The sequence below is a fragment of the Lactiplantibacillus paraxiangfangensis genome, from assembly GCF_036246185.1.
GTDB classification, from domain to species: domain Bacteria; phylum Bacillota; class Bacilli; order Lactobacillales; family Lactobacillaceae; genus Lactiplantibacillus; species Lactiplantibacillus paraxiangfangensis.
On record NZ_BTPW01000005.1, the window covers coordinates 1 to 57671 of the forward strand.

At 45.1% G+C, this 57671-nt stretch carries 54 protein-coding genes (1 of these 54 running past the window's edge); 36 read left to right on the forward strand and 18 right to left on the reverse strand.

Going from position 1 to position 57671, the window contains the following annotated elements:
• The first annotated feature begins 128 nt into the window (after positions 1 to 128).
• Complete coding sequence (locus AAA939_RS15240; RefSeq protein ID WP_420914921.1) at positions 129 to 398, forward strand: transposase; 270 nt, start codon at positions 129 to 131, stop codon at positions 396 to 398.
• Between the two features lie 61 nt (positions 399 to 459).
• Here AAA939_RS15240 and AAA939_RS03325 read toward each other — a convergent pair whose 3' ends face one another.
• From AAA939_RS03325 to AAA939_RS03345, 5 genes are all read right to left on the reverse strand, one after another.
• Positions 460 to 1500, reverse strand: coding sequence for an Rrf2 family transcriptional regulator (locus tag AAA939_RS03325; protein WP_125692098.1), 1041 nt, complete (start codon positions 1498 to 1500; stop codon positions 460 to 462).
• 579 nt (positions 1501 to 2079) lie between these two features.
• Positions 2080 to 2322 carry a D-alanine--poly(phosphoribitol) ligase subunit DltC gene (gene dltC / locus AAA939_RS03330; RefSeq protein ID WP_338209152.1) on the reverse strand — a complete coding sequence of 81 codons (243 nt, stop codon included), beginning with the start codon at positions 2320 to 2322 and terminating at the stop codon, positions 2080 to 2082.
• 91 nt (positions 2323 to 2413) lie between these two features.
• The gene (locus tag AAA939_RS03335) at positions 2414 to 3358 is read right to left on the reverse strand and encodes a glycosyltransferase family 2 protein (protein ID WP_338208932.1); all 945 of its coding nucleotides are present in this window, start codon (positions 3356 to 3358) and stop codon (positions 2414 to 2416) included.
• A gap of 29 nt (positions 3359 to 3387) precedes the next feature.
• Positions 3388 to 3795, reverse strand: coding sequence for a GtrA family protein (locus tag AAA939_RS03340; RefSeq protein WP_338208935.1), 408 nt, complete (start codon positions 3793 to 3795; stop codon positions 3388 to 3390).
• Positions 3796 to 4063: 268 nt separating this feature from the next.
• Positions 4064 to 5515, reverse strand: coding sequence for an aminotransferase-like domain-containing protein (locus tag AAA939_RS03345; protein ID WP_338230477.1), 1452 nt, complete (start codon positions 5513 to 5515; stop codon positions 4064 to 4066).
• A gap of 149 nt (positions 5516 to 5664) precedes the next feature.
• On the opposite strand from AAA939_RS03345, the gene AAA939_RS03350 reads away from it, so the two are divergent.
• From AAA939_RS03350 to AAA939_RS03395, 10 genes are all read left to right on the forward strand, one after another.
• Positions 5665 to 6273, forward strand: coding sequence for a LysE/ArgO family amino acid transporter (locus tag AAA939_RS03350; protein WP_338208939.1), 609 nt, complete (start codon positions 5665 to 5667; stop codon positions 6271 to 6273).
• A gap of 67 nt (positions 6274 to 6340) precedes the next feature.
• Entirely contained in the window at positions 6341 to 7465 is a 1125-nt protein-coding gene (locus AAA939_RS03355; protein WP_338208941.1) for an aminotransferase, read from the forward strand.
• A 140-nt stretch (positions 7466 to 7605) separates the two neighbouring features.
• On the forward strand, positions 7606 to 8073 hold the full coding sequence (argR, locus tag AAA939_RS03360; RefSeq protein ID WP_338208943.1) for an arginine repressor: 468 nt from the start codon (positions 7606 to 7608) through the stop codon (positions 8071 to 8073).
• Positions 8074 to 8161: 88 nt separating this feature from the next.
• Positions 8162 to 8467 carry a hypothetical protein gene (locus AAA939_RS03365; protein ID WP_338208945.1) on the forward strand — a complete coding sequence of 102 codons (306 nt, stop codon included), beginning with the start codon at positions 8162 to 8164 and terminating at the stop codon, positions 8465 to 8467.
• A 506-nt stretch (positions 8468 to 8973) separates the two neighbouring features.
• Positions 8974 to 11115, forward strand: a complete 2142-nt coding sequence (locus tag AAA939_RS03370; RefSeq protein ID WP_338208948.1) for a transglycosylase domain-containing protein — start codon at positions 8974 to 8976, stop codon at positions 11113 to 11115.
• 71 nt (positions 11116 to 11186) lie between these two features.
• Positions 11187 to 11531 carry a YlbF/YmcA family competence regulator gene (locus tag AAA939_RS03375; RefSeq protein ID WP_338208949.1) on the forward strand — a complete coding sequence of 115 codons (345 nt, stop codon included), beginning with the start codon at positions 11187 to 11189 and terminating at the stop codon, positions 11529 to 11531.
• A 219-nt stretch (positions 11532 to 11750) separates the two neighbouring features.
• Positions 11751 to 12965 carry a metallophosphoesterase family protein gene (locus AAA939_RS03380; RefSeq protein ID WP_338208950.1) on the forward strand — a complete coding sequence of 405 codons (1215 nt, stop codon included), beginning with the start codon at positions 11751 to 11753 and terminating at the stop codon, positions 12963 to 12965.
• Positions 12955 to 15444 carry an ATP-binding protein gene (locus tag AAA939_RS03385; RefSeq protein ID WP_338208952.1) on the forward strand — a complete coding sequence of 830 codons (2490 nt, stop codon included), beginning with the start codon at positions 12955 to 12957 and terminating at the stop codon, positions 15442 to 15444. The genes AAA939_RS03380 and AAA939_RS03385 overlap by 11 nt, the downstream gene beginning before the upstream one ends.
• 19 nt (positions 15445 to 15463) lie before the next feature.
• On the forward strand, positions 15464 to 16450 hold the full coding sequence (locus AAA939_RS03390) for a 3'-5' exoribonuclease YhaM family protein (RefSeq protein WP_338208953.1): 987 nt from the start codon (positions 15464 to 15466) through the stop codon (positions 16448 to 16450).
• A gap of 17 nt (positions 16451 to 16467) precedes the next feature.
• Positions 16468 to 17019 carry a hypothetical protein gene (locus tag AAA939_RS03395; RefSeq protein WP_338230479.1) on the forward strand — a complete coding sequence of 184 codons (552 nt, stop codon included), beginning with the start codon at positions 16468 to 16470 and terminating at the stop codon, positions 17017 to 17019.
• 93 nt (positions 17020 to 17112) lie between these two features.
• On the opposite strand, the gene AAA939_RS03400 is transcribed toward AAA939_RS03395, so the two are convergent.
• The gene (locus AAA939_RS03400) at positions 17113 to 17850 is read right to left on the reverse strand and encodes a rhomboid family intramembrane serine protease (RefSeq protein ID WP_338208956.1); all 738 of its coding nucleotides are present in this window, start codon (positions 17848 to 17850) and stop codon (positions 17113 to 17115) included.
• A 258-nt stretch (positions 17851 to 18108) separates the two neighbouring features.
• Here AAA939_RS03400 and AAA939_RS03405 point away from each other — a divergent pair, with 258 nt between their 5' ends.
• A complete protein-coding gene (locus tag AAA939_RS03405) occupies positions 18109 to 20433 on the forward strand; it encodes an ABC transporter ATP-binding protein/permease (protein WP_338208958.1) in 2325 nt (774 codons plus the stop codon).
• A gap of 70 nt (positions 20434 to 20503) precedes the next feature.
• Here the strand turns inward: AAA939_RS03405 and AAA939_RS03410 are convergent, their stop codons facing one another.
• Complete coding sequence (locus AAA939_RS03410) at positions 20504 to 21058, reverse strand: TetR/AcrR family transcriptional regulator (protein ID WP_338208959.1); 555 nt, start codon at positions 21056 to 21058, stop codon at positions 20504 to 20506.
• Between the two features lie 165 nt (positions 21059 to 21223).
• Here AAA939_RS03410 and AAA939_RS03415 point away from each other — a divergent pair, with 165 nt between their 5' ends.
• On the forward strand, positions 21224 to 22960 hold the full coding sequence (locus tag AAA939_RS03415) for an MFS transporter (protein WP_338208961.1): 1737 nt from the start codon (positions 21224 to 21226) through the stop codon (positions 22958 to 22960).
• A 72-nt stretch (positions 22961 to 23032) separates the two neighbouring features.
• Here AAA939_RS03415 and AAA939_RS03420 read toward each other — a convergent pair whose 3' ends face one another.
• Positions 23033 to 23473: a nucleoside 2-deoxyribosyltransferase gene (locus AAA939_RS03420; RefSeq protein WP_338208963.1), complete on the reverse strand. Its 441-nt coding sequence runs from the start codon at positions 23471 to 23473 to the stop codon at positions 23033 to 23035.
• A gap of 243 nt (positions 23474 to 23716) precedes the next feature.
• Between AAA939_RS03420 and AAA939_RS03425 the strand changes: the two genes are divergently transcribed.
• Entirely contained in the window at positions 23717 to 25084 is a 1368-nt protein-coding gene (locus AAA939_RS03425) for an NAD-dependent succinate-semialdehyde dehydrogenase (RefSeq protein WP_338208965.1), read from the forward strand.
• 103 nt (positions 25085 to 25187) lie between these two features.
• Here the strand turns inward: AAA939_RS03425 and AAA939_RS03430 are convergent, their stop codons facing one another.
• The gene (locus tag AAA939_RS03430) at positions 25188 to 26165 is read right to left on the reverse strand and encodes an aldo/keto reductase (RefSeq protein WP_338208967.1); all 978 of its coding nucleotides are present in this window, start codon (positions 26163 to 26165) and stop codon (positions 25188 to 25190) included.
• Between the two features lie 349 nt (positions 26166 to 26514).
• Here AAA939_RS03430 and AAA939_RS03435 point away from each other — a divergent pair, with 349 nt between their 5' ends.
• Together AAA939_RS03435 and AAA939_RS03440 are read left to right on the forward strand one after the other, a co-directional pair.
• The gene (locus tag AAA939_RS03435; RefSeq protein WP_338208969.1) at positions 26515 to 26706 is read left to right on the forward strand and encodes a hypothetical protein; all 192 of its coding nucleotides are present in this window, start codon (positions 26515 to 26517) and stop codon (positions 26704 to 26706) included.
• Positions 26707 to 26957: 251 nt separating this feature from the next.
• On the forward strand, positions 26958 to 27899 hold the full coding sequence (locus AAA939_RS03440; protein ID WP_338208971.1) for an amidohydrolase family protein: 942 nt from the start codon (positions 26958 to 26960) through the stop codon (positions 27897 to 27899).
• 63 nt (positions 27900 to 27962) lie between these two features.
• Here the strand turns inward: AAA939_RS03440 and AAA939_RS03445 are convergent, their stop codons facing one another.
• The gene (locus tag AAA939_RS03445) at positions 27963 to 28841 is read right to left on the reverse strand and encodes a LysR family transcriptional regulator (protein ID WP_338208973.1); all 879 of its coding nucleotides are present in this window, start codon (positions 28839 to 28841) and stop codon (positions 27963 to 27965) included.
• 106 nt (positions 28842 to 28947) lie between these two features.
• On the opposite strand from AAA939_RS03445, the gene AAA939_RS03450 reads away from it, so the two are divergent.
• The 4 genes from AAA939_RS03450 to AAA939_RS03465 all read left to right on the forward strand — a co-directional run bounded on the left by AAA939_RS03450 (position 28948) and on the right by AAA939_RS03465 (position 35439).
• Positions 28948 to 29811, forward strand: a complete 864-nt coding sequence (locus tag AAA939_RS03450) for an aldo/keto reductase (protein WP_338208975.1) — start codon at positions 28948 to 28950, stop codon at positions 29809 to 29811.
• Between the two features lie 27 nt (positions 29812 to 29838).
• Positions 29839 to 30426: a sugar O-acetyltransferase gene (locus tag AAA939_RS03455; protein WP_338208977.1), complete on the forward strand. Its 588-nt coding sequence runs from the start codon at positions 29839 to 29841 to the stop codon at positions 30424 to 30426.
• An 8-nt stretch (positions 30427 to 30434) separates the two neighbouring features.
• The gene (locus AAA939_RS03460) at positions 30435 to 31076 is read left to right on the forward strand and encodes a putative quinol monooxygenase (RefSeq protein WP_338208978.1); all 642 of its coding nucleotides are present in this window, start codon (positions 30435 to 30437) and stop codon (positions 31074 to 31076) included.
• Between the two features lie 187 nt (positions 31077 to 31263).
• Positions 31264 to 35439, forward strand: coding sequence for a BspA family leucine-rich repeat surface protein (locus tag AAA939_RS03465; protein WP_338230481.1), 4176 nt, complete (start codon positions 31264 to 31266; stop codon positions 35437 to 35439).
• A 96-nt stretch (positions 35440 to 35535) separates the two neighbouring features.
• On the opposite strand, the gene AAA939_RS03470 is transcribed toward AAA939_RS03465, so the two are convergent.
• Positions 35536 to 37014: an ABC transporter substrate-binding protein/permease gene (locus tag AAA939_RS03470; protein ID WP_338208981.1), complete on the reverse strand. Its 1479-nt coding sequence runs from the start codon at positions 37012 to 37014 to the stop codon at positions 35536 to 35538.
• A 321-nt stretch (positions 37015 to 37335) separates the two neighbouring features.
• Here AAA939_RS03470 and AAA939_RS03475 point away from each other — a divergent pair, with 321 nt between their 5' ends.
• Positions 37336 to 37863: a VanZ family protein gene (locus AAA939_RS03475; RefSeq protein ID WP_338208983.1), complete on the forward strand. Its 528-nt coding sequence runs from the start codon at positions 37336 to 37338 to the stop codon at positions 37861 to 37863.
• Between the two features lie 63 nt (positions 37864 to 37926).
• On the opposite strand, the gene AAA939_RS03480 is transcribed toward AAA939_RS03475, so the two are convergent.
• Positions 37927 to 38277: a DUF2200 domain-containing protein gene (locus AAA939_RS03480; protein WP_338208985.1), complete on the reverse strand. Its 351-nt coding sequence runs from the start codon at positions 38275 to 38277 to the stop codon at positions 37927 to 37929.
• A 236-nt stretch (positions 38278 to 38513) separates the two neighbouring features.
• On the opposite strand from AAA939_RS03480, the gene AAA939_RS03485 reads away from it, so the two are divergent.
• A complete protein-coding gene (locus AAA939_RS03485; RefSeq protein WP_338208987.1) occupies positions 38514 to 38951 on the forward strand; it encodes a PTS glucose transporter subunit IIA in 438 nt (145 codons plus the stop codon).
• Between the two features lie 127 nt (positions 38952 to 39078).
• Here the strand turns inward: AAA939_RS03485 and AAA939_RS03490 are convergent, their stop codons facing one another.
• A complete protein-coding gene (locus AAA939_RS03490) occupies positions 39079 to 39762 on the reverse strand; it encodes an EAL domain-containing protein (protein WP_338208988.1) in 684 nt (227 codons plus the stop codon).
• Between the two features lie 328 nt (positions 39763 to 40090).
• Between AAA939_RS03490 and AAA939_RS03495 the strand changes: the two genes are divergently transcribed.
• The 5 genes from AAA939_RS03495 to AAA939_RS03515 all read left to right on the forward strand — a co-directional run bounded on the left by AAA939_RS03495 (position 40091) and on the right by AAA939_RS03515 (position 45316).
• The gene (locus AAA939_RS03495) at positions 40091 to 41503 is read left to right on the forward strand and encodes an FAD-dependent oxidoreductase (protein ID WP_338230483.1); all 1413 of its coding nucleotides are present in this window, start codon (positions 40091 to 40093) and stop codon (positions 41501 to 41503) included.
• Positions 41504 to 41596: 93 nt separating this feature from the next.
• Positions 41597 to 42274 (forward strand): EAL domain-containing protein, encoded by a 678-nt coding sequence (locus tag AAA939_RS03500; protein WP_338208991.1) that lies wholly within the window; start codon positions 41597 to 41599, stop codon positions 42272 to 42274.
• Between the two features lie 17 nt (positions 42275 to 42291).
• Positions 42292 to 43422 carry a GGDEF domain-containing protein gene (locus AAA939_RS03505; protein WP_338230486.1) on the forward strand — a complete coding sequence of 377 codons (1131 nt, stop codon included), beginning with the start codon at positions 42292 to 42294 and terminating at the stop codon, positions 43420 to 43422.
• Positions 43423 to 43722: 300 nt separating this feature from the next.
• Positions 43723 to 44817 (forward strand): Ldh family oxidoreductase, encoded by a 1095-nt coding sequence (locus AAA939_RS03510; protein ID WP_338208995.1) that lies wholly within the window; start codon positions 43723 to 43725, stop codon positions 44815 to 44817.
• Between the two features lie 175 nt (positions 44818 to 44992).
• Complete coding sequence (locus tag AAA939_RS03515; protein WP_338208997.1) at positions 44993 to 45316, forward strand: hypothetical protein; 324 nt, start codon at positions 44993 to 44995, stop codon at positions 45314 to 45316.
• Between the two features lie 334 nt (positions 45317 to 45650).
• Here AAA939_RS03515 and AAA939_RS03520 read toward each other — a convergent pair whose 3' ends face one another.
• The 3 genes from AAA939_RS03520 to AAA939_RS03530 form a co-directional block, all read right to left on the reverse strand.
• Positions 45651 to 46553, reverse strand: a complete 903-nt coding sequence (locus tag AAA939_RS03520; protein ID WP_338208999.1) for a peptidylprolyl isomerase PrsA — start codon at positions 46551 to 46553, stop codon at positions 45651 to 45653.
• A 300-nt stretch (positions 46554 to 46853) separates the two neighbouring features.
• Positions 46854 to 47195: a hypothetical protein gene (locus tag AAA939_RS03525; protein ID WP_338209001.1), complete on the reverse strand. Its 342-nt coding sequence runs from the start codon at positions 47193 to 47195 to the stop codon at positions 46854 to 46856.
• 14 nt (positions 47196 to 47209) lie between these two features.
• Positions 47210 to 47662 carry an HIT family protein gene (locus AAA939_RS03530; protein ID WP_057705942.1) on the reverse strand — a complete coding sequence of 151 codons (453 nt, stop codon included), beginning with the start codon at positions 47660 to 47662 and terminating at the stop codon, positions 47210 to 47212.
• 186 nt (positions 47663 to 47848) lie between these two features.
• Between AAA939_RS03530 and AAA939_RS03535 the strand changes: the two genes are divergently transcribed.
• The 7 genes from AAA939_RS03535 (at position 47849) to AAA939_RS03565 (ending at position 54206) form a co-directional block, all read left to right on the forward strand.
• On the forward strand, positions 47849 to 48586 hold the full coding sequence (locus tag AAA939_RS03535) for an ABC transporter ATP-binding protein (RefSeq protein WP_338209004.1): 738 nt from the start codon (positions 47849 to 47851) through the stop codon (positions 48584 to 48586).
• Positions 48579 to 49784 carry an ABC transporter permease gene (locus tag AAA939_RS03540; RefSeq protein ID WP_338209006.1) on the forward strand — a complete coding sequence of 402 codons (1206 nt, stop codon included), beginning with the start codon at positions 48579 to 48581 and terminating at the stop codon, positions 49782 to 49784. The genes AAA939_RS03535 and AAA939_RS03540 overlap by 8 nt, the downstream gene beginning before the upstream one ends.
• Positions 49785 to 49900: 116 nt before the next feature.
• Positions 49901 to 50686, forward strand: a complete 786-nt coding sequence (locus tag AAA939_RS03545; protein ID WP_338209008.1) for a phosphotransferase — start codon at positions 49901 to 49903, stop codon at positions 50684 to 50686.
• A gap of 79 nt (positions 50687 to 50765) precedes the next feature.
• Positions 50766 to 51413 carry a tRNA (guanosine(46)-N7)-methyltransferase TrmB gene (trmB, locus tag AAA939_RS03550; RefSeq protein ID WP_338209010.1) on the forward strand — a complete coding sequence of 216 codons (648 nt, stop codon included), beginning with the start codon at positions 50766 to 50768 and terminating at the stop codon, positions 51411 to 51413.
• 143 nt (positions 51414 to 51556) lie between these two features.
• The gene (locus AAA939_RS03555) at positions 51557 to 52210 is read left to right on the forward strand and encodes a Fic family protein (protein WP_338209012.1); all 654 of its coding nucleotides are present in this window, start codon (positions 51557 to 51559) and stop codon (positions 52208 to 52210) included.
• A gap of 66 nt (positions 52211 to 52276) precedes the next feature.
• Complete coding sequence (locus tag AAA939_RS03560; protein WP_420914919.1) at positions 52277 to 52741, forward strand: PH domain-containing protein; 465 nt, start codon at positions 52277 to 52279, stop codon at positions 52739 to 52741.
• Positions 52731 to 54206 (forward strand): PH domain-containing protein, encoded by a 1476-nt coding sequence (locus tag AAA939_RS03565; protein ID WP_338209014.1) that lies wholly within the window; start codon positions 52731 to 52733, stop codon positions 54204 to 54206. Before AAA939_RS03560 ends, AAA939_RS03565 begins: the two co-directional genes overlap by 11 nt.
• A 56-nt stretch (positions 54207 to 54262) precedes the next feature.
• Here the strand turns inward: AAA939_RS03565 and AAA939_RS03570 are convergent, their stop codons facing one another.
• Together AAA939_RS03570 and AAA939_RS03575 are read right to left on the reverse strand one after the other, a co-directional pair.
• A complete protein-coding gene (locus AAA939_RS03570) occupies positions 54263 to 54718 on the reverse strand; it encodes a hypothetical protein (RefSeq protein ID WP_338209016.1) in 456 nt (151 codons plus the stop codon).
• Between the two features lie 157 nt (positions 54719 to 54875).
• On the reverse strand, positions 54876 to 55199 hold the full coding sequence (locus tag AAA939_RS03575; protein WP_057705932.1) for a PepSY domain-containing protein: 324 nt from the start codon (positions 55197 to 55199) through the stop codon (positions 54876 to 54878).
• A 165-nt stretch (positions 55200 to 55364) separates the two neighbouring features.
• Between AAA939_RS03575 and ytpR the strand changes: the two genes are divergently transcribed.
• Positions 55365 to 56006 carry a YtpR family tRNA-binding protein gene (ytpR, locus tag AAA939_RS03580; RefSeq protein ID WP_057705931.1) on the forward strand — a complete coding sequence of 214 codons (642 nt, stop codon included), beginning with the start codon at positions 55365 to 55367 and terminating at the stop codon, positions 56004 to 56006.
• 28 nt (positions 56007 to 56034) lie between these two features.
• Positions 56035 to 57671, forward strand: partial view of a DNA translocase FtsK gene (locus AAA939_RS03585; RefSeq protein ID WP_338209020.1) — the 5' portion only. 1180 nt of this gene lie beyond the right edge of the window; 1637 of the gene's 2817 nt are visible here — the first part of the coding sequence; the start codon lies at positions 56035 to 56037; its stop codon lies off the right edge, out of view.

The window sequence follows — 57671 nt, forward strand, 5'->3', positions numbered from 1 at the left end:
GATAAACCTATGATAATTGCTAACTTTTCTTCAGGTGTAAATCTAGTTCTAGGCATAATAAAATCCCCTTAAGCATTGATAGATGAATTATTGTTTTTCATCTGTCAACCTTAAGGGGACTATAGCAAATAAGTGTCAATTACAATTGGCTATACTTTAAGAATAAAGCTAAAGAACAACTGACCAGTAAAACCGGCCATGATTTGTATGCCCAACACAAAATTGAAATTGAACCAATTTTTGCTGATTTAAAGACTCACTTGAAGTTCAAGCGCTTTTCGGTATGTGGTCTAACAGCCACCAGCAACGAGATGGGAATAGTTTTAATGGCTGAAAAGCTATCAAAATTATCTAAAATCGTTAAGCCACCGGATCTAAGGCCAAAGAAAAGTGGATGATCTAGTATTCGATAGTGAATATTGAAAGAAGTTAGTTTATCTAAAAATTGATTGGTTGTCATTAGCGTGGATTAACAATATCCCAATGTTCAGCGATACGATTGTTTTCTACTCGGAATAAGTCATAGTAAGTTTTTTCAATACCCTCAGCATGACCATCAGAAATAGTTAAAGCAAAGTTGCCATCAGCAATAACGTGGTTGATCTTAGTATAGATAGACTCTTTGCCCGCTGCTTTTAACATCTGAACACCTTTCATGACAGTGTCTAATCCATCAGGAACACCAACATGATGCTGAATGTAATCGGTATTCATATAGTCAGTAGCATGTTCTAAATGAGGGCCGCCCATCAATGTTGCGTTAATGGTTTCCTCAACTAGTTTTCCGGTTTCGTTAGCATTAAAATTTGCGTCAACATGCGTTGGACCGTCTAATTGAGTGTGACCTGATGGAGTGGGTGTTTCTAAATAAGGCGTTTCTGTGTGTAAATGTTGCTTGATGGTATCACCCTCAAATTCAAAAGCATCAAAGGTAACAGTCTTGTTACTTCCTACAGTTGTTAAAGTATGGAGAGCTAACCAGTTATTATCATTCAAAGTGCGGATTACTTCGACTTTAGTATTGTCTTTTTCTAGTTCAGCGAGTGCTAATTTAATTTTATTCATAATAAGTCCTTTCTGGGATTCTGCTTGGTTAAGAATTTGGTCAATCATATCTGCAAGAGTCGTTTCACTAAGTTGCTGTTTGACACCATCAGTAAGATTCTGATAGTAATCACCTAAGATGCTCTGAATATTGCCGCCAATAATGCAATTTAGATTGGTATTGGTATCAACATTCAATATTTGATGACCATCAACAGCAAGATAAATGTCTAGTAGTGAGATATCATGTGGATCTTTTGATAAAGTGATTTTTGATACGCCGCGCTGTGAATTTACTAGCCCAGCACTTTTTAAATCTCCAACTAGTTGACGAATCAAAACAGGATTGGTGTTTACGCTTTGAGCGATTTGTGTACTACTTAAATTCTCGTTATTTCTAACGTACAGCAATGATAAAGTGTGGATTGCATCACTAAGTCGCGTATTTAAGCGCATAAGTCCACCTTGCCTTCATGTATTTATTGTTATTACATGTAACACTGTACTTCTTATTAGATGTAATGTCAATAAATACATCTAATCATTTTTTAGTTTATAGGTAGAACTACTTAACAAAACATGACATTTTTCCGGATATCAGTGGTGCATCCTTTTCTATTTAGGGTGCAGAAAGCTACTTGCCACGGCCTAATAAAAAGCTTATCTTTTTTGAGAATTAACTTAATTGAACGTGTCCAAAATAATATATGCACTCTTTTATACTTGTATGTACCGTATAATATTGGTATATCAACGTATTAATGTAATGGCATGATGGTAAATGATGGAATTAATCGGACAAATCAGACACCATATGTGAGTGCTGTATCCTGACATTTCTGACGCCCTAAAAAAGCTGAATAGTAATACTATGGGGTATGGGTATCATATAGGGTAGGCCAACCAGCTTAGAATACGTTCGACGAAAGGTAGTTAATCGATGTTAAGTGGAGTTGACTGCCTTTTGACCATGTATAATCGGAGCACAAGAAGGGCCTGAGACGATTTTTGTCCCAGGCCCTTCTTAATTACTGATTAAGCCATGCTTTCGACTTTACCAACGATTTTAGCAGGTGTGTCCCATTCTGAACGTTCGAATTCAGAAACTGGCACTTCAATCCCTAATTGGTTTTGTAATTCAAGTAAGAGTTGAACGGAACCCATGGAGTCCAAAATACCTTCATCAAAAAGGTTGGTGTCCATGTTACCGGAAACGTCTTCCCCCGTTAAGTCTTGTAAAATTGATAAAACTGTTGCTTTTGTATCATCCATAATAATAATTCCCCTTATCGTTTAATAGATTTTAATCCTTTATAGCTTAGCATAGTTTAGACGAACTGAAACTTTCTGACGCTTTTTTAAGTAAGTTTTAACGTTCAACCTTGCTAACGTAGATTGGTCGGTGTTTTGCTTCCAAGTAGATTTTGCCGATATATTTACCAACGATGCCAAGGCAAAACAGCTGAAGACCACCTAGCATCAGGATAATCGTCACCATGGACGGCCAACCGCCAGTGGGGTCGCCGAATAGTAGGGCGCGCACGACGATGAAAATAGCTGCAATTAAGGCGAGAAAAAAAGTCACTAGCCCTAAAAATGACGCGATGGCTAAGGGTTTATCGGAAAAGTTGATGATGCCATCCAGTGAATAGTTAACTAAGTCCCAAAAAGACCAGTGGGTGGTGCCAGCAACCCGGTCATGATTGTAGAAGCCGAGGGATTTTGTTTTGAAACCAACCCAGGCAAACATCCCCTTGGAAAACCGGTTATATTCAGGCAAAGCTAAGACGGCATCAGTTACCTGGCGGGTCATCATGCGATAATCACGGGCGCTGGGCTCGATCTTAGTTTTTGAAATATGGTTAATCAGTTTGTAGAAGGCGTTGGCAGCAACCGAACGGATGACTGGTTCGCCCTTACGATTGACGCGTTTCGTGCCAACCACGTCATAGTGTTCCTCAAGAATACCGGACATCATTTGGGGCAATAAAGCCGGTGGGTCCTGTAAGTCCACGTCCATCACGACGACTAGGTCACCGGTGGCATGCTGTAGACCGGCGTAGAGTGCGGCTTCCTTGCCAAAGTTACGCGAGAATGAGAGAAAGTGAACGTGGTCGGCATCAAGCTGTTGGATCAGGTCCAGAAGGATTAATGTTCGGTCCGTTGAACCGTCATCGATGAACCAGTATTCCAACTGGTAGGCCGGCCAGATTGGGGCAATTTTCTCACGGTAGACGGTTTGAACGGCGTCGTAAAACCGCTGAACGGTGGCTTCCTCGTTGTAACACGGCACGACAATTGAAATTTTCTTCAAAGTTAACAGACCTTCCTTTTATAACGACGTTAATTTTTGAAAATCAGATATTTGCTGAAGACCCAATTAATCAAAACGATAATGATTTGATCAATCAATTTAACAAGCAAGCTGTTGCCGGCTAATAAGCTAACTCCAATAAACATAATGAGCTCATCGACGCCCAGACTCAGCATGCGGTATCCGAAGAAACTAACAATCTCGCGGAGACGTGTCTGCAACGTATTGGCCTGGCTGTCAAAGACCCAGCGACGGTTAGTAGTGTAGGCGAATAGGATGGAACCGAACCATGCAAGTGCATTGCTGATTAAGTAGGGGCAATTAATGGCGGGAAGGGTCAGAATGCCAAACAAAATGAAGTTCATCGCGGTTGTCAGGCCACCAAAGATGAGGTAAGTGACCACGTTTTTATACTGGCTATAAATGTGTTGAAACATGTCGCACGCTCCTTATGTGACTGACTTTGAACCGAGTATAGAAGTTAATGGGAACAACTTCCCCCTATGGTGACTGAATAAAAAATGATAAATTCTCATAAATTATTTGATGCTTGCTAAGCTTAAAGCTAGTAATGTCGAAAGCCCAGTAAACTCGATTGTTTGGAATCGAAACTAAAACGGAGAATTGACTTAAACACAGAAAAAAACGTCCAAAATATAATTTCAGACGTCTTTTTGAATGAAAACTTAAATTGGGTGCTAGAAACTAAACGTTGAAGTGCTCATGAATCAGTTTGGTTAAAATTTGAATGCCCTGTTCAAACCGCGCTGAAGATTCGTAGGAAAAGCTCAGCCGAATATACTGGTTCGGCTGAAAGTCGTAAATGCTGCCCGGATTAAACAGGACGTTTTGCGCGGTCGCTAGGTCAAACAATTTGGGGATGTTGATGGCATCGTCTAAGCGCACCCATAAATAGAAGCCACCGGTTGGCGCCTGCCAAGTGGCAAAATCGTCCCAATACTGGTGCAAGATGGCTTGTGCGGCCGCAGCTTTCTGCGCGAGGATCGTTCGGAAGTGTTTCTGGTAAGTGTCGTACTCGGGGTCGGCCAGAATTTCAGCGAGGACGAGTTGGGACAGCGAACTGGCGCCGTAATCGGTTTGCATTCGCACGTCGGTCAACCGGTCAATAACGGGTTTCGCGGCAACCGTCCACCCGATGCGCAACCCGGGTGCCAAGGACTTTGAAATACTGCCAAAGTAGATGACGTTGCCCGTAGTGTCCAACGCCTTTAAAGGCTGGGGTGGCTGCTGATTGAACCAGACGTCTTGATAAGCCGCGTCTTCCAAGATGGGGAGGCGGTGTTCCTGAGCGTACTGGAGTGTTTGTTGCCGCCGTTCTGCGCTCATCACGATCCCGGTTGGGTTATTAAACGTTGGAATCGAATAAATGATGGCGTGCTCGTCTTTCGCTGGTGGCGTCATTTGCCAATAGGCCAGCCCCTGACTATCCATGGGGATGCCGGCTAAGTGGGTTTGCGCTGACTGGAAAACGTGTAACGATTTGACGTAGGTCGGTGCCTCAGTATAGATGGTCGCGTTAGTTGGAAATAGCGACATCGAGACGAGTTGGAGCGCCTGCAGTGAACCAGAGGTAATTAGGATGTTTTCCGGTTGCGTGTGAATTCCGACCTTGAGTAAGTGACGTGCGATTTGTTTCCGCAAAGCCAAAATTCCGGCAGGCTCGGTATAGTTCAGACTGGTCAGGTTGTGGCCAAGGTGATCGAAGGCTTTTTGAAACAGTGCCTGGGGAAATTGTTCGGGTGCTGGTTCGCCGGTGCTCAGCCGAATGACGGCGTCAGTTTCAAACTGATTGATCTTTTGTAATACGTGGGAGTTGGGCTTAAATTGCCCCGCTTTGACGTATTGCGACCAATTGACGTGTTCAGCTAGTAAGCTTGACCAGTGGTTCCCAGAAACGACCATGCCAGAACCGGGATTACTAGTAATCAGGCCAACGGCGATCAATTCGTCGAGGGCGGTAATTAACGTACTCCGGTTGACGGCGAAGGCTTCAGCCAAGTGCCGTTGAGAAGGTAGCTTGGCGCCGACCGGCCAGTCGCCGCGGGTAATTTGGCGTTGGAAATAATTCGTGATTTGCTGATAAATGGGAGTTGCGGCGGCCTTATCGGGTTGCCAGTTGATTTTAAGCGTTTGCATCGCAAAGCCTCCTGAGTGGTTGGGTAAAAAGTGGTGAATTGGTTGGCTACAAAATTAATTATCTCTATTATAATCATCTCTGAATTAAAAGCTAGTTAAGCAATTGGGGATTTCTAAATGTTTAACTGGTTGGTACGGAGGTAAAAGGAATGCAAGTTTTCTTACAAGGTTTATTATTCGGTGTGGTCTACATCGCACCAATCGGCATGCAGAATCTATTCGTGGTTTCAACGGCAATTGAACAACCCTTACAGCGGGCGTTGCGGGTGGCGTTGATCGTGATTGCGTTTGACGCGTCACTATCATTGGCCTGTTTTTACGGCATTGGTAAATTGCTACAGGCCACCCCGTGGTTGGAAATGGCCGTACTTTTAGTCGGCAGTTTACTGGTCTTTTACATTGGCTGGGGTCTGTTGCGGGCTAAGGAAGAAGCCATGGGGACGATGAATGCGGATTTTTCGTATAAGACGGCAATCATCACGGCCTTTTCAGTGGCGTGGTTGAACCCGCAAGCGATTATTGATGGGTCCGTTTTGTTAGCGGCCTTTCGGGTTTCAATTCCAATGGAACTGGCCCATTGGTTCATTATCGGTGTTTTGATTGCCTCGGTGGTCTGGTTCATTGGGCTCACCAGTCTAATTAGTAAGTTCAAGCACTTGATGCAACCACGGGTCCTACTGTGGATCAATCGGGTTTGTGGCGCAGTGATTATTTTATACGGTGTAAAATTATTAGCGACCTTTGTGACTAAAATTTAGTTGCAGTCTGTGAAAGCAATCGGTATGCTTGAGCTATTGGACTTTTTTATGGAAGGAACGATAGCATATGCAAATTGCCGGATTTGGGGTTGAAGCTTGGCTCAACGAGCATGAGCGCGAAGCCACGACGGATATTAGTCAAAGCTCAGTTTCAGCACTGACCATGGCGGAAGTGACCGCGTTAGATGGACAAGACGGTCAGCAGTTTTATCAACAACTCAACCAAATGCGTTTAGATTACGGTTGGATCGAAGGTTCGCCTGAGTTTAAGCAGCTAGTCAGCGGACTGTATGACCAGGTTCCAGCGGAAAACGTCCTTCAAACGAACGGCGCGACCGGTGCCAATCAATTGGCAATTTACAGTTTGATTGAACCGGGAGACCACGTCATTGCCCTATACCCGACTTATCAGCAGTTATACGATATTCCGAAGTCGTTAGGGGCGACGGTTGATTATTGGCACATTCGTGAAACTCACAATTGGATGCCGGATATCGATGAATTAAAGTCGTTGATTCGGCCAAACACCAAGATGATTTTGTTAAACAATGCGATGAACCCGACTGGCGGGCTCCTTGACCGCGCGATGCTAGAAGCAGTCGTGGCCGTAGCACAGTCGGTTGGGGCGTACGTCTTAGCAGACGAAGTTTATGAACCCTTGGATGGGACACCGTTTACGTCAATCGCTGACGTGTACGACCGGGGCATCGCCATCAATAGTTTGTCAAAAACGTACTCGGCACCGGGCTTACGGATTGGTTGGACGGCGACGCCTGATGAAAAGATTGCTGATCTATTTCGGAAGTACCGGGACTATACGATGATCTCCGGTGGGGTTTTTAACGACCAACTCGCGGTCTTGATTTTGCAACACCGCACGGAAATATTAGCACGTAATCGCCAGATTGTTAGTCGTAATTTGAAGTTGTTGACGGATTGGGTTGCGACCCAGCCACGGGTCAGTTTGATTGCACCGCACGGTATTTCGGTATCGTGTATCAAGCTCGACGTGCCGTTAACTGACGAGCAATTCTGTCTGAATTTATTGCGTGATACCGGGGTCTTACTAGTGCCCGGATCACGGTTTGCGATTCCAGGACACGCCCGTCTCGGTTATTGTACGGATACAACGACTTTAAAACGAGGTCTGCGGTTACTGGGTGATTATTTAAAACAGTTTGACCGAGATTAACTTAATTTTTATTCATCTTCTTTATTAGCATAACTTCCTGACAAACTGGGAAATTATGCTTTTTTTGCGGTGTCTAGCGTAGTTAGCCGCATGAATATTTGTTATAATGTATTCATAATTATGAAGGGGAGGTCCCGCACATGAAAAAAACTGATCGCCAAGCGGCAATTGAGCAATTGATCAATCAGTATCCGATTGCGACTCAAGAAGAACTGATGGCCAAATTAAAGGCGGAGGGAATTGCTGCAACGCAAGCGACGATTTCGCGGGACATCCGTGAAATGCAGATCGTCAAGACACCGGACGAACACGGGCAGGCCCGCTACTCAATTTTTAAAGCGAGTGGTAAGAACGAACAGGATCGGCTGTTTGAGAGTTTGCACGACGTGGTAACGGGGGTCGACCGGGTTGAATTTATGAATATCATTCACACGTTGCCTAGCAATGGGAACTTGTTGGCGGCAATTATCGATGATTTGAAAATGCCCGAAGTTAGCGGCACACTGGCCGGACATGATACGATTTTTGTGGTCAGTCCGAGTGTTGAGGTCGCCAAAGAATTACACGCGTTAATAATTAGTCACGTGGCCAATGAGGATGAATTATAGCAACGAATCGTCGGCTTGCCGACGATTTTTTTGCAAAATTAGATGGGTCGTAAAAGCTGCACAATGGTTAGTATAGAAGGAAAACGCTATGGATATTGACATTTTTGATCGGAATGAAATGACGCTAAACGTACTCAATCTGTTGGCAGAAAAGGCTGATTTAGAGTGTATTGATTTAGTGCTATTAAATTTTAATTTTTCTTCTAAACAAGCCCATGAATTAATGGATTTTGTTGCGGAGAAACAAGTAAAAAAACAGGGACTAACAAGACAAGAATGCACGAGTCAAGTATTGACAATTAAACCTGATATAGAAAATGCAGCAGCATTTGTTGATCAACTAAAAAGTGCAGCCCGAGCAGAGGGACGTTTCCCGGATGTCTTAAATAGCTAACTCAACCAGATAGTTATCAAGCGTATCTGTAAAGTGGAATTGGGTATAAGCTAGATTTTTTGCAAAGTTAGCGTTGTCACGGTATTATTTTACTTAGACAACTAATAGAGAGTGAGATGTCATTTAGTGAAGTATACAAAAAAACGGACATCCCGAACCAATCAAAAAAAACGGGATGCCACTTTTGAAAAATTCAAGCAGCAGCAAAATGAATTGAATGCCAATCGGCGGGGTGTCCGTCGTAAATAAAGCACAAGGCGACCCAGTCTTGGGCTTTTTTTGTCGCGGTTATGGGCTCGCTGTGACTAAGGCACGTTAGTTAATGATTGTGTCAGCAACGTATTTTTGAAGATTTCTTCAAGGTTCATCCCCAGAAGTTAGTAAATGGGGATTTATGATACAATTATCAAAGCTAACAAGTAACGCGGGTGTTGGCACTGCCAGTTAATGGCGGTGCGAACTGGCTAAATGACCAGTAACAACACTGGCTGAACAAGGGGAAGATTATGCAAAAAAATGGTTTTTGGGCCACGGTCAAAGATGGCTTGCGAGTCATTGGTCATTGGTTGCAACCATACTGGCAGCGTTTAGCTGCCGTGGTTGGTTATCAATGGCACCGGCGACAATTAACACGCTGGCTGATCGTGCTCATTTTAACGGTGATCTTGATTGGGAGTGCCTACTTAACTTTTGAGGCCAAAACGTCTAAGATCAGTCATTTACAGGCCGAACTTGAAAAAGTCACGACAATCTATGATAGCGACAGCAAGAAAGCAGGAACGCTTTACTCGCAAAAGGGCACTTACGTCCATTTGAGTAGTATCTCAAAGAACTTGCAAAATGCGGTGATTTCAACTGAAGATCGTAACTTTTACAAGGAACATGGTTTTTCCATTAAAGGGATTGGTCGTGCGGCAATGTTACTCGTGGTCAATAAATTACTTGGCCGCGACTACATCAGTGGTGGTGGGAGTACGTTAACGCAACAACTGGTTAAAAATGCCTATTTGACCCAGCAGCAGACCTTTTCTCGTAAGCTACGTGAAATCTTCTTATCGATTGAAACGGAGAACGTTTATTCTAAGCAACAGATTTTAGCAATGTATTTGAACAATGCTTACTTTGGCCACGGTGTTTGGGGCGCTGAAGACGCCTCCGAACGGTATTTCGGGGTGCACGCCTCGGAACTGAGCGTTGACCAGGCCGCAACGTTGGCCGGGATGCTGAGTTCGCCGAGTGGTTATGATCCAATCAACCACCCCAAGGCGTCAACTGCCCGCAGAAACGTCGTTTTAAATAATATGGTTGCCAATAAAAAGTTATCGCAAAGCGAGTACGAGATGTACACCAAAAAAGCGATGACGTTGAATGACAACTATCATTATGAAAGTCGGTATAACTATCCGTACTACTTTGATGCGGTTATCGATGAAGCGATTAACAAGTACGACCTGACGGAATCTGACATCATGAATCGGGGCTATAAGATTTATACGTCGCTTAATCAGGATGATCAGACCCAGATGCAGAACTCATTTAAGAACCCGAACTTGTTCCCAGCGAATGCGGATGACGGGACTAAGGTTCAGGGTGCGTCGGTTGCGGTTGATCCGTCGACTGGTGGTGTCTTGGCCGTTGTTGGTGGTCGTGGTAAGCACGTCTTTCGGGGCTTTAACCGCGCGACCCAAATTAAACGGCAACCGGGATCAACAATCAAGCCGCTTGCGGTCTACACACCCGCATTGGAAAATGGGTATACCTACGATTCAAACTTGTCTAACAAGAAGCAGACTTTTGGCGCGAATAAGTATGCGCCTAAAAACTACGACAACGTTTATTCCTCGTCAGTGCCAATGTATACGGCGCTATCGCAAAGTATGAATATTCCGGCTGTATGGTTGTTAAATAAGGTCGGCGTCAATAAGGGGTATAAATCAGTTAAGAAGTTTGGGTTGCCAGTCACTAAATCGGATGATAACTTGGCGTTAGCCCTTGGTGGGTTAACTTCCGGGGTGTCACCGACACAGATGACGAGTGCGTACACCGCCTTTGCCAATGGTGGGAAGAAGACCACGGCACACTTTATTACAAAAATCGTGGATGCGAGTGGCAACGTGATCGTTGATAATACGAAGACTAAGAACAAAAAGCTCATGTCCAGTAGCACTGCGAAGGAAATGACCAGTATGATGCTTGGAACCTATAATAGTGGGACCGGGGCCGCGGCAAAACCTTATGGGTATAAAGTTGCCGGTAAGACTGGGAGTACGCAGGCCGATTATAGTACTGGTTCGGGAACCAAGGACCAGTGGATGATTGCTTATACGCCGGACATCGTGGTGACAACTTGGATTGGGTTTGATAGTACGAATAGTACGCACTACCTGAAGAGTTTGTCGGAAAATCAACTTTCTTCGCTCTTTAAAAATGAATTACAAAATATTTTGCCGAATACGAAGAACACGAGTTTCGACACGCAGGATGCCGCTACTTTGGCAAACGAAGCTGCAAATAACAATAATAATGATTCTGATAGTGGCAGTTCTGTTTGGAATAGTGTCGAAAAGGGTGCTGGTGACGTTGGTAAGGCCGTAAAAGACACTGCCAAGAGCTGGTTCTCACAGGCTAAAAAGTTAATTGGAAACTAAGGCTAACGCTATTAAAAAATTAACAAAAATGCTAAAATAATTACGACACATACTTCGAGGAGGAACTAACGATGGCCGTTAATATTTATGATACTGCGAACCAATTGGAACAAGATTTACGTCAAACCAAAGAATACAAAGAATTGCAGACTGCTTATGAAACAATGAAAGCAAATCAGAGTGCGTTTGACCTCTTCAAAGATTTTCAGGAAATTCAAATGCAACTTTCACAAAAGCAAATGAATGGCGAAGAGCTTTCAGATGAAGAAGTTCAAAAAGCACATGATCTTGCGGATAAAGTTGGCAATGTCGATGAAATCAAAGCCCTAATGGGGAAAGAACGCAACTTAAACCAGCTGATGAATGATTTGAATCAGATCATTACGAAACCGGTTCAAGAACTTTACAACGACTAATTTGTAAAGAGTGGGACAAAAGGCGGTTAGTTTGTGAGCATTAACGTGAAATCAGCGATTATTCCTGGGTTTGGAATGGTCGCTGATTTCGGGTTAAGCGGAGCAAGCTGCCTTTTGTTGCACGTTTCGACCATAGTAATAGAAAAACCGTTCAGAAATATTTAATATTTTTGAACGGTTTTTGAGTTTTACCCCAGACTTTTTTTGATGGAGGAAAAAATGAAATTCTTACACGCTGCGGATTTACATTTAGATACGCCTTTTTTAGGGCTGAGTGACTTGCCAAATGCGCTGCAGCAGCGCTTGATTCAAGCCCCGTTGATGGCGTTGCATCGCCTGGTTGATTTAGCGTTAGACGAACAGGTCGACTTTGTCTTGCTCGTGGGAGACTTGTTTGATTCGCAAGCACAGAGTGTGCAAGCGCAGGCCGCTTTGATGAATGAATTAGAACGGCTCCACCGGGTTCAAATTCCGGTACTCCTGTCATTTGGGAACCACGATTTTCAGTCTGACTTAACAACTTGGCATTTTCCAAGTAACGTGCACGTTTTTGGCCCCCAAGTTACGACGGTCACACTGACAACTAAGGCACAGGAAAAGGTTGCTATCAGTGGCTTTAGCTACAGTCAACGCTGGATTCAAGATGATTTGACCAGCCAATACCCGTTGAAGACGAGTGCGGTCGATTATCAGATTGGCACGCTTCACGGGCAAGTTGGTCAGGCGGGGGACCACTACGCCCCGTTCAACGTGGGGGAGTTGTTAGCCAAACACGATGATTATTGGGCGCTAGGTCACATTCATCAACGCCAAGTATTAAATGCCCAGCCACCCGTCGTTTACGCGGGTAATATTCAGGGTCGCCACCGTGGTGAAACTGGTCCTAAGGGCTGTCTAATCGTTACGAGTCAACCAGATCATACCTTGCAATCGACCTTTAAACCGCTAACGGACATTATTTGGACGGATGTAACCGCGAATTTGGCGGGAACTTATAATCGAACCGACTTGTTGAACATTTTAAGTGATCAACTCAATCAGGAGTGTCACGACGGTCTGCAATTGGTCAGCTTAACGTTACCAACCGCGGTCCAGCTGGATGCTAACGTACAACTGGCACTTAATCAGGGTGCGCTCTTGGCACAATTGCGGGAACGGGCAACTGACCATTGGTGGCCCGTTCAAATCGAACAAGCGGCCAATTCAGCTGAAGCCACGTCCTTTGGCGTCAACCAAGCGACGTGGCAATCCGCCGGGCAGCAAGTTGTGACGGCGGATGCGATTGCTGATTTAGCGGCTAATTTATTAACTGAAGACTTTTTAAATACGGCGTTGTTAGAAACGATGACGCCAGCTCAGTGGCAAGCACAGGTGATGCGACTGCTGACGGATCAATATCACGTGACGACGGGGGGGACGGACGATGTGGATTAAGCACGTTGAAATTGCCGGATTCGGTAAATTTCACCAGCAAAGTTTTGATTTTTCAGACGGGTTGCAAGTGGTTTACGGGCAAAATGAGTCGGGTAAATCAACCTTACGCGCCTTTATTTTAGGGATGCTGTTTGGTTTCCCATCTCGACGCTACCCAGTGGAACGCTACGAACCCCAAGCAACTAGCCAGTACGGTGGGTCGCTGGACTTAGTCGTGGACGACGTGACTTACCGGTTGACCCGGCTGGGTGATCAAACGGCTATCTTAATTAATTTAGCCACGCAAGCGCCCCAACCATTATCGCTATTGGATCATTGGCTAACGCCCTATGATGAAGAGCAGTATAAGCAATTATTTACGTTTAATCAGGCGGAGCTAACAGCCATTAAAACATTACAAGCAAGTGATTTGAATACGCAGTTGCAGCAGGTCGGTTTAGTTGGAAGTGCGCCGTGGCGGGCGACGGCACAGTCGTTGCGCGATCACGCGGATGAACTCTATAAGCCCCGGGGACGGAAACCAGAGCTTAACCAGGCGCTACATCGCTACCACGACCTTCAAATCCAGGTCCAGGCTGCCAAGCAGAACTACCCGGCTTATCAGGAACTACAGGCCCAGATTCAAAGCTTGCAGACGGCGCAAGCCGCAAGCGAGCGGACGTTAAACGAGTTAAACACGCAACAGCAACGGTTAGCGGAATTGCGCAATCAATGGCCGGTGTATCAGCAGTTACAGCAATTGCGTGCGCAGGTTTCTCAGGATGGTCAAACGTTGACCCCGGCAGGAATTAAACGTGCGCAGCAATTATTACAGGAACAAACGGAGTTGCAGCACAGTTTGGCCGGTGCACGGCGACAGTTGAGCGAGCAACCGGTCGACGAGCAGTCCCAAGGGTTACTTGGATTTTACGTGAAGCATCAGACAGAATTTGAAACGTTGGAAGGTCAGCTTCCGACGCTGCAACAAGCATTCGGTCAGTACCAAGCTTTGACAGCGCAGGTGGATCAGGCTAAGACAACGTATGAGACGCAATCACAAACTCACCCAGAATTGATGGCGTGCTTGTCACCCACGAAAAAAGATGCCTTAAAGACGTTGAAACAAACGGTGACGAATTGGCAACCAGTTTCGCGTCAGCAGCATCAGCAACAACGGCAGCTTGATTGGCGACTAGTTGCGGGGGGCATCGGCGTGGTTGCTGGGATCTTTTTACCGCTCGGTGCCTTTAAATGGGTACTTGCGTTGGCTGGATTTGGCCTGTTAGGCTGGTTTGGCTATGACGAAATGAATAAACCAGCCCCGGTGAGTTCAGAACAACCGGATTTAGGCGCACAGTTAACGGCTGCCGGATTATCGCCGCAGTTGTCCGTAGAAGAAGCGCGGCAACAACTAGATCAAATTGCCGAACTGCAGCGGGCACAGGCGGCGGTCACGTCCGCCGAGCAACATGCGGCCACCCAAGCGAGCCGGGTTTGGCAATCACTGCAGGACTATCAGTTTGCGGCTGGCTGGATTCCAGTGGCGCCGGATCAGTTGCCGTTAAGCGTTAAGCGTGTCCAGCAATTTTACGAGCAAGTGCACCAATTACTACAGAAGCAAAGTATGGCTGGTCCGGACTTTGCGTTCACCCAACGTCAGGTCCAGCAGTTGACTGAGCGGGTGCGGGAGGTCGCTAATCAGCTTCAACAGCTTGCGGAAGAAAATGGTTTGGCGAATGCGGACGATTTAGCCGCAGCCATTGAGAGCCAGGCCGTTCAGACGGCGACAACGGCCACGATTGCGCAGTTAGAACGGCAATTACCACAGTCAGAACAGACGGCGTTACAAGGCTTTGCGGACGTGACGGCGTTGCAAACTGAGATTGGCACTGTTCGCCAGCAGTTAGGAACCACGCAAGCTCAATTGACACAGCAAACAAGCGGCTTAGTCACCGCACAGACGCAATTAAAACGGTTGACGGAAGACGGGCGTTACGCCACATTACGGCAACAACAGGCTAACTTACAGACTGAAATTACCGTGTTAGCCCGCCAATGGGTGACGCGGCAATTAGGGGCAAACTGGATCGAACAAGCACTGCAAACATTGACTAATCAGCAGTTACCGGCAGTGTTATCGTTAGCAACGACGAACTTCGCGCGTTTGACTGGTAAGCGGTATAATAAAATTAATTTAGACGGTAATCAATTGATGGTTACGACCACCGCAGGAGCCCGTTTTGAGGTTGCATTTTTATCCACTGCGACTAAGGAACAACTCTACCTGGCACTGCGCTTGGCGCTGATTGTTCATTTAGGTGAGCAGGCCCGGCTACCGTTGATGATTGATGATGGGCTGGTCAACTTTGATGACCAGCGACGGACAGCTGCGTGGGAGTTGCTAAGAACGGTTGGGCAACAACATCAGTTGATTTATTTCACTAATGAGACGGCCGCAAAGACCCAGTTAGCGGCGGAAGCTGTTCTTGAATTAACTTAACCTGAACGGGGGACTTAATATGGTAAAAAAATTATTTGATTATCAGCTGGATGAACCGGTTGAAGGCTTCTTCCTGTTGAAGGATTCTGAAGTGCGAATCGCTAAGAATGGCAAAAAGTTTCTGGCCATTAATTTTCAGGATACTTCCGGTGAAATTTCTGGTAAGTTCTGGGATGCGAGTGATCAGGACGTTGAAAACTTTCAAGCTGGCCGGATCATTCATTTAAAAGGTAAACGGGAAACTTATCAAGGCAATCCCCAAATCAAGATTCAACAAATGCGGCTAACGCACGCGGGTGAACCACAAGAAGTTCAGCAGTTTGTGGAACACGCACCGCTGAATACGCAGACGATGGAAGACGAAATCAACCAATTTGTGTTTGCCATTACGGAACCTAATTGGAATCGGATTGTGCGCCACCTATTGACCAAGTTTCACGCGGACTTCTTTAGTTACCCGGCAGCGAAGAAAAACCACCACGCGTTTGCGGGTGGCTTGGCGTACCATACGTTATCCATTTTGCGGTTAGCCAAGTCCGTGGCGGATGAATATCCGCACGTCAACCGGCCGTTGCTTTACGCCGGGGCTATTTTGCATGATATGGGAAAAACCATTGAAATGTCCGGGCCCGTTTCAACGACTTACACGTTGGCGGGAAATCTAGTGGGCCACATTGTCTTGATCGACGAACAGATCGTTGAAGCCTGCCAACAACTAAAAATTGATGAACAATCTGAACCCGTATTAATTTTACGGCACATGATTTTGGCCCATCACGGGTTATTGGAATACGGTTCACCGGTACGTCCCCACATTATGGAAGCGGAGATTTTACACGACTTAGATGAGTTGGATGCATCGATCCAAATGATGCAGACTTCGATTGGGCATGCCGAACCTGGGACGTATACGGAGCGAATCTTCGCGATGGACGGGCGTAATTTCTACCGGCCGACGCATGATCAGACGAAGGGTGATTTAGACGGTCATGACGGACAAGATTAATGTTCGGAGGTGGGCGGATGCCTAAATTAATGCCCGTGACGGTCACTGACATTGCAACGCATATTAGTCAGCGGCCAGCGTACATGACCTTGGTCATTAACGGTCAGAAGTATTCTACGGCCCGTAAGCAGACGCCGTTCATATTGAAGGCTTTGAGTGAGGGAGCGGCCGCGCACGGTCGGGTGACCATTACGACTAATCGGGTGAGCCTCGCTGATGAACGTGGGCAAGTCTTCCAGACGTTAGCCCCCTTAGCCAGCGTCATTACGACGGTCAAGGTCGGCCTAATGCGCTCAAAGGTTCATGAAATCGGACCCGCTCGCCGAATTAAAGCGCGGTATACACTGATGATTGATTTAGTGACGCCGAGTGTGACGTATCGGTTACTCAACACGGCGTTAAATGGCTTACCCGCATTAGTAGCGTGGACGCAAGCTTATCAGTTAACGCTGGTCGATCCACTGAACTTGGCCGGGCATGATTTGACGCAGTTGACTGGTCCAGAATTTGAGACCATGACGAGTGGCACGCCTTATGTTGCTTGGTGTCAGACGATTGGTGCACGGTAATAAACGTGTTGTATAAATAAATCTTTTAGAAAATAAATAAGTGGGTGCTAATTTCAGGAGAAAACTGAAATCGGCACCCACTTATTAGGTCCATTAAGGCAAATAGTCATTGAAGATGGTCCAGGTAAAAAGGACTAGCGTCAAACCAACGGCAAAGGTTGTGCGTAGCCACGATGGGACCCGTACAAAGTCGATTTCATCGATATCAAAGAAGAGCGCGGCCAACAGTACGCCACCGATTAGCCCACCGAGATGACCATAAATATTAACGCTCGGATCGATCAAGTTAAAGACTAAGTTGACGATTAGTATCGAAGCCAATCGCTGACGGGCGCTTGGCGTAATTAAAGCAGCGTATGCGATTAGCCCAAAAAGACTTGTGGAAGCGCCCGCACTTACCGTGTTTTGTGAAAATAGGAAGCTGACAAAGTTCCCAGCTAGACCACTGAGCAGGTAAACGCAGCCCATTCTAATCGAACCGATTTTTTGTTCAACAACCGGTCCGACTAAGTAGAGGGTGACCATGTTTAAGCCCAAGTGAATCGGGCTGACATGGACAAACATGGGGGTCCAAAGTCGCCAATAGTCACCGGCGTTAATGAACGGAACGTACGATGCCCCGTATTTGATGAGCACTAGAGGATTAATGCTAAAAATATTACCATATTGGATTTGCGAAAAAGTTTCAAACAGGTACACGCCAATGTTGACGGCGAGTAGGAGGGTCGTTATGATTGCAAAATCGTGACTACCGAGATAAATCCGGTACCACCGTTTGAGGTTGGCCTTACGTTGATGCCAGGTGAGACCGTCATTTGATTGAAATGCCAAAAAAGATGCCTACTTTCTTTCATGAGTTAATTTCAGCATACGGTAAATGAAAGAAATGGTGGTTGTGACGGGGTAAAGAATGAGTAAATTTATAGTAAGTATGGGACAATGGTCAAATCAAGTATTTAAACGTATCCATCAATCACAGTATGTTATTGATTGTCAGTGTGATTAAATTCGGTTATTCTTTGAAGTATAGGGTTGTACTAATGATCAGTTAATAGCAGATTTGAATTACTAGGGAAGGGATTAACTTAAATGTTAGAACTTAAACACATTAAAAAATATTATCACGTTGGTGATTCGGTCACGAAGGCGCTAGATGACGTTTCCGTGGCCTTTCGTAAGCGTGAATTTGTCGCAATTTTAGGGCCCAGTGGTTCTGGGAAGACGACGATGCTGAACGGAATCGGGGGCTTGGATGTTTACGATTCTGGTGACTTGATTATCAAGGGTAAGTCGACGAAGGATTTCAAGGCGAGTGATTGGGATGCTTACCGGAACAATTCTGTCGGTTTTATTTTTCAAAGTTACAACATTATCGGTCATCTGAGTATCTTAGATAACGTCGAAATGGGGATGACCCTGAGCGGCGTTGACAATGCCGATAAGAAGGCCAAAGCAGTGAAGGCGCTCGAACGGGTCGGCTTGGGACCACATATGAACAAAAAGCCCAACCAGTTGTCTGGTGGTCAAATGCAGCGGGTCGCGATTGCCCGGGCCATCGCGAATGATCCAGAAATCCTATTGTGTGACGAGCCCACCGGTGCCTTGGATACTGAAACCAGTGTTCAAATCATGGATTTGATCAAGGAACTGTCTGCTGAACGGTTAGTAATCATGGTGACCCATAATCCTGATTTAGCCCGCGAATACGCCAACCGGATTATTGAATTTGCGGATGGTAAGATTCAGCATGATTCGAATCCTTATGATGAAGAAGCGGCCAACGAAACGTTTGCGTTACAAAAGACGAAGATGACTTATTGGACTGCCCTGAAGTTATCCTTTACCAACATCAAGACGAAAAAGGGACGGACGGCACTGACGGCGTTTGCTTCTAGTATCGGGATTATTGGGATTGCCGTTGTTTTATCGTTATCCACGGGATTTCAAACCCAAGTGAATAAGACGCAAACGAATACGTTAGCGCAAATGCCAGTCACGATTTCGCAGACGGCGCAACAGCAGCAGAAACAATCTAATAAGATTAAAACGGCTAAGTCCTCAGACCAGTCGATCACGGCACGGGTCAGTCAAGCAGATAAAGCCACGCATACCAATAATTTAACGTCCAAGTACTTAACGTATATCAAGAATATGTCGCCTAGTTTGAGTCATAACGTGACTTACACTTATAGCACGGGGATGAACCTGTTGCGCCAAGTTGATGGTAAGACGAAGTCGGTGACGTTCTCGAACAAAAATAGTAAGAGTTCGACGGCAACGTCGATGTCATCGGCCATGAGCAGCATGTCTGGTGTGGCGACATCGGTTTACCCGACGAGTGGCAATGCTAGTTTTCTGAAGAAACATTACCGGGTCGTTTCCGGACAGTACCCAACTTCAGAAAATGAGGTCGTTCTGATTGCCAACCGGGATAACACGGTCAACGTCAATGCCCTGAAAAACTTGGGGTATTCAGCCAAGAGTGGCGATCAATTCAAGTTCAGTCAAATCGTGGGCACCACTTTGAAATTAGTGACTAATAATGACTACTATCAAAAGTTACCAACTGGAAACTACTTGCCAAATAAGGTAACGGATGCGCTGTACAACAAGTCTAATAACCAAACGATTAAGGTCGTTGGGGTGTTAAGAGCAAAGACCAAGGATTCTGACAACGTGCTTGCTTCTGGGATCGCGTACAGTGATAAGTTAACGCAAAACATTATCAAAACTAATCAGAATTCGGACATTGTGAAGGCTCAAAAAGACAGTGATACGAACGTGATGACTGGTGCGAAGGTTGATTCGGATGCGCGTCAAACGTTACTCAGTACGCTCGGTGGGTCGAGCACGCCCGCAAGCATCTTAATTTATCCGAACAGCTTCAAGAATAAGGATAAAGTCTTGAGTTACTTGGATAAATATAACAAGGGTAAGTCTAAGGCGGATAAAATCGTCTATACCGACTTAGCCGGTACCGTTTCTAGTTTAACCGGTGGGCTGATGGACGCGATTACCTATGTCTTGATTGCCTTTGCGGGGATTTCGCTGGTCACAAGTATGATCATGATTGCGATTATTACCTACACGTCGGTCTTGGAACGGACTAAAGAAATCGGGATCTTAAAGGCCTTAGGGGCACGTAAGAAGGATATTACCCGGGTCTTTGATGCTGAAACAACGATTTTAGGTGTGGCTTCTGGGGTCTTAGGCGTGGTGATTGCTTGGCTATTGACGTTCCCAATCAATGCCGTTTTAAGTAATGTCACTGGGTTGAACAACGTGGCCCATTTGAATCCAATGCACGGGGTTATTCTAATCATCATTAGTACCGTTTTGACGGTGCTAGGTGGTCATATTCCAGCACGGATGGCAGCTAAGAAGGATGCTGCAACGGCTTTGCGGTCAGAATAAAATGAAAAGTAAACGTGTCGGTAGAATCACAAAAGTTGATTCCGCCGACACGTTTTTATGTTGCTTAATTTTAAGTTCGTCGTGTTTTCAAGGTCAGTAACAAGTTATTGGCCAGTTCTTCTGGTGGAACGGGATCAGGCTGTGCAAGCCAATCGTTGATCACACTCCAATAACCGCCGAGCATAAAAGTCATTAATAGTTCAACTTGTTCTGCACTACCCGCATGATGCCAAGGTGCTTCAAAATTTTGATATAACAAGGGTGCTTGTGCCATAACTGTTGGTAGGCGGGACATGAAAAGGTTACGTTGAATGAGCACGCGTAGTCGGTGACGACGTTTCCACATAAAGCGGAAGAAGAGGACGACAACTTCATCAAAGGTAACCGTTTTTGGATTGAGTTTTTGCAGCGCTTGAGCATAGTCTACTAAAAATTGTTGACTTAAATAATCTAAAATGGCCGCTTTATCTTTGAAAAAGCGATAAAAGGTTCGCCGGGAAAGCTGGGCCTGGTCCGCAATGGCTTTAACCGTCAATACTTCGTAGTCTTGCTGAGCCAACAGATCAAAAAAAGCATCGATGACCCAAGCTTGGGATTGTTTGGCAATTTTAGCGTGTCCTTCCATGATTGCTTCCTCCTGTCACAAATTGGCTGATATGTAGCACTTGTCGATTAGCCCTCGACATTTTTATTGACCCCAGTATACTAGGATTTGAAAGAAATGCCACAGCTGTGACAACCGAGATTTGCGCAAATCATCGACTTTCAATCTGACTGGGGGGTCATTGTGATGAACAAACTAAAGACCGTTTTACCCGTACTATTGATTGGCAATTTACTCTGTATGATGGACGTTTCAATTATGACAATCGTTTTGCCAAAGATTCAGAGTGCTTTTAATGTGAGCTTGGATGATTTATCATGGGCGTTAAATATTTATACGATTTTATTTGCAACGATGATTATTCCGCTGGGCCGTTTGGCGGTCCGCTTTGGCCGTAACCGGATGGTATTAGGGGGATTAATTGTCTTTGGGCTCGGGTCATTACTAACCGGTAATGCCACTAATTTACCTTGGATGTTAGTTGGACGGGCGATTCAAAGTATCGGTGCCGCTAGCATTATCCCAACGAGCATGGTGATTGGCCTGGAACTAAGTACCCAGGAAAATCGTAACAAAGTCGTCGCATTGTTAGCTGGTATTCAAGGACTCGCAGTTGCGCTTGGCCCCAGTATTGGTGGCTTTGTCGCACAGTATTTTGGCTGGCGGTGGGTTTTCTTGATGAATGTCCCATTAGTTATTTTAGACATCATTATTTTTGTGGCGGTGCTACCATTGAAACACGAAGTCACTCAGGCAATCAAGATTGACTGGCTTGGGGCGGCATTAATTATGGTAACTTTGTTCTGTTTATCCCTAGCCTTAATTAAGGGATATACCTGGGGATGGGGCTCACTGACAATATTAAGTCTGGTAGGAAGCTCAATCCTGGCATTTGTTGGGTTTATTATTCGTGAACGTCACACGACTGAACCGATGATCGATTTATCATTATTTAAGAGTCGTAATTTTGATGGCTCGGGGTTAGCCCTAGTCTTATGCAATTTCTTCTTGGGCGCATTTGCCGCGTTAATGCCGACGCTATTGACTAAGGTGCACGGTGAAGATGAGCTGAACGCCGCGTTAAAAATTACGCCGTACTCAATTGCGGTCATGTTGTCGGTAATTTTAACATCGCTATTAGTCAAACGGTTGAATAACAAATTGTTAGTAGGTACCGGTTTTGCAATGATTGCGGGAAGCTACTGGCTGATTACCCAGTTGCCGGTAAGCAATCAGTATACCAAACTTTATGTGGGTGAGATTTGCTTAGGAATTGGTTATGGACTAGTTGCTGCTACGGTGAATATTTTGGTGGTTGCCGATTTTCATGGTATCAAATTGACTGATTCGCAGAGTGTGGCTAACGTATTACGACAAGTTGGGATGATCTTGTCAATCGCTGTCTTTATGTCACTGTTGAGCAATAATGTGCAAACTGCTAAAGACCAGACGTTAACGGCTAGCCGACAAACTGTCAGCCGACTAAACGTTTCTCAAGCCGTTAAGACGGAAGCTAATCAAAAGTTGACTCGTAAATTCAAGCAGTCGAGTAATAGCAATAGCCAAGTGAACCAGCACGTTGCTTTCAAAGGGGTAACGGTTTCGAATAATCAGCGCCAACAACTCGTCCAGAAATCCACCCGGGGCGAATTAGCCAAGCTGGCGATGGAACATCACATTTCTGTGAACATGATCCCGACAGAACAACGTCAGCAGGTCCAAGCCGCTGTAGCAACTGTTGTTAATCACACGATTGACAAAAAAGTGCAGACTACTAATCAGCAATTAAAGCTAGGTGTCCACCGAATTCAGCGACGCCTTACACGTAATTTAAACGATGCTTTTCTAAAGACACTGCAAGTTATCATTCCGATGGCGTTGTTGTCGATATTAGTGGTCGTCACATTCAAGTTTCGTGAATAATGGAATCAAAAAAGCAGCCTTTATAGGGCTGCTTTTTTAATGACAGATTGTTAAATTGAGTTCAACGGTTAACTATAAAATTTCACCAACGAATTCACCCTTAGGTAAGGTATTGAAATCATAGGTTTCAAAGTCTGCAACTTGTTTAGTGTACCAGTGCATGCTTTCAGTAATCATTAGATTAACCGCTTCGTCTTTTTCTTGCAAGACTAAGATGGGGAGGTTCCGCATGGTAGCGACACCGAGTTCGTAAGCGGTCCCCGAATCAAGATTCTTAGCTTCAAAATCTAAAACGGTGACGATCACGTCAGCATCGGCAATTTGGTCCATGTCGCGGTGGAAAACTTCAGTGGCCCATGGTTTGGTGAATTGTTCGGCCTGCGCGTCTTGGTGTAACCGGGGCGAATAAAAATCCTTAACCGTCGGATTCTTGGCGAGGGCCTGTTCGAGTCGGATGACGCGGTCGACCTGTTCGGGACTGAAGAAGGGACTTGCAACGTATACTTGTGCCATAAAATGGAACTCCTTACGACAAGCAATTGAGCCTGTCACGTATTTTAATCACATGGGTGTTATTCTACGGATTAATTCGGTCACCGTCAACTAACCAAAGCCAAATTGGTCGAGTTAAAAAACTATGCGTCCCGGGACCTTTTACTTGCCCTAACCCCCACTAGTAGGGGTAAAGTATAAATTGGGTAGATGTTATTAAAAACCAAAGTCATGCTTTGGTCTAAAAAAAAGGAGTTTTTAATTATGGCCTATCAAACAATTAATCCATACAACAATAAAGTGTTGAAGAAATATGAAAACGCTTCCGATAGTGAACTAGAAGCCACGTTAGCAACCGGGCACGCACTTTATCAGCAATGGCGCAAGGAACCCGCAACTTCGCGTCAGGCAACGTTGCATAAAGTGGCAGACCTGTTACGGGAACACCGGCACAATTTAGCAGTGACCGTGACACAGGAAATGGGGAAGCTGATTGGTGAATCGGAAGCCGAGGTTGACCTTTGTGCCGACATTGCGGACTACTTTGCCGACCACGCGGACGAATTCTTACAACCAACGCCGTTGACGACTTCAATTGGGGATGCCCATTATGAAAAGCAGTCCTTGGGCGTTTTAGTCATGGTTGAACCATGGAATTTCCCATACTATCAAATTATGCGGGTCTTTGCGCCGAACTTTATGATTGGGAATCCGTTGCTGTTGAAGCACGCGTCCAACACACCAAGCAGTGCCGAAGCTTTTGTTGAAATCGTTAAGGAAGCGGGCGCACCAGCGGGCAGTTTGACTAACATGTTCATTAGTTACGACCAAGTGGCTAAAGCCATTGCTGATCCTCGCATTGCCGGGGTCGCGTTGACCGGTTCCGAACGGGGTGGGGCGTCCGTGGCTAAAGAAGCCGGCGCTAACCTGAAAAAGTCGACCTTGGAATTAGGTGGCAACGATCCGTTCATTGTCTTAGCAGATGCTGACATGGCAAAGGTTAAGCAGTGGGCACCACAAGCACGGTTATCCAATGCAGGGCAAATTTGTGCGGCTTCGAAGCGTTTTATCGTGATGCCGGATAAGTATCAGGAATTATTAGCAATCTTAAAGGAAGCCTTTGAGAATGTTAAAATGGGTGACCCGCTAGATCCTGAAACGACGCTAGCGCCATTAACCTCAATGCACGCGAAGGAGACTTTGCAAAAACGAGTCGATGCTGCGGTGGCCGCGGGTGCGCAAGTTTATTACGGCAACGAACCGGTTGACCTTCCCGGGGCGTTTTTCCAACCAACAATTTTAACGAACGTAACTAAGGATAATCCATCTTATAACCAAGAATTATTTGGCCCGGTTGCCACGGTTTACGTGGCTCAATCCGAAGCTGAAGCAATCGCCTTGGCCAACGATTCTAGTTATGGCTTAGGGAGTGCAATCTTCTCTGAAGACGTGGCACATGCCGAAGAAGTTGCTAGTCAATTGGAAACTGGGATGACGTTCATTAACCGTGCCTGGGCTACCTTACCAGAACTACCATTCGGTGGGGTCAAGAATTCTGGCTATGGCCGTGAAATGTATCGGCTAGGGTTTGACGCTTTTGTTAATGAACACTTAGTTGTTAGTGCCAATTAAACTAATGATGTTACTTGAATACTAGTTGTTATCAGCAATTAAACGAATAACGCGCAATGCAACCCCAATCGGTTTGCATTGCGCGTTATTAATTTAGAAACGATTACCAAGCGTAAGCTTCTGGTGCCGAACCACCGGGGCCGGGGAAAATGTCGTCAAGTTCGGCCAAGACGTCGGGCGATAGGTTGATGTCTAGGGCGTGAACGATATTTTCTAATTGGTCAACGGTTCGCGGTCCAATAACGGGTGCCGTAACGGCCGGATTGGCTAATAGCCAAGCGATGGCAACGTTTGATTCCGTTTCTTCCAGGTCAGCGCAGAGGTCAGCGTAACGTTGGAGTTGTGTGCGTTGAGCTTCGGTGAGCCGTTTAACGGCAGCGGCCCGCTTGCTCTGGGGGTCTGGATTGCCGTCGAGTAAGTGATCCGCTAGTAATCCGCCACCAAGGGGACTCCACGTGAGAATGCCCATGCCCAATTCCTGTGCGGCTGGTAGAACTTCAAGTTCGGGTAACCGACACAGTAAATTGTAACGGTGTTGCTCACTGACAAGTCCTAAAAAGTGACGGTTGTCAGCCGCAGCCTTGGCGTAAGCTAAGTGCCGGGCACCAAAGTTACTTGACCCAACGTAGTAGGCTTTGCCTTGTTGAATCACGTTTTCTAAGGCGCCGTAAACTTCGTTCCAGTTGATGCGATGATCGATGTGGTGCATCTGGTAAAGCTCAACGTGATCTGTTTGAAGACGCTTTAAGGAGGCGTCTAGGTGCCGATAGATTTTATACGCTGAGATTCCACGGGCGTCGTTAGGACCGTCGACAGGGTCATCCATGGGTTCGTACGTCTTCGTTGCTAGAACAACGCGTTCTCGGCGTTGATTTCCTTGAGCAAACCAGTTACCGATGATTTTTTCAGTTGCGCCTTGGCCGTAAACGTCCGCGGTGTCAAAAAAGTTGATGCCAAGTTCTAAAGCACGATCCATAATTTTAAAAGCTTCGTCCTGACTAGTTCTGGCGCCAAAGTTCATCGTGCCTAGACAGAGTCGACTGACGCGCATTCCGGTTCGACCTAAGTAAGTATATTTCATTTTGATTACTCCCCGTTATTTAATTTGTTATGTAACCTACATTAAACGTAGCAGAGCTGATGCGGTGTTGCAATTGGGTAAATAACTGAAAAGCTTGCAAAAATGATAAAATCGATGGTAATTCTTTGATTTGTGACCAATATGGTGTATAAATTAGGTTGTGCTCGTTTGATTTAAGCGCTTTTATCGCCTTAAATCAGTGAAAATTGGCTATGTAGCTGTATTGTATTTAGCGTAAAATGTTTCCCCAAGTCATAAAAATGTTTTGGGTATCTTTCAAGTTTTTATTACTTAGAGAAACATTTGCGGTAAAGTATAATAAGACAATAATTTTGATGGAGGCCAACGCATGCTAGTACAAGTTAAAAATGCCGACCAAAAACATTTGACGGCCCTTGATTTAAAACGTTTTCTAAGTCGGTATTCGGACGAAGAGCTGGAAGACATCTTGATTAAACAAGATGATCTTGAATTTCACGCGGCTTTCCTACAAACGACCCAATCCGTTCAAACGCCAACATTGTACCTCGAGGAGTATTAAGTAAAGGTTGAACGAACAGCACGGGTGCTTCAAACTGATGTGCTCAGGATAGTTGATCCAGTTAAGGTTAACTAGCAGTTGACTGTGAACATAGTGGGCTCAAAAATTAATCATGCTAAAACCAGGAAATCGGATTATACCGGTTTCCTGGTTTTGTGTTAAGCAATTAGCAGTTGGATTTTCGGCATAATTTTGTAAATAATTGTACAATGAAGATGAGTTGAAAACTCTGACAATCAGAGAGGAAGTTAATGATGACACTTACACAAGAGATTCCGATTGACGTGTTTGCACACGTTGTGACGCCTCATTTCTATCAAAAAATGTTGGCGATTGATGATAAAATTCCAGAAAAGGCGAGCTACATTCAAAATCAGGCGTTAGTTGATTTTGATTATCGGCGACAACACCGAACGATTCCGACCCGCCAGGTCATTAGTATGATGAATTTAAATCCTGAAGACTACGTTGAACCCGAACAAGCGCTGGCGCTGTGTCAGGATGCCAATCAGGAATTAGCTGATTTAGTGACGACGCACGCGGATCAGTTTTGTGGGGCCGTAGCGATGGTACCGATGAATAACGTTGCGGGCGCGCAGAAGATGATGCGTGACCAAGTGAAGGCAACGGCGAATTTGCTAGGCATTCAGTTATTTACCCGTGCTTTGGGCCGTAGTATTGCGGATCCCGAGTTTGAGGGCGTATTTAAGACCGCTGCGGAGTTAGGGCTGCCCATCTGGTTACACCCGGTTTTTGATGACCGTAAGCCTGATAATAACATCGTCTTTAGTTGGGAATATGAACTAACCCAGGCGATGCGGGAATTAGTTGTCGGCGGGGTCTTTCAGCGTTATCCCGATTTGAAAATTATTGTTCATCACGCGGGGGCGATGGTGCCGTTTTTTGCTGGCCGAATCAATGCCATTATGACGCCGGCTCAAGCAGCCGATTTCCATAAGTTTTACGTGGATACGGCTATTTTAGGGAATACCGCCGCGTTAAATCTAACGGTGGATTATTTCGGGGCTGACCACGTCCTGTTTGGGACCGACGCACCGTTTGGCATTTTACCCGTAGGTGCTAGTAGCAAAATTGCCATCGCAATTGAGCACTTACCGTTAAGCGCGGCTGAAAAGGCGCAGATTTTATTTTCCAATGCAAACCAACTGTTAGCTTTGCCGTCAAATTCCTAATAAATTTAAATTAAAGGTCGCGTTTCTGAAAATTCGGAAACGCGACCTTATTAGTACCGGTGATTATGACTTGTATTTAGCTTTTAAGGTATCAATTAGCGCTTGGGCTGGGCCACTCAAGGGCACCCCTTGCCGCCAAATCAGAACGTGTTTCAGGTGGTGAGCTGGGGTAAACGGGACGAACTTTAGCTGGCTCGTTGCTGGTAAGGTAACGCCCTCAATGCACACAAGTAGTCCTAATCCGGTGGCTGCTAGGTAAACGGAATTGGTCAGTAGATTATATTCGCCAACGATGTGCAAGGGCGCAATCGGTTGTAACCAATCGTTTAAAGCCGTTTTAACTAATGACCGGTGTGGAATGATCAGGGGACGCCCCGCCAAATCAGAAACCTGAATATTGGGTCGCTTGGCCATGGGATCGGTTGCGGGTAATGCCACGCCCCAACGATCGTGGATGGAGAGCGGTAAGGCGTGGTACTTGGCGGTATTAATCGGGGTCGAGACGATGCCGATTTCGAGTAGTCCCCGGTCGAGGCGCTCCTTGATTGTGTTGCCGTCCGCATCGTGCATATCGATGACAACACTGGGATGGGCCCGCTGAAAATCCACCAGCGCGGGTGCAAGCTGGGTGGTGACCGAGGATTCAACGCAGCCGATGTTAATGGGTCCCGTTAGGTCGTGATTATTACTATTTTTAACGAGCTGGTTAACGTTGTCTAGTTCGGTTAGAATTTGTTGGACATGGAGCTGGTAAGTTAAGCCGGCCTTAGTCAGTTTCATTTGATGGTGTTCTCGGGTGAATAACGGAATTTCAAGTTGGGCTTCCAACTGCTGAATCTGGCGGCTGAGTGTGGGCTGGGCGACGTGTAACTCGCGGGCAGCCGCTGAAATCGTGCCTAAGCGTGCAATGGTTAAAAAGTAGTGTAAAATTCGGGTTTCCATAATTAGCCTCACTATTCTCTTTTAGCATTGATATGTATACATTATAGGACTTTTACATAATCAAAATCACGGATTATGATTGTTAATGTTAGGAAGGGGCGGTCCATTGAAAACGACAATTCAATTAAATAGTGGCGTTACCATGCCACGAGCAGGTTTTGGGACTTTTCGGCTGGTTGATTTTGAAACGTGCCGGCGGGCGGTATTGCAAGCATTAGACGCTGGTTACCGGTTGATCGATACGGCACAAGTTTATCGTAATGAGGCCGCTGTCGGGGCGGCGTTAAAAGAAACGACCGTGCCGCGTGATCAGATTTTTGTAACGACGAAGGTTTGGTTACCATTTTTTGGTGACCGGAAAACCGCGGTGTCCGTTGACGATTCGTTGAAACGCTTAGGGTTGGACTACTTGGACCTCGTTTTATTACACGAACCGTATGGTGATTATTATGGGGCCTACCGGGACCTTGAACGGCTGGTGCAAGCGGGCAAGGTTCGGTCCATCGGGGTTTCTAATTTTGATGCGGGCCAGTTGATTGACCTCAGTCACCAAATGGCAATCACTCCGGCCGTCAATCAGGTTGAGCTAAACGTTTATCAGCAACAGGCTGCTTTGCGTCAAGCACACGCCAAATTAGGAATCGTCACGGAAGGCTGGGCACCGCTTGGCGAAGATTACAAGGCGTTTTTAAATGAACCAATTATTTCCGCAATTGCGAAACAACATGGAAAGACGGTTGCCCAAATTTTATTAAGATATTTGTTACAATTAAATACGATTGTTATTCCAAGTACAACCGACTTGGCTCACCTGCAAGCCAACGCTGCAATTTGGAATTTTGAGTTAACCAAAGTTGAAATGGCACAACTGGCGCAGTTAGACAAAAAGCAGTGGTTGTCCCCGAATCGACATAGTGTTAAAGCAACGCAGCATTATATGAAATTAATTGATGAAGGTTTAGAACTGTAAATTTAAAGTTAAAGGAAGGTTGACGTTATGACAATGACTGAACATGAAAAATTACTAGCTGGAAAAGATTATGATTACCGTGATCCAGACTTACAGGCCATGTTGGCGAAGGGGCGGCGGTTGGTTCAAGTGATTAATACCACGACCGATGTAGCCACGCGTCAAGCCGCAATCACCGACTTGTTCCACCAAGTGGGCCAGCGGGTGACTTTGAACGGTCATTTTGAAGCTATTTATGGGGATCACATTTCTTTAGGTGACGACGTCTTTATTAACGGCAACTGCTTTTTCCAAGACTCAAACCGAATTACGCTAGGCGACCGGGTGATCATTGCGCCCGACACGAAGTTTTACTGTGGAGAACACTCGCTGGATGCGACGAAGCGCTTTGGCACCCGACCAGATGGTAGCCGTTATTTAATCACGTACACGGAACCAATCACGGTTGGAAACGATGTGTGGATTGGTGGCAACGTGACCGTCATTGGTGGCGTACACATCGGGAACAACGTAATCATTGCCGCTGGGGCGGTCGTAACGCGTGATGTTTCCGATAACTGTGTGGCCGGCGGTGTGCCTGCCAAAGTGATTAAGCCTTTACCAGCGCTTAAGTGAGGTGTGCGATGAAACCTTTAAGTAATCCACCGATTCTCCGTCATTTTCAGCTGACCATCGATGGTCGTGACCGGACAGCGTTCGTTGCTGAGGGAACGGCTAATTTAGTAACATCGATCCGGACCGAACCGGGAACGTTAGCGATGTTTGCGACGCACGCGGATGATGCGGGTACGCACAATGAAGTGTTTGAGTTATACCAAGACGATGCGAGTTACCAGATTCACGCGCAGTCACCGCAGTTTAAGCACTATGGTCAGTTAGCGCAGCAAGTTGTCAAGAAACATCAAATGGCCGAATTAAGTCCGCAAGTCTTGGCTTCAACTACTGATGGTTTTAAGGTGAGTGGTGCGAATACCAATCAATTATTATTGACGGAATTTACCGCTGATAATCAATTGCAAGCAAATTGGGACCAGCTGCGCAATGGCAGCCTAATTCAGTACGTGGCAACGTTACCATCGACGCCAACTAATTGGGTGTTAATCAATGTTTATCCGGATGCCGCAGCGATCAGTGCGGGTCAACATAAGTTGCAAAGTTGGCTAGCCGCTGAAGCTGTCACGAATGTCCGGCAACGTGTGTTGGCTGTTGATACCATGGTCAGTCAACCTGGTGTTCAGTACGTTCGCTCGGAGGAGTTAAAGTAAATAACTAATTAGGTCAGTTATCTTTGTAAGATGACTGATTTTTTTGGTTTTATAAAGCTTCACTATGTTTAAGGTTCATAATGGTGATATAGTTAAACCGAAAGCCCTGAGCTAATCGTAACGATTGGACTTCCGTAAATTTTACTAATGTAGATTAGGTTGTTTAAAAAATTTAGGGGGCTACGAGATGAGTAGCAAAAACTTGAATCAAGTTTTAAAATCACCAAAGGTTCATTATCGGATGTATAAGTCAGGCCGTCACTGGCTGTTTGCTGGTGTAACGGTTGTAACTGTTGGCGGCAGTTTATTATGGGGAACTCAAGCACACGCGGCGTCAACGTCCGCGGCAACCGATGATCAGTCGGTTGACCAGACGATTGTGAATGGGGCTGCGTCGGCGGATTCAACGGTACCGCTAAAACAGGCAACGAAATCAGCCTCATCAGTAACAGGCTCAACCGCGACCAGTGGTAAAAGTCAAAGTGCAACTAGTATGACGAGCCAAGTTAGTCAGGCTAGCCAAGCCAGTCAAGCAACGAGCGGACTAAGTAGTGCTAGTCAACCAGCGGAAAGTGATGGGAAAAATACATCATCTGATTCTGGTCATGTGACTAGTCAGGCGGCATCTAGTGAATCTAACTCGGTTGGTCAGTCAGCAACTAGTGGTGACCAAGCATCAACGGCATCGGCTAGTTCAGATAGTGCGACAAGCCAGGCTAAATCGGCAGTGTCGTCACAAGCTAGTGGGGTTGATAATCAGATGATTGATTTACAGTCGATGGTTAGTTTAGAAAACAAACAAGTTGATCGCAAGTTTCTTACTAATAATTTAATGGCTTCAGACGTGACCACGGGTAATCAGCTGGCGACTTCTCGGAACAGTTTGTTGCGGGATGCGACACCGGATGATTCAACCTTTACCTGGTCAATTGATGACACGGGTACCACGTTGACGTTGAACGGTGGGACACCGACGGAATCACTGTACAATATGCTTGATGACACACAACGAGAAGCAATTAAGAACATCGTTGTTGCTAAGCCAGTGACGATTGTCGGGGATGTTGGAGCTAAATTCTTTTTTGGTTTCTATAATGATGAGACCATTACTGGGCTTGAAAATGTTAATGTTGATCAGGCGACCGATTTATCATCTATGTTTGAGCAACTTGGTAATTATGAAGGTAAACCGATTCAATTTAGCGGCTTGGCCGACTGGAATGTTTCAAAAGTAACCACGTTTGAGTATATGTTTTATCATGCGGAGATTACTAGCGTTGATGTTAAGAATTGGCATGTTAGTCAAGTGACGGATATGAGATTTATGTTTGCTGGTACCACTGAATTATCGAGTTTGAATCTTAGTGGTTGGCAGGTTGTCGGTAATGTGTTAAGTAATATGGACGATTTTGTTAATGATTCTGGTATAAGTAGTCTGGATCTGCGTTCTTGGCAACTAGCATCCAAGAATAGTGCTGCTGTTGCATTTCTTGCGGGTAATTTAACTGAGCTTGGGTTGAATTCCAGCTTTAGTGTTAGTGACTATATCCTTGGCTTCCAGCGGCCAACACAGTATCCGTATGATAACGAATGGATTGATGAAGACACACAGAAGGTCTATGCGCCAAGTGATTTGGAAACACTATACCAAAAAGATAAGGTAACAACTAGTATTTATAAATACCATAAGGTTACAGTGAAAAGCATAACGACTAAGCCTGTGACGACTTATCCAAATATAGCCGTTAATCCAAGCGACTTTGTTGACACATTTGTTGATACTGATGGGCAACCACAGGATTTAGTAGATGGTCAAAGTAATCATCCTGGTGTCCATGCACAAGCTTCAGATTTTAAATTTACGAGTCCGGTTGATATCAGCCAAGTGGGAGATTACCATGTTGAAATAGTTTATACTAACGATCAGGGACAGCCGATTACGGGTCAGGCAACTTTACATGTTATTCCCAGCAAAGTTACTTACACCGTACAAGACCAAACAGCAATTATTAATACTGACCCGGCTAATATGAAGGCTGAGGAGGATTATGTGATTGCTAAATTTTCACAGCTGGTAGTTGCAAATGATGATGGGCAGACAATCACTGCGATGAATGGATTAGGGATCGCTGATGATGTAAGTAATGAGGTGGATGCGATTAACCAGTTGTTACCAGGCACCTATCCATTAACGTTTATTTACACAGAGCCAACTGATAATGTTACCGTCCCATCACCGGTTGCCATGTTTACGTTAATTAATTCAAAAGAAAAGTTAACCTTAAATTCTAGGGTTATTATCCGTCCCAATGGTTCCATTACCGCAGCCGATTTATTCCAGACGGCGTTGGATGGCTACGGGGATTCATTAATCGATGCTGATGGTCAACTTAGCAAGGCAGTGATACTGAATCTAGGTGGATTAGATTTATCAAACCCAACCCCAGGGACTTATCAAATTTCCGCAACTTACACGGATGATGCCAACAATGTGGTGACAACGACTGGTTCCGTTTCGGTTGCTAAGACTAAGGAAAGTATTACATTAACTAAAGATGATCACCCCGTAGACTTAATTGCTGGTCCTAAGCCTTATTTTGTTTCCACGAGTTTAGTGGCCAACGCCACTGATGGATTTGGTGACCCAATTGACGCGTCACAATTACAATACGATTATTACGATTTGAATAATCAGCCCACAACCTTGGATTTGACTCAGGCTGGTCAATATCAGCTGAAAATCAGCTACACGGATAGTGTTGGTAATGTGGTCACCAAAACGGTCATGGTCAATCTCAAGCCGACGAAGTTAAAGGTGCAGTTAAAGACAACTTCGGAAGCAATTGTGGTCGGTGATAACAGCTTTAACCCAACGTCCTTGGTTAAAAGTGCCATTGACGAAGATGGTAACCCGTTGATGCTAACGGTTGTTAACGCCTTTGCCCGGATGGCTCGTCTAGGTGGCAATCAATTATTGATTACTAACCATGTCGATGTCAATAAAGCGGGGACTTACACCGTTGATTTCAGCACTACCGATATTGCCGGCAATACGGATAATCAGAGCGTTGCCGTTACGGTGTACGTACCAGCTAAGTTTGACATTAAGCCGACCGAAACGATGGTCCTCGGTGAGGTGTTTGACCCTGAGAGCCTCTTTATATCCGGCATGGGGGTTGATGGCTCGACCTTAACCGCGGCCGATTTAACTTATGATTTGAGCAGGGTTGATTTTACCAAAGCTGGCGTTTATCAACTGCCCGTTAGTTACAAGGATCAATATGGCAAACTAACGACGGTTAACTCGGAATTAACGATTAAGGCCCAACCGGTCGTTGGTCAAGCTAAGATTACGTTAAACGCAGTAGCGCCAATCGTCGCGGCGGCTAACCAGACTTTTGATCCGACGCAGGTTATCAAAGCGATTACTACAGCAACCGGGGAAAATGTACCGGTTACTGACTCAGCTGTTCAGATTACCAGCAACGTTGATCCAACGACACCGGGAACTTACCAGGTCCAAGTTAGTTATGATGGTGTCAGTGCGACTGCGACGATTACGGTTGTCGCGGCGCCCGATACTGGGGATAGTGGCAACGGTGGTACGACGACGCCAACTAAACCGGATACTGGCGGTAACGGCAGTACAACGACGCCAACGACTCCAGACAATGGCGGTAACGGTAACACAACGGCACCGACTGAGCCGGATAACGGTGGTAATAGTGGTACGACGACGCCAACTAAACCGGATAATGGCAGTAACGGTAGTACAACGACGCCAACGACTTCAGACACTGGTAGCAACGGCAATACAACGACGCCGACGACTCCGGATAATGGCGGTAACGGTAATACAACGACACCAACTGAACCAGATAACGGTGGCAACGGCAGTACAACAGCGCCAACTGCTCCAGATAATGGCGATAATGGTAGTATGACTATGCCAACGACCCCAGATACGGGGAATGGTAACGGTGTATCAGCTCCGGACAATAACGGTGGGACTAATACACCAGCTACTAAACCGGGGACCGCAACCAAAGCACCGGTACAATCACCAACTAGCCAGCCACAGCCAGTTGCGGCTAAAAAGCAGTCGACAAACGGGCAATTAGCAAACCTTCAGCCGGCTGAAGCAGCAGTGGTCGCAGCGACGACGCACGTTAGAGCCGAGACGCAACCAGTTAAGCCAGCTAATGGCAAGTTAGTTAAACTCGAAAAGACAACTGGTGCAATGCAAAAGACTGATGGAGAATTACCACAGACTGACGACCAGGGATCCCTTTTACGGGTTGTTGGGGCAGTGTTAGTGGGTCTATTGAGCTTACTCGGCTTAGCTAGTCGGCGAAAATTCTAAGTTGAAATTGAATTAGTTTATATGAATAGGTAGCATCAAAAAAGGCCTTGGGATTTTCCCAAGGCCTTTTTGTAACGAAACAAGTGTTTTAATCCGTTAGTTGAATTGTTGTTGCCCACGGTTCATGCGGCGTTCGTAGTAGCTTAACAAACGAGTCAGGAGCCAGCAAATGACGAAGTAGATGACCATTGCAATCCCAATTGGTGCCACGCCACGGTACGTATCGGCCTGAACGATGCCAAGCTGGTAGATCAACTCGGTGACCCCAATAATGGAGACCATCGACGTATCTTTAATTAAGTTAATGAACTGATTACCCAACGAAGGCCAAATGATTCTCAAGGTCTGTGGTAAAACGACGTAGCGCAGCGTTGCCGATTTTGATAGCCCTAAACTGGCCGCGGCTTCCGTCTGACCCGAGTCGACTGACTGAATTCCACCCCGAATAATTTCACTGAGGTAGGCGCCACTGTTTAACACGATGGCAATCATCCCGGCGTTGAGCGCGGACACGTCGACGATGATTCCAATCCCAAAGTAAACGAACATGATTTGAACCATCAGTGGGGTTCCCCGAACAAATTCAACGTAACCCGTTGCTAACCAACGTAGGGGCGCAATCGTGCTAAAACGTAAGAGTGCGAGTAATAACCCTAATAAGCTACCACCAATAATTCCGACAACCGCGATCAACAAGGTATATTGAAGCCCCTTAAGAAAGTAGCCGTGGTAGTGCCACATGGACGTGTCGGCGGTGTTCACCTTTAAATATTTACCGGCCGTCTTTAGGTACCGTTGTTCGATCCAGTGGTGTTTTTTAATTTTAGCGAGTGAGCGGTTGATGGCGTTATTCAGACTAGGTGAACCCTTTTTCAGCGCAATCGCATTGCCGGCCTGCGCACTACTCGTCTTGAAGTGACCGTTAATGGCCATTAAGCTCGGATCATTTTTCGCATAAGCGGTTGCCGAGGCGGTTCCTTTAACGACGGCGGCGACTTTGTGAGTCTTTAAAGCTAAAATCAAGTTGGCCGCGCTGCTCATCCCCGTTAACTGGGCATTCGGCATCTGTTGTTTGATCAAGTTGTACTGAAGCGTCCCGGTTTCAGCGGCGACTTTTTGGCCCGCTAAGTTAGCTTTAGTCTTGTACTTAGCGCCATCCGTTTTATTGATTAAAATGGATTCGCCTTCCGTGTAGTAAATGTCGGTGAAATCGACACTTTTACGACGGGCGGGGGTCGGGCTCATCCCAGATAAGATCATGTCCACCTTGCCCGTGGTTAAAGCGGGGAGGAGGGAATCAAACGAGAGCTTTTTAATGACGAGTTTAACCCCGAGGTCCTTGGCGATTTGCTTCCCAATTTCAACATCCATTCCGACAATTTTAGATTGGCCGTGTTGATTAATTTGAAATTCATAGGGCGGATAATTGGGGGATGTTCCCATGACAAGCGTTCCCTTAGCTTTAACTCGAGCTAAAGAAGTATCACTAGCTGCACTTGCAGGACGGGTTAGTCCTATTATTCCAAATATAAGTATCCCAATTAACAGTAACCATTTTCCAAATTGACGTTTCATGTCGCGCCTCCATTACAAATTAAACCTAGTATAGGCGCTAATGAGTATTAATACAATAAAATTCATTAAAAACAAATTTTTATGCACACACTGAATATTAACTTTGTGATAATGACGCCCGATTGACGGTGAATTGATTCAGTTATGAAAGATATAAATGTATAAAAATAATTATTGTTAATGATAAAAAGAACGGCATAAAGTTCAGATTTCATTAAGGCAACGAAGAAAGCTTAAAGTTCGCCTCGAAAGTTACTCGTCTACTGAAATATACGTTAAGCTAACGTTACATTGAAATGTACAGAAAGGGGCGTGATGCTAATGCGTTGGTTACCGTTACTATTAATTTTAAGTTTGTCTGGGTTGGTCGGTGTTGTTTTAAGTCAACATTCAAACGGTGGTCGCCGTAAGTTGGGATGGCGCCTGCTAATTTTGGCCTATTTGACCATGTTAGGTGTGATTCTATTTACGCCGATCTCTTTTGACGGTTCAGCGGTTTACGTCATGCCGGCGGGAACGGGGCGGGTCAACCTAACTCGCTTATCGTTTTCAAACCTCGGTTTTGCCGAAAATGTTCTCCTGACTTTGCCACTAGGGATGTTGATCAAACGGGCCTTACCACGGACACCACTTGTAATCATTGCGATTCTGGGGTTAATGATTGGTGGGAGTATCGAAGTCGCACAACACTACCTGTCGATTTATTGGTTGATTAATCGGAGCAGCGATATTAACGATGTTTTGGCAAACGGCATCGGTGTGACCATTGGCGGTAGTCTCATGGCAATTGGTCAACGCGTCTTTGTCCGGCCACGGTCACGGCGGCAAGTCGTTAAAAAGGCCAGCTAAATAAAAATGCGTTCTCAGAAAATTCTGGGGACGCATTTTTATTTAGCTTAGTAAGTATGGTGATTACGACCGTAATATTTTGGTCATAGCTTTGCCACGGGCTAATTCGTCGACAAGCTTATCTAAGTAACGAATTCGTTGCATGAGCGGATCAGTGATCGACTCGACCCGGACACCACAAATCACGCCAGTAATCTTGTCGGCATTTTTGTTGAGCTGGGGCATTGCGGTAAAGAAGGTCGTTAGGGAGGCTTGATTATCAAGTTGTTGTTTTAACGCTGGCAAAGAGTAGCCGGTTAACCAAGTGATAATGGTCCGTAAGTCCTGTTCGGATTGGCCTTTTCTAGCTAACTTTTGGACGTAGGCGTCGTAAATTCGGCTAAAGGGCATTTGTAAAAGTTTAGGGTTCGCCATGGGTTTATCCTCCGTTGTTTTTGCTAACTATAGCATGAAGTTGGCTAATCGCCGAATATTAATTACGATGATCAAAAGGCCGCTAAAAAAGCACTGGTAGAAAAGATGCACATTCAATAGGTGGAAACAGTACCATTTTATAGCGGTTGCGAGTAAACTATATACAATACATAAATTAAGCTCGTTAACCAGTCGGGTGAATGAATGGTTAATGGGCAAAAGCGGGGGACGTTTGAATGACTCAAACGATGACTAAATTAACGTTAGTTGCACCAATCACGGGTCGCCTGGTGCAACCGACCACTAGTGACATGGCTGGCTTTACAATTGTGCCAGACGATGGGAATGCCGTTGCGCCCGTAGCTGGGACCGTAACGGAAGTTGATGCTGAGGCGTTGCGGATCGTGATTACGACTCGTGAAGGCATGGAAGTGACAGTTGCGTTGAATCAATCCCGGTTGCAGCTCGGAATACAACCTTGTGAGGCCCTAGTTCAAGTAGGCAACTATGTGAAAGCAGGGCAGGTCTTAGCTGCGATTGATATGGTTGCGATTCAACGGCTTAAAGCGTCAATACAAGTGTTGACGACCATTGCACCTATGCCGGATAATCTGGAAGTGATAAAGACCAATCAGGATGTTAAAGTGGATACCGCGGTAGCTAGACTTTACTAAAATGAATTCCACAAAAGAAGGTTACCCTTAAAAGTAGTTTTTACGCTACTTTTAAGGGTAACCTTCTTTTTAATGTTGACTCGCTAGACTGAAGCCCTGAATGGGGGAATACATTCAGTCTTTTTAATTAACAACGATCGGCCTTTAACTTGAATAAGTGCGGTTTACCATAATAATAGCCTTGTCGTAATGGGATTTCTAAATCATTTGCAAGGGCGTCTTCAGGATCATTTTCGACCCCTTCCAAAATCAAACGGGCGTCGTATTGACGAGCAATATCACGCCAAAACTTCAATTGCTTTGGAATCTCGTCTTCACGACCCTCTTTGCGGAAATTCTGCATGGCAAACTTAATTTCCTCAGCGTAATCGAGCAGCGGTTTGATGTGGTCGTAAACGTTGATCCCCGTACCAACGTCATCGAGACTGAATTCTAGACCGTGAGCCTTAATTGCTTTGATTTGAGCAAGCATATCGGCGTTTGAATAGGTGTGTTCGCCAGGTTCCTCGGTGACCTCCACAACGATCTTAGTTGGAAAAAGTTGTTTCTGAGCGTCAATAACGGCTTCAGCAATACCTGGGTCAAGAAATTGCTTGCGGTTAAAGTTGATAGAAACGGATGCAATCTTTAACGATAATTCTCTAGCGGTCGCTTTGAGGAGACTAATTTGAACGTCAATCGGAATACTAGCAAAGTTTTCCGGTAAGGTCCAACGGTCCTCGGGATGCTCGCGATAGCGAATCAACATTTCATAGCCAATTAAAGAATTATTAAATTTATCTAATTGTGGCTGAATAAAATAGCGATACATACACATACTCCCTTAGTTATAGTCGCGGAACAAAAAATACCCTAAGTTCTTATTTTATACCTAAAGATTAGTATATGGAAACGTTACAATGCCTATTTGGTGAGAAAACCGGACTTTTAGCACTAAAATAGTTTGATTAATCGTTTTAAATGAATGCCATCAGTTTAATTGAAAAGACTGTTAGGTTGCGGAAAACAAGCTATATAAGTGAATAGTGACCAATAGTCGTGATTCATGCTATAAATTATTTTGAAAAATGGTTATAATGAAAATTGAGGTTGATTTAAATTTACCTAAACGAATTAAATCATTAATAGGGGGTTCAACAATGAAAATTGTTATTGTTGGCTGTACGCATGCTGGGACTGCTGCAGCCTCACAAATATTAAAGAATCATCCGGAGGCCGAGGTCACCGTTTATGAACGAAATGATAATATCTCGTTTTTATCATGCGGTATTTATTTATATCTAGGTGGTAAAGTTCAACGGCTAGAAGACATGTTCTATTCGTCACCAGAAGAATTGACGGCGGCTGGGGCAAAAGTCCTGACCAAGCATAACGTGTTAAAGATCGATGCTGCGACTAAGACCTTGCAAGTAGCGAATATGAAGACTGGTGAAGTGTTTGATGATCATTATGACAAATTGATCATGACGACTGGTTCGAGTGTTGCGGTACCGCCAATCTTTGGGATTGATGAATCGAAGGTCTTGTTATGCAAGACTTACGATCAAGCCAAAGAGATTTACAAGACGGCCAAGGATAATCAACGGATTGCGATTATTGGTGCTGGCTACATTGGGACTGAATTATCAGAAAGTTATGCGAATACGAACCATGACGTCACGCTGTTCCAATCCCATGATCAAATTTTAAATCATTATATTAGTAAAGACATGTCGGATCGAGCGGTTAAAGTTTTACAAGACCACGGTGTTGACGTGAAGCTCAATCACAAAGTAACGGCCTTTACGAGTAATGACGACGGCGAACTAGTGATTGAAACGAATCAGGGTGATTTTGTTGCGGATTTGGCCATTGGTGGGACTGGATTTGTGCCAACGACTGAGTTACTCCGTGGTCAAGTCAAGATGGATAAACATGGTGCCATCATTATTAATGACTATGTTCAGACGTCCGACCCCGATATTTATGCAGCCGGTGACTCTTGCGTGGTTAACTTTAACCCGACCGGCGCGTCAGCTTACACACCATTAGCAACCAATGCGGTTCGTCAAGGGGCGTTAGCCGGGACGAACGTTTTCGGTAATACCCACCGTTACATGGGGACGCAGGCAACTTCGGCTATGCAGTTATTCAATTACACGCTTGGGACAACGGGGCTGACGTACGAAATTGCTAAACAGTCACACGTTCCGGTTAAACGGGTTGTTTATGAAGGAACGTGGCGGCCAAAGTACATGCCTAGCACGGATCCGTTAGTGATTGAGCTAACGTATAATCCAGAAAACCGCAAAATTTTGGGTGCGCAATTCTGGAGTCCACACGAGGTCGCGCAATCGGCCAACACGATTTCAGTGGCCATTCAAAACGGCAATACGATCGATGATTTAGCATACGTTGATATGCTATTTTCACCAAACTTTGATGATCCGTTTAACTACTTAAATGTTGTGGCCCAAATGGCCGTTGCACAAGAAGCAGAGGCTGGTCATGATCAACCACGAATTACGGCCATTGGTGGTTGGGCAAAAGCTAACCATGAGGATCAGGATTAAATTAGGTTATTAATATTAAAATAACTGTGGCTCAAGCGATGTATGGGGGAGCTGGATAAATTAAATTTACGATGGAAATGAGGTTTTCTATAGATGTATCGCTTTTTTGTTCAACCACAAGTTGATCAGCAACAGAAACAAGTTTTTGGTTACGAATTATTATTACGTAAAGAGTCTCAGGGGCGTTGGATCGTACCCGAAAAATTTACAGAGCTGCCCCTCGATAAACAGGGCCAGTTGTTAGAAACTTTGGCGCACCAATTATCCACTAAGGCGACTAACCAAGTACTGGCACTGAACTTAAATCGGGAACAGGCTGAAGATCGTTTGATGCTTGGAACGATTATATATTTGAAGAAGCGGCTAAACCCGGCTGCTTTAACGATCGAGTTGACGGAAAACCCGACGTTAGATGAAATTCAAAAGTATAGTCTGTTTTTCCATCAATACGGCATTAAATTAAGCATTGACGATGTTGGTACGGGATCCAATACGTTTGACAATATTCATCACTTACTACCGTTTGTAGATCAGATTAAATTTGCCATGCAGAATTTGAGAATGCATGGACAGGCTGGCTTGATTCCACAAGCTGTTTCCTTTTGGCATAAAATTGCAGATCGCTACCAGTTAGAATTTATTTTGGAAGGAATCGAAGATGGCAACGACTTGTTAATGGCCCAAAAATCCGGAATTAATCTACATCAGGGTTACTACTACGGTAAACCACAGTTAATTACGGCGACCACCGATACTAAAGATGGTCATTAATCGAAGGGACGATAAATATGACATGGTCATACTGGCGGGTACCGCCATTTGTAACCAGTATTTTCTTCGTACTAGGCGTTTTAACATTATATTGGGTGATTTTAAATTGGATGATTTCGTGGGTCCATCGGCATCACATTAAGATTGCTGATGACATGCTGAACGCGTGGTTTGATGTGATTTACATGTTATTATTTGTTTTTAGCATGCAATCGCTAATCGTTGGCACGTCCATTAGTTGGCAATTCATGAACTTTCAAATTATTGCGTTGATATTTTGCGGGTACTTTTTAAATATCCATTTGCGTTACTACGCGTTGCTTCCCGTTGTATTAGTCTTTATGGTGTTTAACCACTCCATATTCTACTGGCAGTCTTGGGGTCACGCGACCACGTTGCTCTTATTTTTCTGGTCGTTGAATTATGCGCGTATCCATTTTCAGAAGCACCGGTACGCTTGGACTTACTATATGCTGGTTACAACGTTTTTTGGTGGCATGCTGTGGGTCTGGATGAAACTTAAGTTTAACCTAGACTGGACGACCTTTTTCCAAGAATGGATCTACCTGATTATTTTCGAAGTCTTATTATATGGGTACGTCACAATGCTCACAAATGATAGCGAACTCAAATTGCGGTTAGCAAAGTTTGCGAATCACGATGCGCTAACACAGACTGAAAACTACGGTGCGTATACTAGTGAAATTGAAGGGTTGTTTGGTGATAGCACTAAAAATCACTTGAACTTATCCATGATGATGTTTGATATTGATCATTTTAAACATGTTAACGACACCTATGGTCACTTGGCGGGTGACCGGGTGTTACAACACGTTGTAACGGTTGCTCAGACCGTGATTGATGAAAACGACCCGAGAGTTAAACTGTATCGAACCGGGGGTGAGGAATTCAACATTGTCTTTCCGGGATACGATTTTGCTAGCACGACAACGATCGTTAATCAGATTTTCACGGCGATTAATAACTTAGACGTCAAATTTGATGATCAGCAGATTCCAATTTCAATTTCAGTTGGTGTCTCATCATTATCATGTGATGACGAGACTGATAATGATTTCTATAATCGAGTCGACCAAAATTTGTATCACTCCAAACGTAACGGGCGGATGCAAATTACGACGGCTTAATGATAGTGTTAGAACTTATCTAAATACCCATCCTTAACTGGTTGAATGACCAGTTAAGGATGGGTATTTTTATGACTAATTAGGGGACTCAGAAGTGATTATGGCGTTAAAATGAGTAAACTTAAATTTAAGCAACATTTTTACTTGCGATTTCTCATTTAAAGCGACATAATTAGCACTGTTAGTGTAGTTGCTCTTTAGAAAACAATGAATTTACGCTTAAAACATTTACTAATGAAGTTAATTAATATTAATTAATACGTATTTGTTAGCAATTTACATACAAGGGAGAAATTGATTATGAGAATTAGTGCAGAAGTGGAACGACAGTTTTTGGAATCAGTGTTTAAGGCCCAAAAGTTTAGTGCAAAAGATGGCGCGTTATTGGCCGATACGTTAGTTGATGCTGACTTACGGGGGATTTCTTCTCATGGGATTCAGCGACTCGCTTGGTATTCAAGAATGATTAAAGACCATACTTTGGAACCAGAACGCCAGCCTAAAATTTTGAAGGAAACACCAACGAGCTTACTCGTTGACGCAAATAAGAGTATGGGACAGATTGCGTCCGCCTTCACAATGGAAAAATTGATTGAAAAGACTAAGCAGATGGGGGTCTCTTTAGCCGTCATTCGTAACTCTAATCACTTTGGGACGGCCGGTTACTACTCACGGATGGCCTGCAAAGAAGGGTTGATTGGGATTTCAACGACGAATACCCGTCCGTTAGTCGTTCCAACAAACTCACTGGAAGCCTTCTTAGGGTCGAACGCCCTGGCATTTACGTTCCCAGCAGACCCACACCCATTCGTTTTTGACGGTGCAACCGCCGTTGTTTCAAGTGGTAAGATTCAGGTCCTAGCTAAAAAGGGTGAACAAATTCCTGGTGACTGGGCCGTGGACGAAAATCGGAACGTGTTACACGATGCTAAGACAGTCGAAGACAACTTGGCTAAGATCGCCTTTTCAGAAGACCGTCCCGGTGGTGGGGTCCTCACGTTAGGTGGCCAAGATGAAGTCAACTCTAATTACAAGGGCTTTGGTAATTCACTCATTATTGAATTGTTGACTGGGATTTTGGCCCAAGGTTCCTTATCTGCGGATACTAACAAAGGGAAGCACGACTTCAGTCAGTTTTTCATGACTATCGATCCAGCGTTGTTTGGAGATTTGGACGTCCTCAAAGCTAACGCCACGAAGATGTTCGACCGGATCCGGCACTTGAAGCACTTACCAGGGACGAAGATTATGATTCCTGGTGACCGCGAATACCGCCACTATGATGAAAACCTTGAACAAGGCGTTTCGATTGATGAGACGACTATCGCTGAAATGCAGGCCGTGGGTGACGAGTTTGGTGTCACCGTCCCAACGGAAGAGACCGTTGAAGACTAAGCTTCAGTTTAAGAATTGAACGAATTAAAATAAAACGGATGATGCTTGAAAAAGGATCATCCGTTTTTTGTGAGCAATAAATTCAAAAATAATGAAAGCGCTTAAATTAATATGCTCACTTCCACACAAACAGGTGTATAATCGATAGAAATGAGCCAAAACGGAGGAATTCATCATGACTGATACAACGGTATGTCAGCAGTTTGATCGGGTCGTACGGCAAATGCCAGCTAAAGAACGGGTTGCATTTTATCATTTCTGGCAGGCTTTTTTGGATTCGCACTTAGAACAATTGATTAACAAGTATGATTGCTCGGACGTTTATGAATTGGCAACACATCATCCCACAGTTTACCGCGAGTGGATCGCTCAGTTTAAGGGCGTCTTGTACGCGCACGGGGTCAACGAGCACTATGTTGACCACATGGCATACGATGATGCAGGGAACTTGAAGATTGAAAAATCCCGCGGCACGTTGACAATTCCGGTTGGTGTTTAAGCTAAGTATTACGGTAGACACTGATGATATGCGGTCGTGGGACCGGTTCAAGCCTGAGAGACGTCTTGAACCTCGTCCGGAACACTTACAAAATGCGCAATTGTCCCGAACCGTCCGTAGTGTAAGGCCAAAAAATCATTGGCCAAACGCCACCTTCACGACCGGTGTCATCAGTGTCTACCTCAGCTTACCCAGCAAAAATAACAATGATAAATTTATTGTGAGCGCAGTCGGGTAGCTTTGCCGACACAGCACACCAAGGCTGCCCGACGAAGCGGAAAACGAAAGTATAAAAAAAGATCGCGATTTTAAAATCGCGGTCTTTTAAATTGCATTATTTAAGTGAGCTTGATGAAGATGAGGTTGAAAGGTATGAAGATAAGATATCCTTCAAATCTTTATCCTTGATTGAAACGTTCCCACTCTTAAGAACTTTAGAAACAACGTTGTGCAAGACGGTTGAGTCGCTCATGTCGTTGTTCCAGATTTGGTCCTTCAAATCCTTCGTGTGATCAGACATCTTACCCTTACCAGGGTTCTTGATCATGCGAATGATTTCGTAACCGTTCGTGGTCTTAACTGCAGAAGTCGTGTATTCACCATTCTTCAGCTTGAAGGCGGCGGTCAAGAATTTAGATGATTGGGTTGTGTCGGTGTTGTCAAAGGCAGCCATCTTCCCACCATCGTTCTTAGTCGTCGTATCCGTTGAATACTTCTTAGCTAACTTGGTGAAGTTAGCTTGACTGGAATCTTTCTTCAATTCCTTCAAAACAGTGTCAGCAGTTGCGCTCTTAGCAACGAGAATATGTTGAACCGTTACCTTAGGTGAGTAAGACTTCCATTGCTTCTTCAAAGCAGCGTTAGAAATCTTAACCTTGTCTTTAACGGCTTCCTTCAATAACAAGTTAGAACGAAGTTGTTCCTTGAAGGTCTTAGTTGTCAAACCGTTTTGTGATAAGACGGTTGCAAATGAAGAACTACCGTATTGAGACTTGTAAGTGTTGTATTGCTTGTCAACAGACTTACTTGAAACCTTTGACCCGTATTCCTTTTCAAGAACTTTGTTCAGGATCATTTGTTGCAAGACTTGCTTACCTGAAGAAGTTCCCTTCATACTACTGTAATATTGGCTTTCAGTGATTTTACCACCGGAAGTTGATGCAACTGTCTTGCTACCACAGCCAGCCAACGTAAACGTCAGTAACACTCCGGCAAAGGCAATAAGCCATTTTTTCATACCAAAAACACATCCTATTCTTGAAATCTTCTGCTCTAGCAGACTTACCAGACTACTATACCATATCTGACACGGCTTCTGCAGTTCGTTGCAAATCTTTACAAAATTTTCAGAGAATTCACAACCTCTTCACAACTGTAACGCTTTGATTATTTTTTTAAAACGATTTGCAAATGCAAGTTCACCAAATTAAACGGTGGCTGTCAGGCTTACGGCCCAGGAGAGGTTTACTAATTCGCCAAACAATCAGGCTAGCAAAAAAGCCAACCGACAGCTGAAAAGCGGTTAGTTGGCTAAAATTTACTTCTGGTCACCACTCAAATGGTCGAGGGTGGCTTGTAAGTGATCCGCGTGTTTTTGGAGCAACGCCACGTGGGGTTCAATTTTAAATTGGAACTTATCAATATCAGTTTGAATATCATCGAAAACTTCGGCTGCGTGTTGCAATTCAACGTTTAAGTTGCTAGTTGCGTCACCAAAGTCTTCTCTGGCAGTTTGTAGGTCATCAGCCGCATCCATCACGTCTTGAACGTAACTTTTAACGTCGTGATAAACATCTTTAGGCGTCTTACGATTGATCAACATGTACGCAGCGGCGCTGAGGCCAATCCCAATCAGACCGTTACGAATAAATTTTGCCATATTCAATCGGCCTCCTAGTTTTGCAATTCTGCCTTAATGGCATTTTGTAAACGGGTGTAGTCAGTTTCGTCATACTTCTTAGCGTTATCTTTAAAGATCATGCGGAAGTCATCCTTGTCACTGTAACGTGGAATCAGATGGAAATGGGAGTGAAAAACGGATTGGTACGCAACCGCACCGTTGTTGTTCACAATATTCATCCCAATAATCCGGTCGTCAGAGGCTTTGATGGCCCTGGCGATTTCAGGAATCCGGGCAAAGACTAAGCTAGCTAAGTCGCGGTCGTAACCAAAAATATCAGCAACGTGCGTCTTAGGAACGACTAAGGTATGACCTGGCGTGCCTTGTGAAATGTCAAGGAAGGCCTTGACCATGTCATCTTCGTAGATCGTGTAGCTAGGAATGTCACCCTTAATTATTTTACAAAAGATACAATCGTCATCGAGTTGCGGTTCAAAAGCGTTCATTCAATAACACCTTCTAGTTTAAGATTTAGTTTAATTAATCTGTTATTTCCATTATACACTAATCTAAACATCCCAATCAAAGGGGAGTTGGCACCGGTTGCACTTGCCTAGGGTGACGTGGTAAAAGAATGCGCGGGCCTATGCTATAATGGATGCACTTATCCCATACAGAAAGAGGTTTACACCATGGCATTAACGGTGAGTCACTTAGTCGGTGGCTATTCACAAATTCCAGTTTTAAAAGATATTAGTTTTGAAGTCCGTCCCGGCGAATTAGTCGGTCTGATTGGGCTTAACGGTGCTGGTAAATCAACGACCATCAATCATATCATTGGGTTGTTAACACCGATGAAGGGGAAGATTGCGCTAAATGACGTGACGTTAGCCACTGATCCCCAGGCCTATAAGGCACAGATTGCCTATATTCCAGAAACGCCAATCTTATATGAAGAGTTAACGTTAAAAGAGCATTTGGAAATGACCATGTTAGCGTATGGCTTGGATCAAAAAGCCGCGTGGGAACGCGCAAACGATTTATTAAAGATCTTTCGGTTAGATAATAAGTTGGATTGGTTCCCAGCCAACTTTTCTAAAGGAATGAAACAAAAAGTGATGATTGTGTGTGCGTTCATTACTAATGCAAAGTTGTTTATCATTGATGAACCATTCTTAGGGCTTGACCCGTTGGCGGTTCATGACTTACTGCACCTCATTAAGACCGCGAAGGAAAACGGGGCGGGCGTCTTGATGTCGACCCACGTTTTGGATACCGCTGAAAAAGCCTGTGACCGTTTTGTGTTACTGCATTCCGGTGAAGTTCAGACGCAGGGGACCTTTGCAGAAATTAAAGCCAACTATCCGGATGCCGGGGACTCCTTGAATGACATTTACCTCAGTTTGACAGGGGTGACCCGTGATGAATGAGTTATACCGAAACCGATCGCAACGTCATTTGCGACAAATGTTGCGGTACTTACGGTTAGTTTTTAACGATCATTTTGTGATTGCATTAATGTTCTTTGTCGGTGGTTTAGGGTTGACGTATTCCAATTGGCTAAAAACGGTTGGGCCCAAGGATACGTGGATCATTGCCATCGTTGGGCTTATTTTGTGGGGTGGCTTAGGAATTGGCCGGGTGGCAACGTTGCTGGAGCCAGCCGACACGGTTTTCTTACTCCCGCGGGAGCACGACCTTCACGGTTACTTAGTTCACGCTTGGCACTACAGTTGGTGGCTTGCACAGATCGTCCAAGTCTTCCTAGTCATCGTAACAATTCCGTTACTAGTATTAGTTGATAAAATTTCGGGGATTGCGTTGTTAGCGTTACTCGTGACTCAATTGGCTTTAAAAGATAGCCAGATGACGTTAGCGGTAACGCATTTGTACCGGTTAAGTCCGACGATGAAACGGTGGTCCAAACCGGCCAACTGGTTGGCAGCGCTAGTAATTCTTGCCCTGGGACTGGTCGTATCACCTTGGCTTAGCCTCGTGCTTGCGCTAGGGCTAGCTGCCGCACAACGGGTATGGCATCAGCGGTTATGGCCAAAAAGTGTTGTGGCTTGGCGGGATGACGTTAAGTTGGAAGCCAACCGCATGTTGGGGATTTACCGCTTCTTCAACTTGTTTACGGATGTGCCAATGGTTCAAGGAACCGTTAAGCGGCGTCGTTACCTCGATTGGCTATTGCGGTGGTTGCCAAAGGATCAAACCCATGCGTTTGGCTATTTATTTAGTCGCGGGATGCTTCGGGGAACCGAATTTAGTGGCTTAGTCGCGCGATTAACCGTAATTGGCGCTATCTTGCTGTATTTCAGTGGTCATGGCTGGTTGGCAATGGCGTTAGATGTCGTTTTTATCTACTTAATTGGGTTTCAATTGTTGCCGTTTTATAAACGTTACGATAATATAGTTTTTACGCACATTTATCCGCTAGCCGTTAAACAACGGTTGGCTAACTTTCAACGATTACTAACGAACGTGCTCAGTGTCACGGGAATAATTTTTTTAATCGCTTTTTGGCTAAGCAACGCATCGTTAGCTCAAGTCGGGATTTTGCTAGTCATTAACGTGATTGAAATCTATCTCTTAGTTGCTTGGTACGCAAAGCTCAGACTAGCTTAGAATGCCGACGTAACAACGGTTAAAAAGGACTTGACGGGAGCCGTTTTGGTCTTTAGAATGTGATTGTTAAGTAAGTTGAATGACGGAAATAAATTTTTTTGAGAGGAGTGGGGCTGATGGATTTCGAACTTGATGACGGCTGGGATATTTATCCAATTTATGGGAATACGAACAAAGCTTTCATGGGCAAAAAAGATCACCAACGATTGTTCCTAAAACGAAATGCTTCGCCGTTTTTAGCGGCGCTGTCGATGGAAGAAATTACCCCGCGATTAATCTGGACGAAACGGATCTCGAGTGGCGACACGTTAACTGCCCAAGAGTGGTTGAATGGTCAAACTTTAACAAAGCAACAAATGCGTTTGCCTAAAGTGGCGCATTTATTGGCACGTGTGCACAATTCCAAGTTGCTTCATCGGATGTTAACTAAGGTCGGTGGCCAGGTCGTTTCACCCCATGATTTTATTCGTGAGTATTTACAGGACTTACCTGATGATTTACGTCAGCACCCGCTAATGACTAACGTTTTAAGCGAGTTAAAAGGGACGTTACCAACGTTACCCGTCGCTGACTATCGGGTTTGTCACGGTGATTTAAATCATAAGAACTGGCTATTGTCCGACCACCGCCAATTGTACTTGGTGGATTGGGATTCGGCGCGATTTGCCGATCCGGCCTCAGATATTAGTATGCTCCTTTGTGAGTACATCCCATTACCCGACTGGCAAAAGTGGTTTGAAGAATATGGTGAAACCATGACGGCCGATTTGCGGACCCGGGTTGTCTGGTACGCAAAAATTAATTTATTACTGAATATTAAAGATAATTATTATCGCAACCAGTACCACCAAATGAATCATGAGATTATTTTCTTAGAAGAACTTTCTCAGTACGAAGTTTAATAGGCTTGAACCGAGCGCCGCGGGTTCCAATCGGAATTCGCGGTTATTTTATGCCAATAATTAAGGAGTTATTTAACGTATGCGTGTAAGAAATAAACCATGGGCACCCAAATTAATTGCTGCCCATCCGGAGTTCATTACAGAAGATCCAGCCCAGCTCAAAGGGCAGTGGCAAAGTCGGTTTGAAAAAGAACAACCGCTACAAATTGAAGTTGGGAGCGGCAAGGGCCAATTTATTATTAATATGGCCAAACGCCATCCCGAAATTAATTACGTGGCGATTGAAATTCAAACATCAGTAATTGCGGTGATTTTGAAGAAGTTGGTGGAAGAACCACTACCTAACTTGCAATTAGCACACGCTGACGGTGAAGCCGTGACGGCGTTCTTTGAACCACACGAAGTGGACCGGGTCTACTTAAACTTTTCTGATCCGTGGCCTAAAGCGCGTCACGAAAAGCGCCGTTTGACGTATAAGACGTTCTTACAGTCTTACCAAGAAGTTTTAAAGCCGAATGGGCAAATCGAATTTAAGACCGATAATCGCGGCCTGTTCGAATTTTCACTGACTAGCATGAATAACTACGGCTTGCACTTTGAACAGGTCTGGTTGGACTTACACGCGGTTGTGACGCCCGAAGAGAACGTTGAAACAGAATATGAACAAAAATTCAGTGCCAAGGGTCCGATTTACAAAATCATTGCGACTTTTCCAACTGAAAAATAAGCTTTCAAAACACCCCGTTCAGAAATTTCAATTTAATTTCTGAACGGGGTGTTTTTCTTTTGGTTTAAATTCTGATCATGGCTGAAACTTAGGACATGCTATAATCTTTTTAAGAAAATCAGGCTAAAAAGGTGGTGGTCAGCGTGTTTACGGATAAATTTGAATTATCAAGGTACGATGAAAAATGCCTTATTGATCACAATCTCACGCGACTAGTTTATACGACCGGTAAGTTTGAGGGCTTATCAACGACGCTGGCACAAACCGATGCAATTATTCATCGTTTTGAGGTGCGGGACGTCTCGCCGGAAGATCAGGCGACGGTGTTAAACCTGAAGCGTGGGTATCAGTTCTTGATGGATCATCAGGCTAGCGACGTTACGATTGCTGATATTTTAAAAATTAATCAGATCGTTAAGGGTGAACAAGCGAACTCGGGGAAGTTCCGTACCGTCGAGGTTCAAGTCCCGTTAACGAATGCTGTTTGGGTGCCACCAATACCGGGTGAACAGACAACGCGACGTGTTCAGAAAATCTTGAACGCCGACAAGTCAGCAATTGAGCGCGCATTAGAACTAAACTTGAGCTTGTCGCGCTGGCAACTATTTGTGGATGGTAATAAGCGAACGGCTTTGATTGCTGCTAACTTAGTGCTCGTCCAAGCAGGAGCGGGGATTTTAATGATTCCTGAAGGCAAAATGCACTGGTATGGTTCTCAGCTGGCAAAGTTTTATCGGACCAATAAGATGATTGGGCTCAAGCAATGGTTGTATGACAATTGTTTGTTTGGCATGTAGCGGTTTAAACAAACTGTGAGTATGTTAAGCTTTGAATGAGTCTCGTAGTTTGGAGGAATAATTATTATGACAGAACAGTTACCACGCCAAATTAAAGTTGTCTGGCGCTACGCTGCTGGGATTAGCGGTGCGGTTGGCTTACTCATTAGCGCAGGGTTATGGGTGGCATCCGTGTATTGGCATTGGTGGTTGTGGCTATGGATCGCCGCAATCATTTTAAGTGTTTTGGACGTTATCGTTGAGTTAGCCCTGATTCCGTACCGGTACGCTTTTTGGCGGTACCGGATTACTGATAATGCCGTTTATTTAAAAAATGGTGTCATTTTCCAGCATGAAATTACCGTACCAATCAGCCGGATTCAAAACGTGACGTTGGCGGCCGGACCCTTATTGCAATTGAACAAGCTACAGTCGGTGACCGTTGAAACGGCGGCATCTGGCTATAAAATTGACGGGGTCACGAGCGACGTGGCGGACCGGTTACGGGATCGGATCATGGCTTTAGCGCAGGAGGCCCGGAATGAAGCCTAAGCGGTTAGCCTGGCCCGCGTTTTTACAGTTGCTATGGCAGACGGGTCAAAACGTCATATTAGTGGTCATCGTGGCCTTTCTCTTATTGAGTAAGCTACACTTGTCAGACGGGATGATGCAACTCAGCTTCATTGGCCTAGTCATTTTTATAATCTTATTGTTTCTGTTAGCGGTGGTGCGTTATTGGCGCTTTAAGTACGTGGTTGCGCCTGATGGGGTAACGATTCAGCAAGGAATTTTTGTCCGCCAAGTCACGCACATTCCGTATGATAAGATTCAGACCATTCAGCATAAACAGTGGTTTTACTTGCGGCCGTTTCACTTAGAAAGTTTGACGCTTGAAACGGCTGGCAAGACAGACAAAAAGGGTGAGGGTCAGTTATTGGCAGTACCACAATCCGTCGGTACTTTAATTGACCATTACCGGCATGGTGAGCCCGTAGATGATGGCTCAGCCGAAACCAATGTTGTTGATCAGCCGGGTGAAGTATTGGGTTATCAGATTAATGCACGGGATTTAAACGCGTATGCGATTAGTTCACTCGGTGTTGTGCCCATCATTTTAGTGCTCGGGTGGTTATACGATAAGGGTCATAAATTACTACCACAACGGGATCTAAGTGCGGTGGAACATCAATTAGTAGCGTTGCGTGGGACGATTTTGATTGGGATCGTCGTCGGTGTTTTGTTACTCGGAATCTTGGCGTCATATTTAAACGTGATCCAACGGTATTATCGCTTTACGTTAAGACGCGAAGAACAGCTGTTAACGATGACGCGTGGTTATTTTCAACGCAACGAAGTCAACGTACACGTTGATCGAATTCAGGCCGTTCGCTTTAAGCAAAACGTGCTCCGCCAGTGGTTACACCTCAGCACAGTCCAAGCACTGACGGCTGGTCAGGCGGGCGAAGATGAGGACGACGATACGTTAGTGCTCCTGCCAGTCGTTAAAACGGCGGCAGCGTATAAGGTATTGGCGCCATTCATTGATTGGTTGCCAACGGAAGCGCCGAAATTAACACACGTTGCCGTTAAACAACGGTGGCATTTTAGCCGCAATAGCGGGTTGTTGTGGCTGGCAGCCTTAGCTTTAATAACTGGCCTTATTCAGTGGTGGATTCCCCAGTTTACGATGGGAGTCCTGTTGAGTTGGCCGGTGTGGTTGATCATTGCGTTTGCTCAGGGGCGGTATGCGAGCCGCAATACGGCAGTCGCCGTCATGACCCCAGAATTATTAGTGTTGCAAACGGGTTCGGTATTTACCCGTGAACAGGTTGTCGTGCCGCGGGTGAAAGTCCAGTCAGTGGAAATTGCGCAAACGGTGTGGATGAAGAAGGCCCATTTAGCCCATTTATCGGTTCAATTGCGCTCCGGTAATCACGGTAAAGCAATTGAGGTACGCTATTTGGACGCTGAAGTGGTCCAGCGGATTCAAACGTGGTATTTACCATCAGAAAATTAATTGGAATAATGAAAAATGGATTCTCGAAATCACAAGTGTGGTTTCAAGAATCCATTTTAGTCAATCGGTCGATCGCTTTGGCGGTCGTAATTTTGCCAGTCTTTTGTCAGAAAGGCGTAGCACTGTTCCAAATTATCGCGGTGCGACCGACAGTAGATAATCTTAAAAATTTCGTAGAGTTCGTGATTGAAGTGGTAACAACAGTAGGCAACAAGCAAACCTGCTAGCGCAAATTCCCAGAAGGGGGCGCCACGACTTAGTAAAAAAGCGAGTGAAGAGATTAAAACGAGGATGCTTACGACGGCATTTTCGCGTTTATTGCGCTTAAGGGCGTGTTGAATATCAGTTGCGGTTGATAAGGCAGCCTGATCGACGTCTTTAACGGCCCATTTTCCTTCTTTAAATGAGGATAGGACCACAAAGGCGTGAAACGGAATAACGTATTTTCGTCCGTAGGCAACCAGCCAAATGAGAAAGACCACGGCTAATTCAAGTAATGGGAGGACAAACATTGAGAAAGCTTCTTTCTATAACTATTTTTATCAATAAATTCAGTGTAGCACAGCTATTTTTCCGGTGGTTAGTTTAGTACACCATCATTAAGACATGAAAAATGGGTTCTTGAAAACCAGCACGTGGTTTCAAAGACCCATTTGTTAATTTTTTAAATTAAAGACGGTAAATATCTAAGATACTTCCCGTGTTGGCATCGGCTAAAAATTCGTATTGAACGAGTTGACCGTCTTCGTAGCGGGTGATGCCGCCATAGTAGACGTCGGTGCGTAGGGCGAATTTTTGTAACGGGGACTTTTTCATTTCAATCCAGGAGCCCTCAATCGGAGCTTCTTTTAGGAAGGCCCGTTTGACCTGATTTAAAATCTGGTTGGGGGTTGGTCGGCGCAACCGTTTTAATAGGCCGCCAATGGAAAAGCCTCCGGCGATACCAGCCATTCCAACTGCTAATAAGCCGCTATATTGTAATTGTTTATTCATGTTGCGTACTCCTTTCGACCAACTTTGGTGGGATTTTTTTGTTCAGATTTAGTATACCAATGATTGACGATAAAACAAAGAAAAGTCATAATTAATCAGTAAGATTTAGTAAAAATACGCTATAATAAAATGTTGAACGCTAAAATGAATATAAAGGGGTTTCCTATGTTAATTACAAGTTATAATCCAACTGAATTAGGCGATACTTTAATCGCTGTTTTACGACCAGATACGGCGAGTCAAAAAGTTGAAACGCACGCAACCGTCACCCGGATTAGTGACGAAAAAACGGATCAAACCCTTGGCTACAATTTCTTTAACGTTTCTGAAACGTTAGGCCAACTTGATGTTAATGGTCAGGTCCATTTAACAGCGGACCAAGTCGACCAATTAAATAATTTATTAAAAACGAATGATTTCGATCCTGAATTAGAACAAGATACTGACCCTAAATTTGTTGTCGGGTACGTTGCATCCGCTGAAGCTCATCCTAAGTCTGATCACCTGCAAGTGACTAAGACTGAGGTTGGGGCGGATAAACCACTTCAAATCGTCAGCGGTTCACCTAACATGCAAGCTGATATCTTAGTCGTTGTGGCTAAGGTTGGGGCGATGATGCCTGATGGGTTAATTATTTGGCCTGGCGAACTACGTGGGGTTGAAAGTGATGGGATGATCGTGTCCGGCCGTGAACTACAATTGCCGAATGCGCCACAACATCCCGGTGCCTTAATTTTACCAGCTGATTACCAGCCAGTCGGGGCGGCGTTTGATTTCAAACGTGCCCAGACATTATTTACCGACTAATTATGTCTACGAAATAGGATGATTGAAAATGAACCATTATGATGGCCCGGCTTTTTTCCGGAAATATCGATTAAAAACACCACAAGTGAATCATTCGGCAGCGGCCAGTCAATCAACTCCTGCCGCGTCGGCCGCGAGTTCGCAGTCGTCACGGGCGACGTCTCAGGCGCCCCGGCCAACGCCGCGAGCAGCACGACCGGTTCAACCAGTGCGCTCAAAAGCACCGGCACGTCCAAAAGAAACTAGTGAACCCACGAGTAACGCACCGTTCAATGGTGGGACGCATGGGTCGTTTCACCCGTCACACATTCCAGCACAATTAACGAATGCGATGACGAACGGTGGGATCATTCGACAAAAGGATGACCAAAACTACCTTGAAATTGAAGTGAGCCTGCATAAAGCGACGGACTCGTTTATGTTGTTTGCGGATGAAGCTAGTGAACACTTACCAGAAGTTGATTTACAACGTCCGCTGACTAAGGCCGTTAACGAAACGGTTCAGTCAACAAGCAATGCCCCAACGGAAGTCTTTGAGCCACACGCTAGCGGGTTTAGTGAGCGACCAACCGAAACTTTTGAACCAACGAGGCCGGCTAGTCAAGCAGCCACGCAGCCAACCAGTGGCCCAACAGTGGTCTTTAAACCAACCCAGTCAATGTCGACAGCTGCGGAACCAGTTGAATCAACTGAACAAAGTGATTTAACTTCAGCGCAGTCTGCCGTTACGGAAGCAGCTAGCGAAGCTGCTGTTCCGGCAATTGCCAGTGCGGCGTTACCGACAGTGGTCTTTGAGCCCGCTGCGGCTGTTCAGCGTGTGCGTCATGAAGTTGCTAGTCAGGCCGCGCAGTCTGCGGCTCCAACGGAAGTCTTTGAACCGACAACACCGGTAATGGCAACGATGCCAGCAGGCCCAACGGTGGTCTTTGAACCAACGCATCCCGTCAGCGCAACTTCTGCGGTGGCCAGTGCGGCTGTGGTTGATCCCCAATCTGAGGCCCGACCTAGTCGCGGCTTAGGGTTGTCATTAGACGCCATTATGAGCGCTGAACACGATGCGCAGTCTGATTTAGCCCTATTTAAGGACCAAGATGAGCCAGCATCTGAAGCACTTTCGGATGAAGCACTTTCGGATGAAGCACTTTCGGATGAGGCGCATTCTGATGAAACCCAGGCGACTACTGAAACCACATCGTCTGAAGCGACTCCGATTCAGTCCTCAGTGGTGGCCGATGATGACGATGAGCCTTATCAACCAGTCGGGATGCGACCAGCACCTGCAGCGGTCAATAAAGCGCCACGGGAACCGGTTGAAGTTATTAAACAGACAAGTTCAGCACCAGTTTCATCTAGTGAACCAGCGCCTGAATCAGCCGTACACACGGGTGATTCTGCGGCGCCAGTTTTGGGTGCCAAGGAGTTAGCGGCGTACCATTTTCCACCGCTCGACTTGTTAAAGGCCCCGGTTATTTTAGATGAATCTGAAATGGACGACTGGATCGAACAGAAGGCGACCGCCTTGGAGGAAACGCTAAGTGCGTTTAAAGTTAACGCTAACGTGGTCGATTGGACAGTTGGCCCAACGATTACCCAGTTCCAAGTCAAATTGGCACGGGGTATCAAGGTCAGCAAGATTACCAACCTCGAAGATGACATTAAGATGGC

Excerpts from the sequence above, each read along its gene's own strand:
- AAA939_RS03325 (WP_125692098.1), bottom strand. The coding sequence starts at position 1,500 with ATGCGCTTAAATACGCGACTTAGTGATGCAATCCACACTTTATCATTG.
- AAA939_RS03340 (WP_338208935.1), bottom strand. The coding sequence starts at position 3,795 with ATGTTTCAACACATTTATAGCCAGTATAAAAACGTGGTCACTTACCTC.
- AAA939_RS03345 (WP_338230477.1), bottom strand. The coding sequence starts at position 5,515 with ATGCAAACGCTTAAAATCAACTGGCAACCCGATAAGGCCGCCGCAACT.
- AAA939_RS03350 (WP_338208939.1), top strand. The coding sequence starts at position 5,665 with ATGCAAGTTTTCTTACAAGGTTTATTATTCGGTGTGGTCTACATCGCA.
- AAA939_RS03355 (WP_338208941.1), top strand. The coding sequence starts at position 6,341 with ATGCAAATTGCCGGATTTGGGGTTGAAGCTTGGCTCAACGAGCATGAG.
- argR (WP_338208943.1), top strand. The coding sequence starts at position 7,606 with ATGAAAAAAACTGATCGCCAAGCGGCAATTGAGCAATTGATCAATCAG.
- AAA939_RS03365 (WP_338208945.1), top strand. The coding sequence starts at position 8,162 with ATGGATATTGACATTTTTGATCGGAATGAAATGACGCTAAACGTACTC.
- AAA939_RS03370 (WP_338208948.1), top strand. The coding sequence starts at position 8,974 with ATGCAAAAAAATGGTTTTTGGGCCACGGTCAAAGATGGCTTGCGAGTC.
- AAA939_RS03375 (WP_338208949.1), top strand. The coding sequence starts at position 11,187 with ATGGCCGTTAATATTTATGATACTGCGAACCAATTGGAACAAGATTTA.
- AAA939_RS03380 (WP_338208950.1), top strand. The coding sequence starts at position 11,751 with ATGAAATTCTTACACGCTGCGGATTTACATTTAGATACGCCTTTTTTA.
- AAA939_RS03385 (WP_338208952.1), top strand. The coding sequence starts at position 12,955 with ATGTGGATTAAGCACGTTGAAATTGCCGGATTCGGTAAATTTCACCAG.
- AAA939_RS03390 (WP_338208953.1), top strand. The coding sequence starts at position 15,464 with ATGGTAAAAAAATTATTTGATTATCAGCTGGATGAACCGGTTGAAGGC.
- AAA939_RS03395 (WP_338230479.1), top strand. The coding sequence starts at position 16,468 with ATGCCTAAATTAATGCCCGTGACGGTCACTGACATTGCAACGCATATT.
- AAA939_RS03405 (WP_338208958.1), top strand. The coding sequence starts at position 18,109 with ATGTTAGAACTTAAACACATTAAAAAATATTATCACGTTGGTGATTCG.
- AAA939_RS03410 (WP_338208959.1), bottom strand. The coding sequence starts at position 21,058 with ATGGAAGGACACGCTAAAATTGCCAAACAATCCCAAGCTTGGGTCATC.
- AAA939_RS03415 (WP_338208961.1), top strand. The coding sequence starts at position 21,224 with ATGAACAAACTAAAGACCGTTTTACCCGTACTATTGATTGGCAATTTA.
- AAA939_RS03420 (WP_338208963.1), bottom strand. The coding sequence starts at position 23,473 with ATGGCACAAGTATACGTTGCAAGTCCCTTCTTCAGTCCCGAACAGGTC.
- AAA939_RS03425 (WP_338208965.1), top strand. The coding sequence starts at position 23,717 with ATGGCCTATCAAACAATTAATCCATACAACAATAAAGTGTTGAAGAAA.
- AAA939_RS03430 (WP_338208967.1), bottom strand. The coding sequence starts at position 26,165 with ATGAAATATACTTACTTAGGTCGAACCGGAATGCGCGTCAGTCGACTC.
- AAA939_RS03435 (WP_338208969.1), top strand. The coding sequence starts at position 26,515 with ATGCTAGTACAAGTTAAAAATGCCGACCAAAAACATTTGACGGCCCTT.
- AAA939_RS03440 (WP_338208971.1), top strand. The coding sequence starts at position 26,958 with ATGATGACACTTACACAAGAGATTCCGATTGACGTGTTTGCACACGTT.
- AAA939_RS03445 (WP_338208973.1), bottom strand. The coding sequence starts at position 28,841 with ATGGAAACCCGAATTTTACACTACTTTTTAACCATTGCACGCTTAGGC.
- AAA939_RS03455 (WP_338208977.1), top strand. The coding sequence starts at position 29,839 with ATGACAATGACTGAACATGAAAAATTACTAGCTGGAAAAGATTATGAT.
- AAA939_RS03460 (WP_338208978.1), top strand. The coding sequence starts at position 30,435 with ATGAAACCTTTAAGTAATCCACCGATTCTCCGTCATTTTCAGCTGACC.
- AAA939_RS03465 (WP_338230481.1), top strand. The coding sequence starts at position 31,264 with ATGAGTAGCAAAAACTTGAATCAAGTTTTAAAATCACCAAAGGTTCAT.
- AAA939_RS03470 (WP_338208981.1), bottom strand. The coding sequence starts at position 37,014 with ATGAAACGTCAATTTGGAAAATGGTTACTGTTAATTGGGATACTTATA.
- AAA939_RS03475 (WP_338208983.1), top strand. The coding sequence starts at position 37,336 with ATGCGTTGGTTACCGTTACTATTAATTTTAAGTTTGTCTGGGTTGGTC.
- AAA939_RS03480 (WP_338208985.1), bottom strand. The coding sequence starts at position 38,277 with ATGGCGAACCCTAAACTTTTACAAATGCCCTTTAGCCGAATTTACGAC.
- AAA939_RS03485 (WP_338208987.1), top strand. The coding sequence starts at position 38,514 with ATGACTCAAACGATGACTAAATTAACGTTAGTTGCACCAATCACGGGT.
- AAA939_RS03490 (WP_338208988.1), bottom strand. The coding sequence starts at position 39,762 with ATGTATCGCTATTTTATTCAGCCACAATTAGATAAATTTAATAATTCT.
- AAA939_RS03495 (WP_338230483.1), top strand. The coding sequence starts at position 40,091 with ATGAAAATTGTTATTGTTGGCTGTACGCATGCTGGGACTGCTGCAGCC.
- AAA939_RS03500 (WP_338208991.1), top strand. The coding sequence starts at position 41,597 with ATGTATCGCTTTTTTGTTCAACCACAAGTTGATCAGCAACAGAAACAA.
- AAA939_RS03505 (WP_338230486.1), top strand. The coding sequence starts at position 42,292 with ATGACATGGTCATACTGGCGGGTACCGCCATTTGTAACCAGTATTTTC.
- AAA939_RS03510 (WP_338208995.1), top strand. The coding sequence starts at position 43,723 with ATGAGAATTAGTGCAGAAGTGGAACGACAGTTTTTGGAATCAGTGTTT.
- AAA939_RS03515 (WP_338208997.1), top strand. The coding sequence starts at position 44,993 with ATGACTGATACAACGGTATGTCAGCAGTTTGATCGGGTCGTACGGCAA.
- AAA939_RS03520 (WP_338208999.1), bottom strand. The coding sequence starts at position 46,553 with ATGAAAAAATGGCTTATTGCCTTTGCCGGAGTGTTACTGACGTTTACG.
- AAA939_RS03525 (WP_338209001.1), bottom strand. The coding sequence starts at position 47,195 with ATGGCAAAATTTATTCGTAACGGTCTGATTGGGATTGGCCTCAGCGCC.
- AAA939_RS03530 (WP_057705942.1), bottom strand. The coding sequence starts at position 47,662 with ATGAACGCTTTTGAACCGCAACTCGATGACGATTGTATCTTTTGTAAA.
- AAA939_RS03535 (WP_338209004.1), top strand. The coding sequence starts at position 47,849 with ATGGCATTAACGGTGAGTCACTTAGTCGGTGGCTATTCACAAATTCCA.
- AAA939_RS03540 (WP_338209006.1), top strand. The coding sequence starts at position 48,579 with ATGAATGAGTTATACCGAAACCGATCGCAACGTCATTTGCGACAAATG.
- AAA939_RS03545 (WP_338209008.1), top strand. The coding sequence starts at position 49,901 with ATGGATTTCGAACTTGATGACGGCTGGGATATTTATCCAATTTATGGG.
- trmB (WP_338209010.1), top strand. The coding sequence starts at position 50,766 with ATGCGTGTAAGAAATAAACCATGGGCACCCAAATTAATTGCTGCCCAT.
- AAA939_RS03560 (WP_420914919.1), top strand. The coding sequence starts at position 52,277 with ATGACAGAACAGTTACCACGCCAAATTAAAGTTGTCTGGCGCTACGCT.
- AAA939_RS03565 (WP_338209014.1), top strand. The coding sequence starts at position 52,731 with ATGAAGCCTAAGCGGTTAGCCTGGCCCGCGTTTTTACAGTTGCTATGG.
- AAA939_RS03570 (WP_338209016.1), bottom strand. The coding sequence starts at position 54,718 with ATGTTTGTCCTCCCATTACTTGAATTAGCCGTGGTCTTTCTCATTTGG.
- AAA939_RS03575 (WP_057705932.1), bottom strand. The coding sequence starts at position 55,199 with ATGAATAAACAATTACAATATAGCGGCTTATTAGCAGTTGGAATGGCT.
- ytpR (WP_057705931.1), top strand. The coding sequence starts at position 55,365 with ATGTTAATTACAAGTTATAATCCAACTGAATTAGGCGATACTTTAATC.